Origin of the sequence: Curtobacterium sp. ER1/6 (assembly GCF_001742745.1) — a bacterium.
Classification (GTDB): domain Bacteria; phylum Actinomycetota; class Actinomycetes; order Actinomycetales; family Microbacteriaceae; genus Curtobacterium; species Curtobacterium citri.
Window position 1 is genome coordinate 57672 of the sequence record NZ_MJAK01000005.1, and the last position, 56860, is coordinate 114531.

Genomic DNA, 56860 nt, shown 5'->3' on the forward strand with positions numbered 1-56860 from the left:
AGAGCTCCCCGTGCGCAGACACGAGGGCGAATGCGGTGGCGGCACCGAGACCGACGGTGGACAGGGCACCCTGCAGCACCATGGCTCGCCGGTACAGCCCGGTCGTGATGTCGGGGCGCTCCGTGGCCAGCAGGAAGCTGCTGGCCCCGGAGTCGAAGACCATGGCGAAGGACCCGAGGAGGGCGAACCCGGTGACGAGCGCTCCCTGTTCTGCTCCGGTCGTCGCGGTCATCAGCGTGACGAGGACGAGCAGGAGCACCAGTCGGACCGAACCGGTGGTCAGGGTCGGGAGGAGGAGTCGCAGGCGTGAGCGGAGGCGCCGTTGCCGACGGCGCGCCTCGGTGATCACCGCCGGACCGGTTGCGGCGTGACGACGTCGGGATGCACGGTCGCAGCCAGCCGTTCGCGCAGGACGGTCACGTGGTCGCGCCAGCTCCGGACCGTGCGGGAGTCGGTGGGTGTCCCGCTGCGCAGGGCAGCGCGGATCTGCGCGGCGAGGTCACCCGCCTCGGGACGGGCGACGAGCGCTCCCGGGTGCAGCTCGGCAACGCCGCTGTCGTCGCAGATCACGGCGGGGACGCCGATGTAGCAGGCTTCGGCGATCGGGAGGCCGAAGCCCTCGTCGGACGACGCCAGGACGACGGCCGAGGCGCCAGCCACGAGCCGTTGGTACTCGCACTCCTCGACGAAGCCGGGGAACGAGCACGTCGTGCCGATCCCCGCGTCCCGCGCCAGGGCGCTCAGCTCGTCACGGAGCCAGCCTGCCGTGCCGAGCACGACCAGGTGGGGGCGCTCCCGTGCCGGGATCCGAGCCACGGCGCGGATGACGAGGTCCGGCCGCTTGTTGGTCTGGTGTCCGTAGGTCACGACGTACGGCTCGTACCGGTCGCCCGCGCCGGGAACGGTCGGCCACCGACGAGCGTGGTCGCGCCCGTTCTCGTTCACCACGACCGCTGCGGTGGGCACGACCTCGGCGGTCTCGCGGGCGGTCTTCGCCGACACGGTGAAGGTGACGGCGGCGCGGGCCACCGACCACGCCCAGAGGCGCCGGTACAGGCGTTGCGCCCGACCGATGCCCTCGGGTCGCCGGAGGTGTCGCCAGTCGTGGACGACGTTCGCGGCGCTCTGACGGGGCGCGAGGGGGGACAGGACCGGGCTGAGCGACAGGTAGCAGTCGACTCGGTGGCGTCGTGCGACGACGGGCGCGACGACGAGTTGCCCGACAGCGCGGTGCAGGATGTCCCCGGCGCGCCACGGCACCACCGCAACCCGCTCGCTGCCCGCTGCCGCCGACCAGTCCTCAGCGAGGACGACGAGTTCGTCCTCCGGGTACGTCTCCACCCACGACAGGACGACCTCTTCAGCGAAGAGGCGCATGCCGCCGGATCCCACTGCCGCTCCGAGTGCGTCGACCAGGACCTTCACCCTGCGTCACCGCCGATCGTTCCTCGCATCAGGGCCTCTGCTCCCTCGTGGACGCGCGACAGCGGACCCGTTCGCTGGGTCCGCTGTCGGCCGCGCGTCAGCCGTCTCGATGGCCGCTCCGCGGTCGAACCGACCATGCAGTTCGACTCCAGCGGCCAGCACCAACCATACGGTGAAATGTGAAAGATGTCACGCAGGATCTCGAATGGTGTCGAGCGTCTGGGCATCATGCGGCGGAGAAGACGAGGAACCGTAGGATTGCCCTCATGTCCGACCAACCCGCGCCAGGACAGGACGTCGTACGCCGGGGGAACAGGGCCCGGACCGTGCTGTGGATCGTCCTGGCCGTCGTCCTCCTGCTGATCCTCGCCGCCGCCTGGGTCGGGGTCCGCGGCGTGCTCGCCAAGGGCCACCTCGAGCGCGCGGTCGCCGACGTGAGCACGCTGCGCTCGCAGCTCGGCGATGCGGACACGACGGCAGCGCAGCGGACGGCGCAGCACCTGGAGGACGAGGCCGCGTCCGCGCGGTCGCTCACCGGCGATCCCGTCTGGAGTGCCGCGCAGCACGTGCCGTTCTTCGGCACGAACCTCCGCGCCGTCCGCCAGATCTCCGTGGTCGTGGACGACATCGCGACGGGCGCGGTCAGTCCGGTCGCCGGGGCGGTCGGTGGCCTCAGCGCCGAGTCCTTCGCGCCGAAGGACGGCAAGGTCGACCTCGAGCCGCTCGTCGAGGCGCAGCCCGCGGTGGCTCAGGCGGCGACGACCCTGCAGCGTGCGGACCGGGACGTGCAGGCGATCGACACCAGCGACACGCTGTCCCCGGTCACGTCCGCGGTGAACCAGTTGCGGAACGCCGTGCTCTCGGCGTCCGAGCAGGTCGCGACCGCCGATCGCTTCGTGCAGGTCGCGCCCGCAATGCTCGGCCACGACGGCGAGCGCGACTACGTGCTCCTCTTCCAGAACAACGCCGAACTGCGTGCCGGCGGTGGCATCCCGGGAGCGGTCGCCCTGCTCAAGGTGCAGGACGGGTCGATCGCGCTCGAGAACCAGGCGGCCGGCTCGACCTTCGGCCCCTACGCGAAGTCCGTGCTCCCGCTCGACGCCGGCACCAGCAGCCTGTACGGGGAGATCACCGGGCGGTACATGCAGGACGTGACCCTGACGCCACGCTTCGACGTCTCCGCGAAGCTCGCGCAGGCGATGTGGCAGCAGAAGTTCGGCCAGCGGGTCGACGGCGTGCTCGCCATGGACCCGGTCACGCTGAGCTACCTCCTGCGCGCCACCGGACCGGTCCAGCTGCCGACCGGGGACACCCTGACGTCGGACAACGCCGTGCCGTTGCTCCTCAGCGAGGCCTACGCCAAGTACCCGGACCCCGCGGTGCAGGACTTGTTCTTCGCCTCGGCGGCCAAGGCGGTCTTCGACAAGGTGGCGAGCGGGTCGTTCGACGCAAAGGAGTTCATCGGCGCGCTGACGCAGGGGACCGACGAAGGGCGCCTGCGCCTGTGGAGCGCGGAGAAGAACGAGCAGGAGCAGATCGCGGGCACGCCGCTCGCGGGCGAGCTCCCGACCGCGAGCAGCGAGACCCGGCAGTTCGGCGTGTACTTGAACGACGGGACCGCGTCGAAGATGGACTACTACCTGACCAAGACGGTGTCGGTCGGGTCGTCGGTCTGCCGGGCCGATGGACGCCCGACGTCGGTGATCGAGGTGACGCTGAAGAACACCGCGCCGGCGGACGCGGCGACGAGTCTGCCGGAGTACGTCACCGGCGGGGGCTTCGCCGGTACGGAGCCCGGCAAGGTGAAGACGCTGGTCGCGGTGTACGCGCCGGCCGACTCGATCTACCTCGGCTCGTCGCAGGACGGCAAGCAGGTCGGCGTGCAGACCGTCATGGACGGCGATCACCCGGTCGCGCAGCTGCAGACACTGCTCGCGCCGGGCCAGAGCACGACGTTCCGGGTCGCCTTCCTCGGTGATGCGGACCACGCTCGCGCGGGTGTGGAGGCACTGTCGACCCCGGGCGTCCAGCAGGCGAAGACCGAGGCCCTGTCCTTCGACTGCGCCACTCCGATACCGAACTGACGGGCCGAGAGCAGCGCGGAGTGTAGGGCGGCGGCACCCCGGCATCCTCGGTACGCACCCCGTGTCGGCTCGGAACGCGTCCTCGTGATACCCCAGACCGGGGGGTCAGTGCCGTTCCTGTACGGACGGGATCACCGTGCAGAGCGGGCGCTCAGCGATTCTGTGAACGAGCGGATTCCGCCGCTCACCAGGGCAAATCCGCCTCGGACCGCTGAACCAGAGGCCCCCTCACGCTGTCCGCACGGCGCGATGGCGAAGAAAGTTCACACGAATGTTGCACGGAGCGTGGCAACACCCTGGGAGATCCCGCTAGATTGAGGGAACTTCGCCATAGCGACCGCTCGAACCTCGCGGAACGTGCAAGGGGAATGCCACGGGCTCTGGGTGTCAGGGTCTGCAGGATCAGATCACTAGGGGAAACACTTCATGAAGAAGCTCATCGCCGCTGCCCTCATCGCGGGCGCAGCCTTCGTCGCGGTCCCGACCGCCGCCAACGCCGCCGGGTACGCCCCGGAGTCGGCCGGTACGGTCACGGGCGCCCCGGTCGCCGGTGGCACCGTCTCCGCCAACTTCGCCGCGGACGTCTTCGCGCCGAACGAGCCCGTCCGCGTGCAGGTCACCGGTGCCGGTGCCGTCACGCTCGGCGCGCTGCCCATCACCACGGTCTCGAAGGACTACACGTCGAACGCCGACGGCTCGCTGTCGGTGCGCGTCACCTTCCCGGCCGGCGGCTCGGGCACCTACAACCTGACCGCGACCGGCGCCACCTCGGGCCAGACCGGTACCGGCTTCTTCTCGATCGTCCCGGCTGCCGCCGGCGGCACCGGCACCACGGTCGGCTCGACCGGTGGCACCGGCACCCCCGGTGAGCTCGCCTTCACCGGTGGCACCATCTCCACCCTCGGCCTCTGGGCTGCCGGTGGCGCGCTCGTCCTCGGTGGCGGCCTGCTGGTCGTCCGCAAGTCGGTCCGTCGTCAGCGCGACGCCGCCTGAGCACAGCACTCCTGAAGAACGACCCTCGGCACCTCGGTGCCGGGGGTCGTTCTCGTCGTACGAAGGGGAAGTGGGACGTCAGGTCACGATCAACGCGATCGCGACGACGGCGACGACGGCGAGCGGCGCAGCGATCCACAACCACCACGGGAACATCGAGGGCGGACGGTACCGGCGGCGTTCGGGTCGGGCCATGCGCCGACCGTACGGCCACGCGCCTGGGGGAGCCGGGCGAACGAGGAGCGAGTCCGCTCAGGACCGCCGCGCCCGCCCGAGCACCACGATCCCCACCAGCACCCCGAGCACCGCCCCCGAGGTGTTCGCCAGCACGTCGTCCACCGACGCGAACCGCGCGGGCAGGAACAGCGCCTGCACCGTCTCGATCGCGCAGCTCGCCACGAAGCCGCCGAGCATGCCGACCCACCACGCCCGCGCCCCGAAGAGCAGCAGCACGAAGAACCCGAACGGCACGAAGAAGAGCACGTTCGCCGTGAACTCCACTGCGTCGTACCCGAGCCACCCCGGCGCTCCGAGGCGCTGCCCGGCCGCGATGGCCCGCACCAGCGTCGGGTACGCGCCGCCGTCGACGGGCGATCCGGCCGTCGCGACCAGGACCACCACCAGGCCGTAGGCGGCCGCCAGCGTCCACGCCACCCGCCGAGTTTGTCCCGAAGCATGAGCCGCTCGTGCACGGGCGTGCCAGGCCGCGTCCGCCAGCGCGCCGATGCCCACCCCGACGAGCCCCGCGAGCGCCACCGAGCGGAACCGGTCGCCCGGGTACGCCGCGGGCAGGGCCGCGGCCACCGCGAGCAGGAGGGCGATGACACCGCTCGCGACGGCACGACGTCGGATCGCATCCGGACGGGACGCACGGGACGCTCCCGCCAGCAGCACCGGCAGCAGGGCGGTCCCCACCGTCACCCCCATCGCCAGCACGAACCCGTCACCCAGCGCGAGCGTGCCGTGCCCGAGCGCGCGCAGCGCGCCCACCCCGGCCACCACGCCGGAACGCAGCCGGTCCGCGAGGCCGGGCACCAGGAGCACCGCGACCACGAGCACGACCGCGACGGACAGCACGATCCGCACGATCGCGGTCCTGGTCGCGGTGGTCACGGGAACCGACGCTAGCGGGGCGCGCCTCCCGGCCGGGGGAGGGTGCCGGAGTGCCCGCAGGACGCGACGAACCAGTTCATCCACGAAACGAGTACCCCGTTCGTACCCCTGTACCCCGTTCTGGAGTCGCGTACCCCCGGGTTTCCGGGGGTGTACCCCGATCCGTATGCACGGAAACCGTGAATCGACGGGCATCGGTGGCGCGGTCGGGGGACGCTCTCGTAGATTCGTCTCGTCAGCAGCTGTACCCCGGATCGCGAAGGAGAGCGACATGAGCACCACGGTCACCACCGACACCCGCGAGGTCACCCTCGACACCGAGACGGTCGACGTCATCGCGATCCTCGAGGCAGAAGCCGAGCAGTCCGGCCGCGCAGCACGTGCCAAGACCACGTGGACGCAGGAGGACGACGGCGAGTGGATCGCGAACTACGGCGGCTACTTCGGCGGCAGCGTCGACAAGCGCGACGGCCGCTACGTCGCCTCCGACACCTTCGGCCTCGTGGTCGGCGACTTCGCCACCCTCGAGGAGGCCCAGGCCAAGCTCTCGGACCAGCTCCACGTGATGCTGCCGTCCGTCATCCGTCCGGTCGCGTAGTGCCCGACGACCATCCCGGCCGCACGGCCACCAGCACTGCCCGCACCACCAGAACCGCAGGCACCACCAGCACCGCCGAGTACCAGAGCAGCACGAGGAGCAACACCATGAGCAGCATCGTCACCAGCAGCCACCAGGCCGAGGTGACCGTGGACACGGCGACCATCGAGGTCATCACCGGCATCGCTGCCGGCGTCGTGTCCCCCGACGCACCGGCCCGGGCGCACGTCGTCTGGTCCGAGGCCGACACGGGGCTCTGGGCCGCCAACTACGGCGGCTACTATGGCGGCGTGATCGACCAGCAGGGCGCACACTTCTTCGTGTCCGACACCTACGGCTCGTACGTCGGTGACTTCCGCTCCCTGGACGAGGCACAGGACCGCCTCGCCGAGCGGCTGCACCAGCTGCTGCCGTCGGTGCGGCGCACGCTCGACTGACACCGCGACATCCACAGACGGGAGGCCCGGATCACCTCCGCCAGACGGCGGAGGTGATCCGGGCCTCCCGTCCGTGCGTGGCCCCCTCGGACGACCGGCACAGGCCCACCCCCAGATCGAGTGGTCCCCCCTACTGGGGACCGGAAGTGACCCCATGGGAACGCCCGTTCCTGTCAGGATCGAGGGGACGTCAGCGACCGTCCTTCTGCACGGACCGTCACGCAAGCGGCGTCGGCATCGTCTCGACCCGAAAGTGACTCATGCTGCCTGTGCACCAGGGCACCGCCGTGCCCGCGCGCTCCCGCGCGCGCCGCCGTCCCGGCATCCGTTCCGTCGCCATGCTCGGCGTCGCCCTGCTCGGCGCCGTCGGCGTGACGCAGGCCGTCGTGGCGGACCCGGCCGTCGCCGCGTCCGCGCTGTCCTGCGACCAGAACACGCTCTACGCGATCAACACGACGCAGAACCAGCTCGCGGCGATCGACGCGACGACCGGTGCGGTCACGAACATCGCGACGATGAACCCGGCGAACAACGCCCTCGCGGTCGCCCGCAACGGTGTCGCCGCCTACGCCGCGGTGAACGGCGGCAACACCATCACCGGGTACGACGCCGTCAACGGTGTGCGCACGCCCGACGTCACGAACGCCGACCCGGGCGGCAACCGCCAGCTGCTCCGCGGTGCGATCAACCCGGCGACCGGCATCTACTACTACGCCAGCGGCGAGACCCCCGCGTACCTCGGCGCGTACGACACGAAGACCGGGACGAAGATCGGTCAGGTCGGCACCATCGACGGCCTGCTGGCCGGCAAGAACGGTGACATGGCGTTCAGCACCCGCGGGTTGCTCTTCGTCGTGACGGGCAACCAGATCCGCCGCGTCGAGACGGTCCCGGCGACCGCAGGCACGGCCGCGCTCAAGACCACCCTGGTGTCGACGCTGCCGATCGACGCCAACGCCGCCGGCAGCCCCGGCATCGCCTTCTCCGCCGACGGCTACCTCTTCGCGTCGGTGGGCTCGTCGGTCTACAAGGTCGACCCCGCGACCGGCAACCAGGTCGGGACGACGATCCCGATCGCGGGCGGCTACACGCCGAGCGACCTCGCCTCGTGCAACTACGCCAACACGCTCGCGGCGCAGTCGAGCGTCGACCACCGCTGGGCGTCGGGCGACCAGTTCGCCCTGAAGGCCGCCGCCGTCGACCCGAAGACCGGCGCGGTCGGAGAGGCCACCGAGGGCAACAGCACGATCACCGACGGCACCGCCGACGGAGTGCAGGCCAAGCGTGCCGGTGCGATCCTGACGACCCCGAAGACGAAGTACACCGTCACCCAGACCGCCGCCGGCACGACCGACCTGGCGAACTACGCGACCACCTGGCGCGCCGAGAACGTCAACTCCGGCGCGGTCATCGCCCAGGGCGATGGCAACACGGCGAGCTTCGACTTCCCGAGCGCCACGAGCGCGGACGGCACCGACGTCGTCGTGACCTTCGCGAACACCGTGCGGGCCACGCACGTCGCGACCGCCCCGGACACCGCAACGACCACCACGGGGACCGCCGTCACGAAGGGCGCCGCGGACGGCGTGCTCGCGAACGACAGCGGCACCGGCGTCAGCGTCGTCTCGAACACGCAGCCCGCGCACGGCACCGCGAGCGTCGCGGCCGACGGTTCGTACACGTACACCCCGGCCGCCGGGTTCTCCGGGACCGACTCGTTCACCTACACGGCGAAGGACTCCTCGGGGCAGACCTCGACGAGCACCGTCACCGTGACCGTGAAGCCGTCCGCGGCGGACGACACGGTGACCGCCCGCGCGGGCCAGACCGCCACGGCGGACGCAGCCACGGGCCTCCTGGCCAACGACGGCGGCAGCGACCTGACCATCACCGGCCACACCGACCCGTCGCACGGCACCCTCGTGCTCGGCAAGGACGGCTCGTACTCGTACACGCCCGCAGCCGGCTACTCCGGCCCCGACTCCTTCACCTACACGGCGCGGGACGGCAACGGGACGACCACGACCGCCACCGTCACCGTGACGGTCCTGCCCGCAGCGGGCGCGGACTCGATCACCGTCGACGCCGGCGGCCGCGCCACCGGCGCCGCACCGGGCCTGCTCGGCAACGACCAGGGCAGCGGCCTCGCCGTCACGGGGTCGACCCAGCCGTCGCACGGCACCGTCACCGTCGGGAAGGACGGCTCGTACACGTACACGTCGGCCGACGGGTACTCGGGCGGGGACTCGTTCGACTACACCGTCACCGACGCGAACGGCAAGAGCGACACCGTCACCGTGACCGTCCTCGTGCGGCCCGCGGCGGTCGACGACACGATCACCCTGCCCGCCGGCGGCACCGCCACGGCGACGACCCGCGCGGACGGCGTCCTCGGCAACGACCGCGGCACCGACCTGACGATCCGGTCGAACAGCCAGCCCGACCACGGCACGCTGACGCTGAACCCCGACGGCACGTACACCTACGTGCCCGCCACCGGGTTCTCCGGCACCGACACCTTCACCTACCAGGCGACCGACGGCACCGGGACGGTCGTCAGCGGCACCGTCACCGTGGTGGTCGTGCCCACGGCGGCCGACGACCGCGCCGCCACCGGCGCGAACGCCCCCGTCGCGGTCGACGTCCTGCGCAACGACACCGGCTCCGGCCTGACCGCCGCGGTGGCGACCGCTCCGGCCCACGGCACCGTGGTGCGGAACGACGACGGCACGCTGGCGTACACCCCGGCCCGCGACTGGTCCGGCACGGACACCTTCACCTACACGGTGACCGACGGCGCCGGACGCACGTCGGAGCCGGCGACCGTCACGGTCGCGGTCGCGCCGCGCGCCCGTCCGGACACCACCTCGACGTCGGCCGGCACGCCGGTGACGGTCGCGGCGGCGGACCTGACGGCGAACGACTCCGGCACCGGGCTCACCGTGACCGGCGTCAGCCGGGCGACGGACGGCTCGGTCGCGCTCGACGCGGACGGCAACGCCGTCTTCACCCCCGCCGACGGCTTCTCGGGCAGCGGCACCTTCTGGTACGACGTCCGCGACGCGGCGGGCCGCACCGACTCCACCTGGGTGGTCGTCGTGGTCGGACCGCGGGCAGCCGACGACCGCGCGACCGTCCCGGCCTCGACGACGCTGACCGTCCCGGTCGACCGGGGCGTGCTCGCGAACGACTCCGGCACCGGCCTGACCGCGGAGCTCGACGAGCCGCCGCTGCACGGCACGGTCGACCTGGCCGCCGATGGCTCGTACTCGTACACGCCGACCGCTGACTGGTCCGGCTCGGACCGCTTCACCTACACGGCGACGGACGCATCAGGCGCGAAGACCACCGGTCTCGTGACCATCACGGTCACGCCCCGCACGGAGGACGACCGGATCCGCACCGCGGCCGGCCAGCCCGTCACCGTCACCTCCGCCGACCTCACCGGCAACGACCACGGCACCGGTCTCACCGTCACCGCGGTCGGGAGCCCGAGCGCCGGCACCGTCGTCCGGGACGCCGACGGCACCGTGACGTACACCCCGATGCCCGGCACCTCGGGCCGCGCGACGTTCGACTACCAGGTCACCGGCGCCAACGGCAACACGGCGACCGGCACGGTCACGGTGACGATCACCCCGGTAGTCGCCGCGTCCGACGCCGACGCCACGGCCGACGGTACCCTCGTGGTCCCCGCCGACCGCGGCCCGCTCGCCGGTGCCACCGGCACCGACCTGTCGGTCACCGACAACACGCAGCCGCAGCACGGCACCGTCGAGGTCGGGAAGGACGGCTCGTACACCTACACGCCGGCACCCGGCTTCTCGGGCAAGGACGGCTTCGAGGTGGCGATCACCGACGGCTCCGGCACCACCACGACGGGAACCGTGACGATCACCGTCGCACCGAAGGCCGTCGACGACGCCGTGACGACCACGACGGACACCCCCGTCGACGTTCCCGTCCTCGCGAACGACAAGGGCACCGCGCTCCGGGTCACCGGTGTCGGCGCGCCCGCGAACGGGTCGGTGCGCGTCACCGACGCCGGCGTGACCTACACGCCGGCCGCGGGTTGGTCCGGCACGGACACGTTCACCTACACGTTGACCGACGGTGCCGGCTCGACCGCCACGGCGACCGTCACGGTCCGCGTGGCCCCGACCGCGGCCGACGACGTCCTGCAGACCGCCTCGGGCACCCCGCTGCCGATCGCCGCGGCCACCCTCACCGGCAACGACGCGGGCTCCGGCCTGACCGTCACCGGCACGACGGCGCCGCGCCACGGCACCGTCACGCAGGCGACCGACGGCTCGTTGGTCTACACGCCCACCACCGGCTGGTCCGGCCGGGACACCTTCACCTACACGGTGACCGACGCCTCCGGGCAGACCGCGACCGCCACGGTCACGGTGCTGGTCGGTGCCGTCGCGACCGCCGACCGCGGTGCGACGACGACGAACGGCACGCTCCGGGTGCCCGCCTCGTCCGGCGTCCTGGCCGACGACTCGGGCGCGGGCCTGTGGGCGAAGCTCGACCGGAAGCCGCAGCACGGCACCGTGGAGCTCGCGGAGGACGGCTCGTACGTGTACACGCCGGCCGAGGGCTTCTCCGGCACCGACACGTTCACGTACACCGCCACCGACGCCGAGGGCTCGACCGCGACCGGGATCGTCACCATCACGGTGACGCCGACCGCCGGCGCGGACGCCGCCCGCACGACGGCCGGCAAGTCGGTCACGGTCACGGGACCGGGCGTGCTCGGCAACGACCACGGCTCGGCGCTCCGGGTCGCCTCGGTCGGTCGCGCCCAGCACGGCACGGTGCGGATCGCCGCGGACGGCACGTTCGTCTACACCCCGGCCGCCGGCTTCTCCGGGGTCGACACCGTCACCTACGACGTGGTCGACGCCGAGGGCCAGCACGCCGAGGCGGTCGTCACCGTCACGGTCGGCATCGACGCGGTGGCCGACAGCGCCCGCACCGTCGCCGGCACCGCAGTCGCCCGCGACGCCCGGCACGGCCTGCTCGGCAACGACGGCGGCACCGGCCTGACCGCCGCACTCGACCGGAAGCCCGCCCACGGCACGGTCACGGTGCAGCGCGACGGCTCGTACGTCTACGCGCCCGCCGAGGGCTTCACCGGGACCGACCGGTTCACCTACACGGTGACCGACGCCTCCGGGCAGACGACGACCGCGACCGCCACCATGACCGTCGTCGCGGCGGCTACCGCGACCGACGACTCGGCCACGGGCAAGGTCGACCACGCGGTCACCATCCGTCCGATCGACAACGACCACGCCAGCGGCGGAGCGCACTTCCTGCCGTCGACGCTGCACCTGGTCGACCCCACCACCGGCGCCCAGACCGACCGGGTCGTCGTGCGGGGGATGGGCACCTGGCAGGTCGAGCGCGGACAGGTCGTCTTCACCCCGGAGCACGGCTGGGCAGCCCGCACGTCGATCGACTACACGGTCGCCGACACCGCGGCGCAGGTGGTCCGCGCCACGCTCGAGGTGTACTACCCGACCGGGCTCGCCGCCGCCACGCACATCGCCAAGCTGGCCTTCACCGGCACCACCGGGCTCGTCGGGCTCGGGCTCTCGGCCCTCGCGATGGTCCTCGCCGGTGCGTTCCTGGTGGTCCGTCGCCGGAGCGGCGACGACGTCGCCGTGGCGACGGGGGTGCGTCGACGCTCGCAGGACTGAGGTCCTGAGCGGCCCAGCCCGCACACCGGACGGGAGGCCCGGATCACGTCAGCCGACAGGCGCACGTGATCCGGGCCTCCCGTCCGTCGTCGGTGGCCGGTGGTGCGGAGCGCTCACCCGACGGGCCCGTGGCGCGGAGCGCTCACGCGATGGGCTCGATGAGCTGCGGGCCGTCGTTCCGCACGCTGTTCACCGCGCGCGAGACCTCGTACTGCTCGAGTCCGGCGGCGACCGCGAGCGACTCGTGGTCGAGCAGCGCGAGCAGGTCGTCCGAACCCAGGCCGCCGTCCAGCCAGTCGTCGTAGCCGTCCGGGGTGAGGAACGCCGGCATGCGGTCGTGCACCTCGCCCGGTGCGACGTGGGCGTCCCGCGTGATGATCGCCAGCGACAGCAGCCACTTGTCCGGGTCGTCCTCGGGCTTCGTCGGGTCGGGCCAGGCGCTCACGATGCCCGCCATCGCGAGCGCACCGCCGGGCTCGTGCACGAAGTGGGGTTCCTTGCCGTCCTCGCGGACGACCCACTCGTAGTACCCGAGCGCCGGGACGATGCAGCGGTTCGTCGCGAAGGCCCGCTTGAACATCCCGCTCGTGGCGACCGTCTCGATGCGGGCGTTGATCGGCTTCGGACGCTGCTTCCGGAAGTCCTTCGCCCAGCTCGGCACGAAGCCCCAGCTGATCTGCGGGAGCTCGCGCTGCCCGTGCCGCTGCCGGACCGCGTACACGGGGTCGGTCGGGGCGACGTTCCAGCTCGGGGCGAGGCCGGCGTGGACCTCGCCGGTGTCCTCGTCGACGTGCTCGGTGCGCGCGGCGAGCTCACCCACGAGCTCGGGCAGCAGATCGGCCGTGGTGTCGGAGACGACGAACCTTCCACACATGCGACCAGTGTGCCCGGCGGGGCCGACAGCGGGCCGGGGACGGGCGGGCCGGGTCAGTCGTCGGGCAGGCCGAGCTTCGAGCCGCGAGGTGCCGGACGGTGTGTCCGCCGGCTCCCGGCGGTGCTGCCCGGCGAGGGCGCCGGTGGTACCTCGGGCAAGGCCGCCGCCAGGACGCGGGCCCGTTCGACCCGCCCGAGCCGGACCAGCCCGAGGACGAGCCGGACGATCAGGAAGACCGAGACGAAGCTGAAGAGTCGGACGTGTGTGTCGGTGACCAGGAGCGACACCGCCGCCAGCACACCGGCTGCCGTCACGACGAAGCCGCGGAAGGTGTCCGGCACCTGACCCGACTGCACGAGTTCGGCGTCCCGTAGGACCTCGTCGCGATCGGCGGGCGCGATCGTCGGTGCCGGTCCTCGGCCGAAGTACCGCTCGGTGCGCTCCGGGGCCTGCATGACCGACCCCGACCAGAACAGCTTCGTCGCGTCGGGCGGCCGCGGCACGAGCGGGACGCACGCGACGGCGAAGCCGCCGATCCCCACCGCGAGGACCACGGCACCGATCCACCCCGCGGGACCGGCGAGGTCCGGCCAGCCGACCGACAGCCCCACGACGACGAGGACGACCAGGGCCGCGACCCCGACGAGGATCCCGATCCCGACCGCGCGTCGCAGGCGGTCCGGCGGGACGTCGGTGTCGAAGCGGTCGCGGAACACCCTCCATCCGAGTTCGTACGCTGATCGGCTCACGGGGTGACCTCCGTCGTCGTCGGAGCCGGGTCCGCTGCGAGCGCCGCGAGGCGGGCACGCTCGGCCCGGCCGAGCCGGACCACCAGGTCCGGCAGCAGGAACAGGTAGAGGAACGGCCAGAGGAAGACGAGGGGCTGCCGCTCCCCGGAGATGAGCACGGCTGCACTGCCGCAGGCCAGGCCGACGAGCAGGGGCGTGAGCCGTGACAGCCGCCAGACCAGCCCGCGCTGCAGGAGCGGCAGGTCGTTGAGCACGATCGTGCGGTCCTCAGGTGCCACCGGGCGCTGCCGACGGGACAGGTACGGCTGCACGGTCGACCGTGCGGAGAGCTGCTGGTCGGGTCGGACCTGCCGCCCGTTGATGCGGAGCTCGGGACCAGCCGCACGAGCGGTCGGGAAGCACGCGAACACGAGCGCCCACGCTCCGACCGTCACGAAGGAGATCGTGAGCGCCGGTCGGACGCCACCGGACCCGGCCCAGCCGGTGGCGCGATCGGTCACGACGGACACCACGAGCACGACCACCGCGACGGCGCCGGCGGTCAATGCGGCTCGCCGTGCCCGCGCAGGGTCCACGACGTCGCCGAGGAGCGCGCGCAGCACCTGCCAGCCGAGCATGAACACCTGTCACTTGTACTCGCCCGGTCTGTGGGCGTCCGTCGCTGCTACCGTGCCGGGGTGCTCCCCGACCACGACCAGCGCTGCCCCTGCCTGAGCGGCAACCCCTACGGTGAGTGCTGCGGCCCCCTGCACGCCGGTGCCGCGGCACCGACCGCCGAGCGGCTCATGCGCTCCCGGTTCACCGCGTTCGCCCTCGGACTGCCGGAGTACCTGCTGCTGACGTGGCACCCGAGCACCCGCCCGGACGAGCTGACGCTCGACCCGACGCAGCGGTGGACCCGGCTGGACATCGTGTCGACCCGGTCGGGAGGCCCGTTCGACACCCGGGGCACGGTCGCCTTCCGCGCGTGGTGGCGGTCCGACGACGAGCGCGGCACGCTCGAGGAGACCAGCGAGTTCGTGCGCGAGCAGGGCCGCTGGCTCTACGTCGACGGTCAGTTGTAGCGCGCGACCAGCTCGTCGCACTCGGCGGCACCCGGGACGGCCGGCCGGCCGCCGAGCGCGTCCGTCAGCAGGTCGAACAGGGTCGGGTGGTCGGTCGGCGCCCGCTCGCCCAGCTCGGCCCGCCACCCGGGAGCGAGGACGTCGAGCGCCCATCCGACGGCGAGTCCACTGGAGTAGTACAGGTCGCGATCGACCATGACGTCGGCGTACTCGTCGAAGACGTCGAGCAGGGTCGGGGCGTCGGTCGTCGCAGCATCGTCGTTCACCGCCTCCTCGAAGTACACCGCCGTGCCCTCGACGGTCTCGATGCCGTCCTGCTGCCGGAGCCCCGGCCACCGTTCGTACCGCGCGAGCCGGAGCCGTGCCGCGTCGGTCGCCGCGCGCTGCACCGCCGCCGGGTCGTCGGTGGCCGTCGCCGCGGTCAGGGCGGCCATCTCGGCGCGGAGCAGCCGCCGGTGCTCCGACGAGGCGGGCACCTCAAGCCGGCCGCCGTCGTCGTAGTCCCAGTAGCCGGGGTCACCGGGCTCGATGCCCTGCACCGCCACGTGGAAGTGCTCGTGGGCGGCGAAGTGCCGGAAGTCCTCGTCGGTCGGGACGTCGTCGCCGAACATCCCGGGGTGGAACTTGAACGCCAGGACGCGGTTCCCGTCCACCTCGATGTTCCCGAACTGCGACCTCACGTGGAGCCACGGCTCGGAGAACGCGAAGCGCTTGCTGACGCGGACGTCGTCGAGGAGCGGCATCCCGGGCAGCTCGACGCGGCGCATGCCGGAGACGTCGGTCCGGTCGCTCATGTTCACGAGGTACGCGTACGACCAGTCGAGCTTCCACGGCCCCGAGGTGCGGAGCAGCACGAACGGCTGCTCCTCGTAGTGGTAGTCCTCGGTCCACATCCCCGCCGGGTCCCGCTGCGCGAGCTCGAACTGCTCGGAGAGCTGCCGGAACATCGTCCGGTCGGTGTCGTCGAGCGACGCCCACGACCCGGACGGGGAGGGGCCGGCGAGCCGCCACGTGACCGATCCGGTCAGGACGAGTGCGCCCACGGCGAGGAGCGCGAGGAGGACGGCACGGACGCGACGGAGCCGGCGACGACAGCGAGGACGGGAGTGCACATCCAGTATTCTAGATACGCCGCACCGTCATCCGTTCACGCCGCGATGGTCTCCGGCAGGCCGACCGACAGCCGCATCGCCCGGCGGACCGCGGCCTCGTCCGGCAGTAGTTCGGCGTCGTCGCCGGTCAGGAAGAACCGGATCTGCCCGATCGCCTGCTCCGTCAGCATGTCGAGCCCGTTGAGCACGCGCCCGCTCGCCGCGGTCCACCGGCTCGCCGCCGCGGTCGGCCACGGCTCGTACGCGACGTCGAAGAGCACCGCGTCGGACCCCGACGGCAGCAGCTCGAGCTCGTCGGCCGCACCGCCGGGCAGGGTCGACACGAGGAACCCGTGCCGCGTCCCCGGCAGGGCGTCCAACGGCAGGACCTCGAGCGTGACCCCGAGCCGGACGGCCAGGTCGACCAGCGGACCGGCCTTCGCGGTGTCACGGAGGAACACCCGCACGTCGACGGCCCCGAGCCGCACCGCCGCGGCGAGGGCGCTCGCCGCGGTGGCACCGCCGCCGAGGATCGAGGCCTCGCCCGGCAGGTGCCCGAGAGCCTCGACGGGACGGACGATCCCCTCGACGTCGGTGTTCGCGCCGGCGGTGACGACCCGGTCGCCCTCCTGCCGGAACGCGACGGTGTTCGCGACCCCGAGCTCGTCGACGAGCGGGGTCGTGCGGTCGAGCATCGGGAGGACCTCGCGCTTGAGCGGCATCGTCAGGCTGAGTCCGCGCCAGTCGGGGCCCAGCCCCGCGACGAACGCGTCGAGCCCACCGGAGGCGACCTCGTGCCTCCCGTACGAGAACGGGACCCCGAGCACGTCGTAGGCCGCGCTGTGCAGCGTGGGGGAGAGCGAGTGTGCAACGGGGGAGCCGAGGACGGCCAGCCGGGTGCGGTCGGTGTCGGTGTACTCCACGGGTCCGGAGCCTAGCGGCCCACCCTCCGCGGGGGCCTTGCTTAGGGTAGCCTTACCTGTGTGATCCGAACCTCCCCCTCTGCGCGCCGCGTCCGCCGCGTGCTCGCGGCCGCCGGCGCCGTCGTCGCCGCGTCCCTCGTCCTCGCCGGCTGCAGCTCCGGCTCGTCCTCGCCCGCTGCTTCCGACGACGCGTCCGGCTCGGGCGGCGCGTTCCCCGTGTCGATCCAGACCGCTCTCGGCACGACCGAGATCCCGTCGCAGCCGAAGCGCGTCGTCGCCCTCGGGTGGGGCGACGCCGAGACGGCGCTCGAACTCGGCGTGCAGCCCGTCGGTGCGAGCGACTGGCTCGCCTTCGGTGGCGACGGCGTCGGGCCGTGGCTCAAGGACGCGTACACGAAGAAGCCGGCGATCATCCAGACGCTCGAGCCGAGCTACGAGCGGATCCTGAAGCTCAAGCCGGACCTGATCCTCGACACCAAGAGCTCGGGTGACAAGGACCGCTACGCCAAGCTCTCGGCGATCGCCCCCACGGTGGCGATCCCGAAGGGCGGCGAGAACTACCTCACCACCACCGAGCAGCAGGTCGACCTCGTCGCGAAGGCGCTCGGCAAGGAGTCCGAGGGCAAGAAGCTGCTGACCGACCTCGACGACGCGTACGCCGCGGCGCGGAAGGCGCACCCCGAGTTCGACGGCAAGACCGCCGTCGTCGGCGCCTACACGGCCGACGGCTTCGGTGCGTACGCCTCGAAGGACAGTCGCTCGACGTTCATGCAGCAGCTCGGCTTCACCATCCCGAAGGCGATCGACCAGCAGGCCGGCGACGCGTTCTCGGTGAGCCTGTCCGAGGAGAACCTCGACCTGCTCGACGCCGACCTCACGGTGATCCTGCCGATCTACGTCGAGGCGTCGAAGGCCGAGTCCGACCCGCTGTTCCAGAAGGTGCCGTCCGTGCAGGCGGGGCACTCGATCGTCGTCGACGACCCGGACGTGTCCGCCGCGTTCTCGCTCGGTACGACCGCCGCGATCGAGTGGGCGCTCGACCGGCTGCCGGAGGAGTTCGCGAAGAAGGTCGGCTGACGCCGACTGTAGGGGGAACGCCGGGAGACGCCGGGTCGCGACGGCGACCCGGCGTCTCCTGCTGTGTGCGGTCGTTCCGTGGTGCCGCTGACGGACGGGAGGCGCGGTGCGGGCCGGCAGCGTGCCTCCCGTCCGGCGCGTGGTGCCGTTCCGCGGCGGCCCTGCAACGGCTGGGCTGCGCGGCGGTTCCGCAGCGGTTCCGCAGCGGTTCCGCTGCGGTTCCGCTGCGACTAGGCGGCGGAGAAGGTGGAGCCGATGAAGGCGAAGAGCAGGGTGATCAGGGGGAGCGAGCCCTGCACGAACGCCGAGTTGAGGTAGCGGCGGCCCGTGCCGGCGAGGACGACCGCGGCGCCGAGCATGCTCGCGGTCGAGAACACGACCAGCGTCCAGCCCGTCGCACCGTTGCCCGCGAGGACCAGGACGACACCGAGGATCGCGCCGATCGCGAGGAACAGGTTGTAGAAGCCCTGGTTGAACGCGAGGGAGCGGGTGGCCTGCGCCTCGGACTCCGAGGCGACACCGAAGGCCCGGCGGACACGCGGACTGGTCCACGCAACGGACTCGAGGAAGAAGATGTACACGTGCACGAGGCCCGCGAGGACCGCACACACACCCGAGATCACGAGCAGGACCGACATGGTCTCCATTCTCGCAGCCACTGGGTGGTGCTCAGGTCCCGCCCAGGGAAGGTGCCGACCCGGGGCCGTCACACCAGTGTTCGTCGACCGGGTGCGCGGATAGGCTCGGGACATGAGTGCCGACGAGTCCACGCCCGTCCACGACGATGCGGTCGCCGAGCTGGCGAGCATCCGGCAGAGCATCGACAACATCGACGCCGCCGTGATCCACATGCTCGCCGAGCGCTTCAAGTACACCCAGCGCGTCGGCTACCTGAAGGCCGCGGCGGGCATGCCCGCGGCCGACCCCGGTCGTGAGCAGGTCCAGGTCGCCCGCCTGCGTCAGCTCGCGGCGGAGTCGCACCTCGACCCGGCGTTCGCGGAGAAGTTCCTGAACTTCATCGTCGCCGAGGTCATCCACCACCACGAGCGAATCGCCGGCGGTGCCGAGTGAGCGCCGCCCTGGACGACCTGCACCTGCTCGTCGGGTCCTACACGGCCACCGGTGGCGGGAACGCCACCGGCATCTCGGTCGTGCACGGCACCACCGCGCACACCGCCGCGGTGATGGACGACCCGTCGTTCCTCGCGGTCTCCGGTGACCGGGTCTACGCCGTGTCCGAGGTCGCCGACGGCAGCGTCTCGGCCTTCCGGTACGCCGGGGGCACGCTCGAGCACCGCTGGGACGCCGACGCCGGCGGCGACGCCCCGTGCCACGTGCGGGTCGACCCGTCGGGTGCGCTCGTCGTCGCGAACTACGTGTCCGGCACCGTGACCGCGGTCTCGCTCGAGGCCGCCGAGTCGCACGCGGCGTCGGTCACGGCGAGCGACGCCGTCGTCGGCACGCACGGGAGTGGCGACCGCGTGGTCGTCCCCGAGGCCGCGATCGTCACGGGCGTGCTGCCCGACGTCGAGGGGCCCGTCGAGGACCGGCAGGAGGGGCCGCACGCGCACCAGTCGATCGCGACGCCCGACGGCACCGTGCTCGTCGCTGACCTCGGCGGTGACGCCCTCCACGAGTTCCGTGTGACCGCCGCACCGGCGATCGACCTCGTCCGCGTGCACCACCTCGCACCGGGGGTCGGACCGCGGCACATGGTGTGGCTCGGTGAGGGATCCGGGGCCGACCTGGTCGTCGCCGGCGAGCTCGACGGGCGCGTGCACCGCCTGCGTCGCGACGACTCCGGGACGCTCCGCCCGATCGCCTCCGTGGCGGCCTTCGCGGGCCCGGTGGGGGAGTCGCTCCTCAGTCACGTCGAGGTCGACGCGGCCGGCCGGGTCGTGGTCGCCGTCCGCGGCCGCGACGTCATCGTGGTGCTCGACACCGCGGACGACGGGCTCGCGGTCGTCGGGTCGGCGTCGTGCGGCGGGACGTGGCCGCGGCACTTCGCGCAGGTGCCCGGGTACCTGCTCGTCGCGAACCAGATGTCGGACGCGATCGCCGTCCTGCCCGTGGGCGACGACGGCGTGCCCGGTGCGGCGGTGGCGCAGATCGCCGTCGGGACGCCGACGTGCATCGTCCCGGTGCCGACTCCCGCGCGCTCGTGACCGCCGGGTCGTCGACGTCGGGATCGCTCGCGGCGGGGTACCGACTCGTCGTCGGGGCGCCGCCGCTCGACGACTACCTGCGGCTCCGGCGGGACTCGGGACTGTCGCCGAAGACGACCGAGCAGGGCGCCGGCGCGGTCGCGGGCAGCTGGTCCGCGGTGCACGTCGTGGACGCCGCAGGGGTGCCCGTCGCGATGGGCCGGACCATCGGGGACGGCGGCTGGTACTTCCACATCGCCGACATCGCGACCGACCCGGGACACCAGCGCCGCGGCCTCGGGAGGGCGGTCGTCGAGTGGCTGGTCGCGGACATCCGGTCGCGCGCGCCGGAAGGGGCGTACGTCACGCTCGTGGGGGACCCGCCCGGGCAGCGGCTGTACCGGTCGCTCGGGTTCGAGGACGTCGCGCCGAGCCTGGGGATGGCGTTGCCGCTGCGCTGACGCGGGTGGGGCAAGCCTGCTCCAGCGGTTCCGGCGCAGCGGCTCAGCTCCGGCGCAGCGGTTCCGGGCGGGCGGTCAGCCGTGGACGACGTTGGCGAAGGGGCGACCCTCGGCCAGCGCGGCCACCTGCCGGCGCACGAGCTCGAGGGTCCGCGGCACGCTGAGGTCCGTGTTCCCGCCGACGTGCGGTGTCAGCACGGTGTTCGGCGTCGTCCACAGCGGGTGCCCGGCCGGGAGCGGCTCGGGGTCGGTGACGTCGAGCGCCGCCGACAGCCGTCCGCGCCGGAGCTCCGCCACCAGGGCATCGGTGTCGACGACCCGTCCGCGGGCGACGTTCACCACGAGGGCGCCGTCGGGCAGCGCGGCGAGCAGGTCCGCGTCGACGAGGTGTTCGGTCTCGTCGGTGAGCGGGGTGATGAGCACGAGGACGTCCGTGTCCGCCGCCAGGGTCGGCAGGTCGCCGAACGCGTGCACCTTCCGGCCGTCCTGATCACGGGCGGTCCGCGCGACCACCGTGACGTCGCAGCGCATGGCCTCGAACCGCGTGGCGATCGCGGCCCCGATCGCGCCGTACCCGACGACGGTCACCCGACGATCGGCGAGCGACCGCGTGGTGCGGACGTCCCACACCCCGGCGGCGCGGTCGGTCTGGAACGTGTGGATCTCGCGGAGCGAGGTCAGCGCCAGACCGACCGCGAGCTCGGCGGTCTCGTCGTCGTGGATGCCGCGGCCGTTCGCGACCTGCGCGTGCGCCGGAGCGTGCGGGAGTGCGTGCTCGTACCCGGCGCTCGGCAGCTGCAGGAGCCGCAGGTTCGGCAGGTCGTGCACGTACTCCCAGCGGTGTCGGCCCGCGAAGTAGAACGGCAGCAGCGTGATCGCCACGTCGTCCGGTCGGGCGTACGGGCCTTCGACGTCCCAGACGTCGAGCTCGACGCCGTCCGGCACGGGGCCGAGACGGTCGACGAGCTCGACGAAGGGCAGGGTGACGATCGGCATGCGGTCGGTGCCTTCCTGCGGTGCCGGCGCTCGGGACGCGGTCGGCGTCAGCTGTCGGTGCGCGGCGAGAACGAGCCGTGGTCGTCGAGCGGCCCACGCCCGACGTAGCCCTCGGTGACGTCCTCGACGATGACGTCGCCGAAGCGCGCCGGGAGCGTGGCGGCGTGCGTGCCGCGCAGCTCCTCGATCGACGCCTCGAACGCGCCCTGCACCTCGAGCGTGCCCGACGAGGCGTCGGTCACGCCGATGCGCAGCACCGGGAAGCCGCGGCCGTCGCACAGGCCCTGGAACCGCACGTCGTCCTCGCGCCGGACGGTCACGATGACGCGGCCCGTCGACTCGGAGAACAGCGCGGTCGCCGTGTCCACGCCGTCGCGCTCCTCGAGCTCGTCGAGGACCACCCGCGCGCCGATGCCGAAGCGCAGGACCGACTCGGCGAGGGACTGGCCGAGGCCGCCGTCCGCGAGGTCGTGGGCGCTCGTGAGCAGCTGCTCGCCGGACGCCGCGTGCAGCAGGTCCGCCAGGGCCTTCTCCTGCGCGAGGTCCACCGCCGGCGGACGACCACCGAGGTGCCCGTGCACGGTGCCGGCCCACGCCGACCCGTCGAGCTCGAGGCGCGTCGTGCCGAGCAGGTACACGTTGTGGCCGTCGTCCTGCCAGCCCGAGGGCACGCGCAGCGCGACGTCGTCGATGATCCCGAGCACGCCGACGACGGGCGTCGGGTGGATCGGGGTCGTGCCGGTCTGGTTGTAGAAGGAGACGTTGCCGCCCGTCACCGGGATGCCGAGCTCCATGCAGCCGTCCGCGAGGCCCTCGACGGCCTCGGAGAACTGCCACATCACCTCGGGGTTCTCCGGCGAGCCGAAGTTCAGGCAGTCGGTGACCGCGGCCGGGACCGCACCGGTGACGGCGACGTTCCGGTACGCCTCGGCCAGGGCCAGCCGGGCGCCCTGCTTCGGGTCGAGCTGGCAGTAGCGACCGTTCGCATCGGTCGCGACGGTGACGCCGAGACCGGTCTCCTCGTCGACGCGGATCATGCCGCCGTCATCGGGGAAGGACAGCGCCGTGTTGCCGAGCACGTAGGTGTCGTACTGGTTCGTCACCCAGTTCTTGGACGCGAGGTTCGGCGAGCCGAGCAGCTGCAGGAACTGCGCCTTGAGCGCCGGGCCCGTCTCCGGGCGCTCGAGCGACTCGGCGCCGTCGGCCTGCAGGGCGTCGATCCAGGTCGGGTAGGCGACCGGGCGGTCGTAGACCGGGCCGTCGACGGCGACGGTGCGCGGGTCGACGTTGACGATCTCCTGGCCCTGCCAGTCGATGACCAGACGGCCGGTGCCGGTGACCTCGCCGAGGACGCTCGTCTCGACCTCCCACTTGCCGACGACCGCGAGGAACGCGTCGAGCTTCTCGGGGCGGACGACCGCCATCATGCGCTCCTGGCTCTCCGACATGAGGATCTCCTCCGCCGTGAGCGTGGGGTCGCGCAGCAGGACGTCGTCGAGCGAGATGTGCATGCCGCCGTCGCCGTTGCTCGCGAGCTCGCTCGTCGCGCAGGAGATGCCCGCGGCGCCGAGGTCTTGGATGCCCTCGACCAGGTCCTCCCGGAACAGCTCGAGGCAGCACTCGATGAGGACCTTCTCGGCGAACGGGTCGCCGACCTGGACGGCCGGGCGCTTGGTCGGGCCGCCCTCGGTGAAGGTGTCGGACGCCAGGATCGACGCCCCGCCGATGCCGTCGCCACCCGTGCGGGCGCCGAAGAGCACGACCTTGTTGCCGGTGCCGGAGGCGTTGGCGAGGTGCAGGTCCTCGTGGCGCAGGACGCCGACCGCGAGGGCGTTGACCAGCGGGTTGCCCTGGTACACCGGGTCGAAGTAGGTCTCGCCGCCGATGTTCGGCAGGCCGAGGCAGTTGCCGTAGAACGAGATGCCGCCGACCACGCCGTGCACGACGCGCTGCGTGTCCTCGTGGTCGATGGCGCCGAAGCGGAGCTGGTCCATCACGGCGACCGGGCGGGCGCCCATCGAGATGATGTCGCGGACGATCCCGCCGACACCCGTCGCGGCGCCCTGGTAGGGCTCGACGTAGGACGGGTGGTTGTGCGACTCGACCTTGAAGGTCACCGCCCAGCCGTTGCCGACGTCGACGACACCGGCGTTCTCTCCCATGCCGACCATGAGGTTCTTCGTCATCTCCGGCGTGACCTTCTTGCCGAACTGCCGGAGGTAGTTCTTGCTCGACTTGTACGAGCAGTGCTCGGACCACATCACGGAGTACATGGCGAGCTCGCCCGAGGTGGGGCGGCGACCGAGGATCTCGCGGATCTTCGCGTACTCGTCCGCCTTGAGCCCGAGCGCCTCGTACGGCTGCTCCTTGTCGGGCGTGGCGGCGGCGTCCTGGACGGTGTCGGGCTTCGGGCGAACGGAGGTCGTCACGGTGGTGTTGTTCCCTGTCACTTGACGAGCGTCGACTCGATCACGGAGGTGAAGAAGGTGAGGCCGTCCGTGCCGGAGGCCATGGCGGCGGGGGTGTCCGGGCCGAAGCCGGCCTCCGTCGCGTGCTCGGGGTGCGGCATGAGCCCGACGACGTTGCCGCGCTCGTTCGAGACGCCGGCGATGTCGTCGATCGACCCGTTCGGGTTCACGCCCACGTAGCGGAACACCACCTGGCCGTTGTCCTCGATGCGCTTGATCTCGTCGGCGTCGGCCACGAAGCGTCCGTCGGCGTTCTTGAGCGGGATCGTGATCTCCTGCCCGGCGCTGAACCCGGAGGTCCATGCGGTACCGGCGGTCTCGACGCGGAGCTTCTGGTCGCGACGGATGAACTGCTGGTGCGCGTTCCGGGTGTGCGCACCGGGCACCAGGCGGGCCTCGGCGAGCATCTGGAAGCCGTTGCAGATGCCGAGCACGGGCATGCCCTTGCCGGCGGCGTCGATGACCTCGGCCATGATCGGGGCCTTGGCCGCGATCGCCCCGGCGCGGAGGTAGTCGCCGTAGGAGAACCCGCCGGGGAGCACGATCGCGTCGACGCCCTGCAGGTCGTGGTCGCCGTGCCAGAGGGCGACGGGCTCGGCGCCGGCCAGACGGACGGCGCGCTGGGCGTCGCGGTCGTCGAGCGAGCCCGGGAACGTGATGACGCCGATCCGCATCGCGGTCACGCGCCCTCGACCGTCACGGACACGACGTCCTCGATGACGGCGTTCGAGAAGACGTCGGCCGCGATCTCGCGGACCTCGGCCAGCTTCGCGTCGTCGACGGGGCCGTCGACGGTCACCTCGAAGCGCTTGCCGATGCGGACGTTGGTCAGGTCGGCCTTGCCGAGACGGGCGAGCGCGTTGCCCACCGCCTTGCCCTGCGGGTCGAGGATCTCGGCCTTGGGCATGACCTCGACGACGATCGTTGGCACGTGTTCACTCCAGCACTTCGGGGATGGGTGGGACGCGACCAGTCTAGGTGGCGCGCGCGGCGCGCCGGGTCGGTTGTGGAGAAGTGGTCGAAGGCGTACATTCCAATTGGAATAGTCGGAGCAGAAGACCGGACTGGAGGCACGGATGACGTCGCTCACGCCCCTGGCGTACGCCGCGCTCGGCCTGCTGGCCGAGGCTCCGATGCACCCCTACGAGATGTTCCAGCTCATGCTGCGACGGCGTGAGGACGAGAACGTCAAGGTCCGCCCCGGCACGCTGTACCACCAGATCGGCCGCCTGGTCGACCTCGGGTACGCCGAACAGCTCGGCACCGCGCGCGAGGGCAACCGCCCCGAACGCACGACCTACGCCATCACCGACGCCGGTCGCGACGCGCTCCTGACCGGGCTGCGGCGCATGGTCGCCGAACCCGCGGACGAGTACCCCGAGTTCCACCTCGCGGTCTCGCACGTCGACAACCTCAGCGACCAGGACGCCGTCGCGGCCCTCCGTGCCCGCACCGAGGCGATCCGCGCACGACTGGAGCAGTACGACGAAGCCGCCACGGGCCTCCAGGCCAAGGGGTTGGCGCCCCGGTACTGGCTGGACGTGTCGTACGTCCGTGCCATGCTCGCCGCGCAACTCGAGTGGCTCACCGCGACCGCGGACCGCATCGAGCGCGGGGACGTCCCCTGGGACGGCCCGGCGCTCCCCACCGACACCGAACCGACCAGCACGAGCAAGGACCCCACTCGATGACCACCGCACCGTCCGCCGACCTGCAACACGGGAAGAAGCCGTGGCCCGCGCTCTGGGCGCTCGTCGTCGGCTTCTTCATGATCCTCGTCGACTCGACCATCGTGTCGGTCGCCACCCCGACGATCGCCCAGGCGCTCGACGCCGACATCAACGCCGTCATCTGGGTGACGAGCGCCTACCTGCTGGCGTACGCCGTGCCGCTGCTCATCACTGGCCGTCTCGGTGACCGCTTCGGCCCGAAGGTGCTGTACCAGGCCGGACTCGTCGTCTTCACGCTCGCGAGCCTGTGGTGCGGCCTCGCCGGCTCGATCGAGGTGCTCATCGTCGCCCGTGTCGTGCAGGGCCTCGGTGCCGCCATGATGACGCCGCAGACCATGGCGGTCATCACCCGGATCTTCCCGCCGCAGAACCGCGGTGCGGCGATGGGCCTCTGGGGCGCCGTCGCCGGTGTCGCCTCGCTCGTCGGCCCGATCGTCGGCGGCCTGCTCGTCGACGGGTTCGGCTGGGAGTGGATCTTCTTCGTGAACGTCCCCGTCGGCATCGTCGCGTTCGTGCTCGCGCAGCGCTTCGTGCCGCAGTTCGAACGCAACGGGCACCGCTTCGACTACCTCGGCATCGTGCTCTCGGCCGTCGGCATGTTCCTGCTCGTGTTCGGCATCCAGGAGGGCGAGACCTACGACTGGGGCACGATCACCGGCCCGATCTCGGTCTGGTCGCTCATCGTGACCGGCATCGTCGTGCTCGCCGCGTTCGTCGTCTGGCAGGGCGTGCAGAAGGGCGAGCCGCTGCTGCCGCTCGGGCTGTTCAAGGACCGCAACTTCACGCTCGCGAACATCGCCATCACCGCCGTCGGCGTCGCGATCTCTTCGTTCGCGCTGCCGATCATGCTCTGGGCGCAGGACGTGCTGCGCTTCAGCCCGACCCAGGCCGCCCTGCTGCTCGTGCCGCAGGCCGTCATCTCCGCGGGACTCGCGCCGTACGTCGGCAAGAACCTGAACAAGTGGAACCCGCGGTGGGTCGGCTCGTTCGGCCTCGCGTGCTTCTCGGGTGCGCTGTTCTGGTTCGGGTCCCTGCTCTGGTCGGGCGCCGACTGGGGTTGGACGCTCCTGCCGAGTGCGCTCCTCGGGCTCGCGAACGCCTGCATGTGGGGACCGCTCTCGGTCTCCGCGACGCGCAACCTGCCGCCGGCGCTCGCCGGTGCCGGTTCGGGCGTCTACAACACCACGCGGCAGATCGGCGCCGTGCTCGGTTCGGCCGGCATCGCCGCGCTGATCGAGGCCCGGATCACCGCGAACTTCCCGTCCGGGGCGGAGTCGACCTCCGGCGGCGGCGCGGAGCAGCAGGTCGGGGCGCTGCCCGCGTTCCTGCAGCAGCCGTTCGCCACGGCCATGGGGCAGTCGCTCGTGCTGCCGGCCGTCGTGCTCGTCGCGGCGATCGTGGCGGCGCTGTTCCTGGCGAAGCCGAAGCAGACCGCGGCGTGGGGCTCGGGTGCCCCGGCGGCGACGCAGCCCGGTGCCGCATCGCCCGCGGCCGACGGCGACCAGCACGCCGCGGCGGGTCGGCCGGCCGGTGCGCACGCTGCCGGTGCCGCGCCCGCGACCGCGGAGGACGAGCTCGCGGCGGTCGACCACCACGGCCGGCACGCGGACGCCTAGTCCGGCCGGGTCTCCCGGCACACGGGCCCCGGGCCGCTCGGACGAGCGACCCGGGGCTCCGTCGTCCCGGCCGCCGGCCCGCACGGCCCGCGGCGTGGTCGTCGTCCCGGCGGCCCGCGGCGTGGTCGTCGTTCACGACATCGCGCGTGTCGATCGACGCGTGCCGTGTCGTTCGATGCGCACGCAACCGGTGCGTGGGCATCGTGCGACGTTGCACGTGTCGATCGACGCGCGCGTCGTCGCAGAACGCGCGCGACCCGCACGCCGCACGCCGGCACGCCGCACGCCGGCCCGCCGCACGCCGCCGGCAGGCACGCCGCGGCCCGCGCTACCCCCGCCGCTGCAGGTGTGCCCGGGTGAGCTCGGCCATCTCCTCGTCGGACAGGGCGTCGACGGAGCGGGCCTCGCGGCGGTCGGTCCGCTGCCACCGGACGAAGAGCATGACGAGCACGGGCACGTCGGCGACCTCGGCGATGAACCACAGCAGGTCACCCGCCAGGTGCTGGTCGCGCAGCGGTGACGGGAACCACGGCTGCCCCACGGCCTGCACGAGCGACCCGTCGAGCACGTGGTTCGACACCCGCAGCACGATGCCGGGCACCGCGTCGAGCAGCAGCTCCACGAAGGCGAGCAGGAACTCGATCGTCACGAACGTCGAGCTCCGCAGGACACCGGGTTCGGACAGCGGCGCGAGCAGCGTGAACCCGAGCACCGGCACGAGCACCGTGATCGCCGTCGCACACGCGCCCGACTGCCGGATCGCGGCGGACAGCGGGGTGAGCAGCACCGCGAAGAGCACCAGGCCGACGACGGGGGCGACGATCGCGTTCCCGAGCACCCGCACGGGCCGTGAGCCCATCACCCGGTCGGCGGCCGTGGACCAGCGTGCGGGTCCGCCGATGCGCAGGAGCGACACCGGGGCGGCGAGGGCGGCGAACGTCGGCACGGCGAAGAAGAGCAGTGCGAGCCGGAGCGTGAAGGCCCACCGGAGCTCCTGGTCGTACCGGCCGACGATGCCGAACTGCAGCACGGCGAACAGCGCGAGCGCGGCGACGAACGAGGTCGTCCGCCAGGCCGACCACCGCGCCCGGCGTCGCCGTGCTCCCACCAGCCACCACGCGTAGGCCACGGCGGCGATTACGAGCAGTACCGCGGCCAGGGGGTCGAGGTGCCAGGTGCTCCAGAACACGTCGGGTTCGGGCGTGGGGTGCCTCCTGGTGACGCGGCGGGACGGGCGTCGTCATCCTCCGCCCGGAGGCCCTCGGGAGCCTCCCGCGCCGGGGGCGTACCGGTGAGGATCGGCACAGGTGCTCGGCGGGCGGGTGCTCCGACACGCGCGCGTCGCGCACGTTCGGACGACGACCGTGTACGGTTGACGTTGTCTTGATCGATGCAAGAAAATCGATGCAAGCGAACCGATGCGGGAGAGGGGACGCGATGGACGTCGACGCGGATCTGCTGCGGGCCTCGGGCCTGCGGGTCACGGCACCGCGCCTCGCGGTGCTGCGCGCATCGTCCGCGATGCCGCACGCCACCGCGGACGACATCCTCGGCGCGGTCGCGGCCGAGCTCCCCACGACGAGCCACCAGGCGGTGTACGGGGTGCTCGGCGCCCTGACCGGTGTCGGGCTCGTCCGCCGCATCGAGCCCGCCGGCAGCCCGGCGCGGTACGAGCGACGCACCGGCGACAACCACCATCACGTCGTCTGCACGATGTGCGGCGCGATCGAGGACGTCGACTGCGCGGTCGGTCACGCACCCTGCCTGACGCCCTCGGAGACCCACGGCTTCGCCGTGACGACTGCCGAGGTGACCTACTGGGGCATCTGCGAGCGCTGCGCCGCCGCCGAGCGCGACGACGCCGCGGCCGTCCCCGCCTGAAGCAACCCTGGCCCCGCCTGGAGCAACCCGAGCATCCCTGACCGAACCAACCGTTCCACCTGAGGAGGAACCGTGTCCGACCAGAACACGACCGGCCCCGCCGGCACCCCCACCACCACGACCAACAGCGGCGCCCCCGTCTCGAGCGACCAGCACTCGATGGGTGTCGGCGCCGACGGCCCCCTCGCCCTGCACGACCACTACCTGGTCGAGAAGCTCGCCCAGTTCAACCGCGAGCGTGTGCCGGAGCGCGTCGTCCACGCGAAGGGCGGCGGTGCGTTCGGCACCTTTACCGTCACGAACGACGTGTCGCAGTACACCCGCGCCGCGTTCCTGCAGCCGAGCAAGCAGACGGAGATGCTCGCTCGCTTCTCGTCGGTCGCCGGCGAGCAGGGCTCCCCGGACACCTGGCGCGACCCCCGCGGCTTCGCGCTGAAGTTCTACACCGAGGAGGGCAACTACGACCTCGTCGGCAACAACACCCCCGTGTTCTTCATCCGCGACGGCATCAAGTTCCCGGACTTCATCCGCTCGCAGAAGCGCCTGTCGGGCTCGCACCTGCGCAACCACGACATGCAGTGGGACTTCTGGACCCTGTCGCCCGAGTCGGCCCACCAGGTCACGTGGCTCATGGGCGACCGCGGCCTGCCGTCGAGCTGGCGCCACATGGACGGCTTCAGCTCGCACACCTACCAGTGGATCAACGCCGAAGGCGAGCGCTTCTGGGTGAAGTACCACTTCGAGACGCAGCAGGGCCACAAGACCCTGACGCAGGAGGACGCCGACCGCATCGCCGGCGAGGACGCGGACTTCCACATCCGCGACCTCTTCGAGGCGATCGAGCGCCGTGACTTCCCGAAGTGGGTCCTCAAGGTGCAGGTCATGCCGTACGAGGACGCCGCGAGCTACCGCTTCAACCCGTTCGACCTGACGAAGGTGTGGCCGCACGCGGACTACCCGCTCATCGAGGTCGGCACGATGGAGCTGAACCGCAACCCGGAGAACTACTTCGCGCAGATCGAGCAGGCCGCGTTCGCGCCGTCGAACTTCGTGCCCGGCATCGCGGCGAGCCCCGACAAGATGCTCCTCGCGCGCATCTTCAGCTACGCGGACGCCCAGCGCTACCGCGTCGGCACGAACCACGCGCAGCTGCCGGTGAACGCCCCGAAGAACGAGGTCCACTCGTACTCCAAGGACGGCGCCATGCGCTTCGACTTCCAGAAGGCCGAGGTGCCGGTGTACGCGCCGAACACCCAGGGCGGTGCCCACGCCGACCCGAACGCCACGGACGACGTCCCCGGCTGGGAGTCCGACGGTGCCCTGCAGCGCGCCGCCGCGACGCTGCACCCGGAGGACGACGACTTCGGCCAGGCCGGCACGCTCTACCGCGAGGTCCTCGACGACGCCGCCCGTGAGCGCCTGGTCGGCAACATCGCCGGGCACGTCTCGAAGGTGACGCGCGACGACCTGCTCGAGCGCGTGTTCGCCTACTGGACGAACGTCGACGCCGACCTGGGTGCGCGCGTGCGCGCCGCGGTCGCGCCGAGCGCGCCGGGTTCGAACGAGGACCCGGAGAAGGTCGCCGTCGAGGCGTAGTCGCCACCGCGTGACGGACGGGAGGCCCGGTGCCAGCTGGCACCGGGCCTCCCGTCCGTCACATGAACGGTCCTAGACCTGCTGGCCGTTGAGCATGACGGGCCCGGCCGGCCAGTCCTCGAGCCGGGCCTCGACCGGCAGGACCATCCAGCCGCCCTGCTCGGTCTCGGTCACGCCGGCGCCGTCCGCGGTGAAGGCCGAGAAGGTGCCGACGGCGCCCTCGAGCTCGTGCCAGCCGCAGCGGGCGTAGAAGGGGACGCGGTCCTCGCCGGTGCCGAGGAAGCCGAACGGCACGCGGAGCCCCTCGAGGACGGCGCGCGTCCGGACGAGCAGCTCGCGCCCGACGCCGGTGCCCTGCAGTGACGGCGACACCGCGACGATGCCGGTGTCGCCGACGAGGAGGTCCTCGCCGCCGACGGTGACGTACATGCGGCGGATGCCGAGGTGCGCGAGGACGACGCCGTCCGCACCCCACCCGATCACCCGTCGCTCGGGCTGCATGCCGGCGTAGTCCCGGCCGCCCACGTACCAGTGCGACCAGTCCGGGAACGCCTGCCCCAGCATCGCCGCGATCGCCTCGTGGTCGGGGAGCGTCAGCGCGCTCTCCTCGACCACCTCCCACCGGATGTCTTCGCTCACGCGCCCATCCTGCCGGTTCCGTCTGCGCGTCGGTGGCCCGAGGCTCGGCCAGGCGGACAGTTTCGCGTCTGCTCGACCACGAGAGTGTCCGCGGAGCCGAGCCTCGGCGTAGACCCCCCGCCCGCGCGGGTCAGCCGCGACCGGGCGCCGTCACCTCGATGCGGTTCGCCCACGGGTCCTCGAACGCCACGGTCCGGCCGTCGTCGGCGGTCTGCACGCCGGTGTCGTGCATGCGGGACACGAGCGCGCCGAGGTCGTCCGCGCCGGGGACCTCGATCCGGACCAGCCCGAGGCCGAGCCCGAGCTGCCGACGCCCGGCACCGCGGGAGTTCCACGTGTTCATCGCCATGTGGTGGTGGTAGCCGCCCGCGCTGACGAACAGCGCCTGGTCGCCCATCGCCGCGGTGGTCGCGAAGCCGAGCCGGTCGACGTAGAACGCCCTCGCGGTGGCGACGTCGCCGACGGACAGGTGCACGTGGCCGACCCGCCCCGGGCGCGACGCTGCGGACTCCAGCGCCGAGGACGTCAGGTGCGAGCGGATGAAGGCGTTCGGGTCGACGTAGATGGTCGCCATGTCGACCATGCCGTGCGTCCACGACCACTCGGCGCGGTCGCGGTCCCAGTACAGCTCGACGCCGTTGCCCTCGGGGTCCTGGAAGTAGAACGCGTTGCTCACGAGGTGGTCGGCGCTGCCCGTGAAGGTCCGCGGGTACCGCGTCGCGACGGAGTACAGCGCCGCCGCCAGGTCGGCCTGCGTGTCGAACAGGATCGCGGTGTGGAACAGTCCGGCCTCGTGCGGGGACGCGTGTCGCATCGCGGGGGCGTGCTCGAGCACCACGATCGGTGTCGCGCCACGGCCGAGCACCGCCGTACCTCCGTCGTTCGTCAGGACCTGCAGCCCGACGCCGTCCCGGTAGTAGGCGACCATCGTGTCGAGGTCGGCGACCCGGAGCGTGACGGCGCCCATCCCGGTGTCCGCGGCGAGGAGGTCCTGCGTGTGCATGGCACCAGTGTGCGCTCGATTGGTTGACGCGTCAACCAAATGGTTCAGCGCGCTACTTCGCGCTGAACCCGCCGTCCGTCTTCAGCAGCTGCCCGTTCACCCACGCGCCGTCCGGCCCGAGCAGGAACCCGACCAGGGCAGCGGTGTCCGTCGGCATCGAGGGCCGTCCGAGCGGCGTCTGCGCGACCGCGGCCGCGCGGATCTCGTCGGTCATCCACCCGGTGTCGTTCGGTCCCGGGTTGACCAGGTTCGCGCTCACCCGCACGTCACCGAGCTCGAGCGCCGCCCCGACGATCAACCGGTCGAGCGCCCCCTTGCTCGTGCCGTACGGCAGGTTGAAGCCGACGTGGTCGCTCGTCAACGCGACGACGCGACGACGGTCCTCCGGTGCGGCCGCACCCTCGCGGAGGCGTCTGGCGTACGCCTGCACGACCAGGAACGGCGCGCGGACGTTCACGGCCAGGTGCCGGTCCATCGACTCGACCGTCGTGGTGGCGAAGTCCGAGTCGACCGACTCGCAGTGCGACAGCACCACCGCGGTCACGGGCGCGCCCGCCTCCGCCTCGGCGCGGTCCACGAGTGCGGCCGCCTGCTCCGCGTCGGCCAGGTCGACCGGGAGGCGCGTGACGCGTGCTCCCGCACGCTCGGCCTTCGCGACGACCGCGTCCACCCCGTCGGGGTCGGCGGCACCGTGCACGCGTTCGTCGTACGGGCCCCACCAGGACAGGGCGAGGTCCCACCCGTCGGATGCGAGTCGCGACGCGATCGCAGCGCCGATGCCGGCGCGCCGACCGAGGCCGGTCACCAGGGCGAGGGGTCGGCTGGTGAGCGGTCCGTGGGTCATGGGTCGTGCCTCCCGTCCGTGCGACGCGACCGTGCGCCGACCCGCCCAGGATGGCACCGCACCCGGTGTCCGGTCGGCGGCACGCGCCGCAGCAGGGCCAGGATGGGAGGATGCCTCGTTCCCGCCCGCCCGTCCGGCCCCGTGCGCGGCGCGGCCGACCCGACCTGTCGACGTTCCCGGTCGAGCGCCTGCGCGACCGGTTGTCGTCGTACATCTACGGCAACATCACCGTGCTCGCCGTCGCCATCGCGGTGGACCCGGCGGCGATCCGGCACGGTTCGGCCGTGCTCACGGTCCTGGCGACCGCCGTGCTGACCTACCTGGCGCACGTGCTGTCGCACCTCGTCGCGCACGCCGTCGGCGACAGCGGGGACGACGACGAGCACCGGGAGACGTTCGGCGCGATCGTTCGTGACGCGAACCCCATCGCGACGTCCGGCCTGATCCCCGCCGTGCTCTATGCCGCCGCCTGGGTCGGCTGGCTGCCAGCGCCGTGGGCGCAGACCGCTGCGATCGTCATCCTCGTGGTGCGCATCGGCCTGGTCGGGGTCTTCCTGCAGCGGTTCAGCGGACGGCGGCCGTCGTTCCTCGGGCTGTGGGGCGGTGTCGTCCTGGCCGCCGTCGCCTTCGCGATCGGGCTGGTGAAGGTGGTGCTGACGCACTGAGCGGGAATCCGACCGAGCGGGAGCGTCCGCAGCGCTCCGGGTGGGATCCGCCGGCCGTCAGCAGCCGGTGGTCGTGAGGGTCACCCGCGCGACGTCCTCGCCGGAGACCGTCGTCCGCACCGGGCACAGGTCGCCCGCCCGCACCGTGACGTCGCCGAGCGGCACCCCCGCGAAGTCCGCGGTGCCGCCCGGGAACACGCGCTGGTGCTCGGAGAGCTTCCCCGTCGCCGCGAAGACCTTCACCTCGTACGGGTGGTCGGCGGCGTCCCGGGACACCGTCACGGCGATCTGCCCGGTCGAGTCGTGCGCGCCGCAGCCGGTCAGCGAGACGGCGCCGAGCACGACGACGGCGAGGGCGAGCAGGGGTCGGCGGAGCACGACGACCAGGCTACGCCGCGCCGCGGAGTCCTCCGTACTGGGGACGGGCGCGATCCCGGCGGACCGGTAGCGTTGGACCATGTACCAGGGGACCTCACCGACCTCCACCGGCACCTCGGCCCAGGCCGTCCGTCGCGCCGCACTCGTCGCCGCGCTCGACGTCGTCGACGGCGGGCCCGAGGAGCGCTTCGAGCGCATCACCCGCATCGCACGTGAGGCCTTCGGGGTCTCCGGTTCCTTCCTCAACCTCGCGGGCGCCGAGGTCCTGACGATCAAGTCGCAGCAGAGCGACGCCGTGTACGGCCCGACCATCCCGCTCGAGGACACCTTCTGCGGTCGCACGCTCGACCAGCTCGGGCCCGTCGTCGTGCCGGACGCCCGCGCCGACGCCCGGTACGCCGACATGCCGATGGTCGTCGAGGACCCGAACGTCCGCTTCTACGCCGGGGTGCCGCTCCGCGTCGGCGAGGACCACGTCAAGGTCGGCACGCTCTGCCTGGTCGACCCGCAGCCGCGCACGCTCGACGACGACGACGTCGCCCTGCTCGAGGAACTCGGCGTCTGGGCGGAGCGCGAGCTCGCCACGGGTGCCGACGAGGACCGGCTGCGCGGTGTCCTCGCCGGGCTGCAGCCCCTGCCGGTCGAGGTCCCCGGGTACCGCCTCGGCGGGATGTCCGTCCCGCACGGCGTCGTGTCGGGCGACCTGCACGAGTGGCACCTGTCCGGCACCGCGCTGCACCTGACCATCGCGGACGTGATGGGCAAGGGCATGGCGGCCGGTCTGCTTGCCGCGACGATCCGCGGAGCCCTGCTCGCACGTCCCGACGAGGACCCCGAGCGGGTGGTGGCCGCCCTCGACGAGCAGGTCGCGCCCGATCTCGGTCGCGCCGAGTCCTTCTCGACGATGTTCACCGGCCGGCTCGACCCCGCGTCCGGGCAGCTCGACTTCGTGGACGCCGGTCACGGCCTGGTGCTGCAGATGCGGGCGGACGGTGCCGAGCGCACGCTGCTGTCGAGCGACCTGCCGATCGGGCTGCACCCGGCCGGGCTGTCCCGGTCGACGGGGTCGCTCGTGCTCGAGCCCGGCGACGTGCTCGTGCTGGTCAGCGACGGCGCGCTCGAGCTCTGGGACTCGACGCTCACGTCGCTCTCGCGCCTCGGGGCGCTCTGGCGGCAGGAGCCGGACATCGACGCGTTCCTCGCCCGGGTGCGCGCACGCGCGCTCGAGCACGACCCGGGGGACGACCTGACGGTCGTGGTCCTGGCCCGCGATTGACGGCCGTCACGACGGCAGCGGACGGACGGGAGGCCCGTGGCGGCGTCGCCAAGGGCCTCCCGTCCGTCCGGTGGTCGTCGGTCAGGCGCCCAGGCGCTCGATCAGTTCGGCGTACCGCGCCGCGGTGCGCTCGACGATCTCCGGCGGGAGCACCGGCGGGGTGCCCTGCCGGTCCCAGTGCGCGGTGAGCCAGTCGCGGACGATCTGCTTGTCGAACGAGTCGGTGCGGCCGCCGGAGCGGGCGTCCCAGTAGCGGCTCGAGTCGCTCGTCAGGACCTCGTCGGCGATCCGGATCGTGCCGTCGGCGTCGCGGCCGAACTCGAACTTCGTGTCGGCGATGACGACGTCGTGCTCCCGCGCGATCGCGGCCGCCTCGGCGTAGACGCGGAGGGACAGGTCGCGGAGCGCCTCGGCGTCCGCGCGTCCGACGAGCTCGACGGTCTGCTCGAAGGAGATGTTCTCGTCGTGCTCGCCCTGCGGGGCCTTGTACGCCGGCGTGTAGATCGGCTCGGGGAGCCGGTCGCCCTCGGACAGTCCCGCGGGGAGCGGGACGCCGCAGACGCTGCTCGTCTCGCGGTACTCCGCCCAGCCGCTGCCGACGAGGTACCCGCGGACGACGCACTCCACGGGGAACATGTCGAGCGGCAGCACGTGCATCGACCGGGCCGCCACTGAGGCGGGCACCGGGGTACCGCCGGAGCCGGGGTCGACGAGGTGGTTCGGGACGTCGGCGATCCGGTCGAACCAGAAGCGCGACAGCCGGGTGAGGAGCTCGCCCTTGCCCGGGATCGGCGGCTCGAGCGCGAAGTCGTAGGCGCTGACGCGGTCGGAGGCGACGAGGAGCAGCTCGGTGGCGCTCGCGACGTCGGCCGTGCCGTCGGGCACGTAGAGCTCGCGGACCTTGCCCGACGACACGTGTCGCCAGCCCGGCAGCTGCGGTGCGGCGGTCACCGGGCGACCTTCGCGGCGATGTCGGTGCGGTACTGCGCGCCCTCGAGCGTGATGTCGGCGAGGCCCGCGTAGGCGCGCTCGCGGGCCTGGGCGAAGTCGGAGCCGGTGCCGACGACGCTGAGCACCCGGCCGCCGGTCGCGACGAGGTCGCCGTCGAGGACCGCGGTGGCCGCGTGCGCGACGGAGACGCCCTCGCGGGCGTTCGCGGCGTCGACCCCGGTGATGACGCGCCCGGTCCGCGGGTTCTCCGGGTAGCCCTCGCTCGCGAGCACCACGGTGACCGCGACGTCGGCGCTGAAGGTCGGCTCGGGGGCGCCGGCGAGCTGCCCGGTGGCGGCGGCGGTCAGCAGCGTGCTGAGCGGCGTCGTGAGACGGGGGAGCACCACCTGGGTCTCCGGGTCGCCGAACCGGGCGTTGAACTCGATGACCCGCACACCCTGCTCGGTGACGATGAGCCCGCAGTAGAGGAGCCCGACGAACGGGGTGCCCTCGTGCTCCAGCCGGCGGACCGTGGGGAGCGCGACGAGCTCGGTGACCTCGGCGACGAAGGCCTGCTCGGACTCCCACCGGTCGGTGAGCCACGGCAGCGGCGAGTAGGCGCCCATGCCCCCGGTGTTCGGTCCGGTGTCGCCGTCGCCGAGGCGCTTGTGGTCCTGCGCGGGGCTGAGCGCGCGGACGTCGTGCCCGTCGCTGAGGAAGAACAGCGAGACCTCTTCGCCGTCGAGGAACTCCTCGACCACGACGGGTCCGTGCTGCAGCCAGTAGGTGGCGTGGTCGACCGCGGCCTGACGGTCCTCGGTGACGAGGACGCCCTTGCCCGCGGCGAGCCCGTCGGCCTTCACCACGTACGGGGCGCCGAGCTCGTCGATCGCGGCGACCGCCTGCTCGACGGTGCCGGCGGACAGGGGCCGGCCGGTCGGCACGCCGGCCTCGGCCATGATCCGCTTCGCGAACGCCTTCGAGCCCTCGAGCTGCGCGGCCGCACCGCTCGGCCCGAAGACGGGGATGCCCCGGGTGCGCAGGGGATCGGCGACACCGGCGATGAGCGGGGCCTCGGGGCCCACGACCACGAGCTCGATGCCGTTCTCGATCGCGTACTCCGCGACGAGGGGGCCGTTCGTCGGGTCGAGCGACACCGTCTCGACGTCGGCGGCGATGCCGGCGTTGCCCGGGGCCACCGTGATGACGTGTCCGGCTCCTTCCGCGAGGAGGGCCGTGGTGATCGCGTGCTCGCGGGCACCGGAACCGAGGACGAGGATTCGCACGCGATCACCCTACCGACGTCGACACGCCGCTCGCGATGCGACGGTTAGCCTGGGGACATGCCGCCGAAGAGGATCGAGGACGCCGACGGTCTCGCCGCGCTCGCCGCGGTGCAGGGTGGGTCGACGCTCCGGACCGCCGTCGCGACCGCGGTGCGGTGGACGCTGCAGCGACTGGCCGACGACGTGCCGGGCAACAGCGTCGAGGTGCGGGTGCCGCCGTTCGCGGCCGTGCAGGCCGTCCCGGGTCCGCGGCACACCCGTGGGACCCCGCCGAACGTCGTCGAGACGGACGCGACCACGTGGCTGGCGCTCGCCACCGGAGCGCTCCGGTGGGACGACGCCGTCGTGCGGTCCCGGGTCAGTGCGTCCGGGTCGCGAGCGGACCTGGCGGCGTTCCTGCCCGTCCGTACGACTGCCTGACGCCCGCACGGCCGCCTGACGCCCGCGGGCCGACCGGCGGAGCGCGCCCGGCCGATCAGCGGAGGACGGCTGCGGGGTAGGTAGGTCCTACCGATGTGGTGGACACGAGCCCCTGCGTAACGTGGGTGTCGCCGGGATTCGGACCCGACCCGAACGGGTCCGAACCCGGCGACAGGGTCAAAGGTACGCGACATGTGCCGCCGTCTGTCAACCGTTCCGGCGAGTCGTGGCGCAGATTGCAACGTCCTTGCGTGGTCGACGACGTGATTCCGTACCGGGGTGGAACGTCCTCCGGCGTTCAGCGGTCGGAGCGCAGCGGTCCGCCGAGCATCTCGGCCAGCTCGGACCGCGCGTGCACGTCCCACTTCGCGAACACCCGCGACATGTGCGCGTCGATCGTCCGGACCGACAGCCCGAGCGTCTCCGCGATGCGCCGGTTGCTCAGCCCGCTCGCGGCGAGCTCGGCGACCTCGTGCTCCCGGTTCGTCAGCGGCGGGCGCGCGTGCCCGGCCGAGACGGCCATGCCGTGTCCGGCCAGGACGCCCTGCGCGGCGATGATCCGCACGCGGTCCCCGGACCGGACGGCGTCCGCGTAGGCGACGAGCGCGTGCGCGAGGGGACCGTCGACGCGGGCGGCGGCATCGCGCATCCGTGCGAGCGACGCCGAGGTGTCGCGCCCGGTCACCATGTCGTTCGCGTAGTGCAGCGTCTGGGCGTACATGACGGGCAACCACGCCCCGCTCGCGGTCGACCGCTCGGTGATCTCGTCGGCGTGCCGGAGCCCGGCCGGGTTGCCGAGGACGGACTCCGCCCACGCGATCGACACCGCGACCTGCTCACCGAGGATCCGCATCGCCCGGAGCGGGGTGCTCCGGGCGCGCTCGAGCGCCGCGGTCGCACCCTCGGCGTCGCCGGAGTACGCCAGCGACAACGCCAGCCGCGCCCACGGGTAGGCCGCGAAGCCCCCGTGGTCGGCGACGTCGTACCGCTCGCAGGCGGCCGAGAACGCCGTGACCGCGTCCGCCCACCGGCGCTGCCCGATCGCCTGGTTGCCGACGCCGATGAGCTCGAGCGTGAAGTCGTACTTCAGGAAGGGGCTCGACCGCCGGACGGGGATCTCCGTGAGCAGGTCGGCGATGTCCCCGCGCCACACCTGCACCTGGTGCAGGACCGAGACGATCTCGCCGACGCTCCAGGGCGCCTCCTCGACGTGCTCGACGGCGGTCGCGAGGGAGCGCTTCGCAAGGACGGTGGCGTCCTCGAGCCGACCGGCGGTGGCCAGCGCCGTCACCGCGCAGGGGGCGACGCAGAGGAAGGACACCGGGACGGTGGGCTGCTCGAGCACCCGGGAGCGCTCGATCTCCGCGCGGACCTCGGTGAAGCGCCCGCCCCAGCCCAGGTGCGCGAGCCGCAGCAGCCGCAGCCGCTCGGCGGTCGCGGCGTCGACCAGGGGCATCGCCGCGTCGGTCAGCGCGACCGCCGCGTCGACGTCGTCGTCGTGGAACTGCCGGATGTTGGCCAGGGTCTCGCACGCCTCGACGATCGCGGCGTCGTCCACCTCGGTCGACCGCCCGGTCGCGATGCCCCACGCCGCCTCGGCGTCGCACCGGCCGGCCTCGCGCCCGGTGCTGTACGAGTGCGCGAGCGACCGCAGGCAGTGCACCGTCACCCGTTCGGTGGCGGTCAGCGCGGTCCGGAGCGCGGCGGACGCGAGCGTCACACCGCTCTCGTGCTCCTGCAGCCGCACCGCGACCTGGGTGGCGTCGATCAGTTGCCCGACCGGCGGCAGGACCCCGCACTCGAGCGACCACAGCGCGGCACGCAGACGGGCGGCGGGCGGAGCGCCCTCGGGACGGGTGGTGCGGAAGGCGTTCGCGCGGGCGAAGAGGGTGGTCCGCCGGGCGACCGGCACGAGGCCGCGCACGACCTCGCCAACGAGCGGGTGCGACGGCCGGACGACGGTGGTGCCGTCCTCCGTCGAGTCGACGGCGACCAGGCCGAGCGCGACGACGCGGTCGACGTCGCCGCCGGAGACCATGCCGAGCAGCCGGGCCAGGGGGATCGGGTCGGCGAGGGCCACGATGTCGACGACGTCGCGGAGGTCCTCGGGCAGCGCGCCGAGCTCGGTCCGGTACATGTCCGCCAGGCTGTTCGACGCCGTGATGCGGCCGCGCCAGTACCACCCGGACGCGGTCTGCTCGAGCGCGCCGGACGCCAGCGCCGCACGCACGACCTCGCGCAGGTACAGCGGGTTGCCCGCGGTGGCCCGGTGCACCCGTTCGGTCGAGGCCGTCTCGAGCTGGGCACCGAGCGCCCGGGCCACGACCTCACCGGTCTCGTGCAGGTCGAGCGGGGCGAGGTCGATGCGTTCGAGCAGGTCGTCCTGCCACAGTGCGCGGAGCGCTTCCGGCAGTGCGGTGAAGTCGCGGCAGGTCAGCACGAGCCGGGCGCCCTGGTCGCGGACCAGCCAGGCGACGTAGCGGGCGGAGACGGCGTCGAGGTGGTCGGCGTCGTCGACACGGAGCACGACGTCACGGTCCGACAGGTCGTCGACCTCCCGCAGGCGCTGCGCGGCGCCCGCGTCGTCGACCAGGTCGGCCAGACCGGCGGGCAGGTCGCCGAAGCGGTCGGCGACGGCGCTGAACGGCATCGTCCGACCGGACGCCACGGCGGTGATCGGCACGACGACCGTCCGACCGGAGGCGTCGCGACGTGCCACCCGGTCGGTCACCCGCGCGGCCGTGGAGGTCTTCCCGAGACCCGGCGCACCGACGAGCGCGACGCTCCACCGGTGCTCGGCGACGACGGACACGGCGCGGTCCTCCTCGCGACGCTGCACGATCGGCCACGTCACGCGTCCGGGCGCGGCGGGACGACGACGGCCGTTGATCGACTGTTCGCGCACCCCGTCACCTCCCGTTCGTGGTCGCCCGTACGTCCCCGGTCGAGCGGGTCCGGTGTCCGGGCTCGCACATCGTCCTCGACCGGGCGACCGGCACCCGACGCGCTGCGCGCAGTGGATACCGGCCGGTCGTCACATCTTGCACCGTCGCGCACGGGGATGAACAGGCCGGAGCACGTCCCACAGTGGGGGACAATGGGACGGTGAGCGACACCGACCGACCCGAGGACCGCCCGGCACCGACCCCGGCTGCGGCACCGACTCCGGCACCGGCACCGGCGCCGAACGCCGTCGAGTCACCGGACGAGGTCACCATCCGCCGTGCGCCGAAGTTCGGCGTCTTCATCCTCGGCGGCGCGGTGCTCGGGTTCCTCGCGACCCTCGTGATCGTGACGCTCACCATGGACATCGACCGCGGCGACCAGCAGGACGCGTCCTTCGGCACGCTCGTCGGCTACTTCTCGCTCTGGGGCGTCACCATCGGCGCGTTCGCCGGCGCCCTCGTCGCGATCGTCCTCGACCGGGTCCTCGCCCGTCGCGCCGCCCGCCTGACGGCGGAGCGGGTCGCGGTGGAGCCAGCGGAGGAGACGGTCGACGGCGAGGTCGAGGACCAGGGCGACGCGACCGGACCCGTGGAGCGCACCGACCGCTGACGGTCGCCACCAGCAGACGGACGGGAGGCTCCCCACCAGCTGGTGGGGAGCCTCCCGTCCGTCGCGTGGTCGCCGGGGTGACGCCGCTCAGCTGAGCTGGTTCGCCTCCACCCAGGCGAGGTACTCCGGGCTGACCGTGCCGGTCACGTACTCGCCCGTGAAGCAGCTCATCTCGAGGTCGGTGACGTCCGAGCCCTCGATGATCGCGTCGCGCATGTCGGCGACCTCCTGGTAGATGAGGTGGTCGCTGCCGAGCACGCGGTTGATCTCCGGGATCTTCCGGTCGTGCGCGATGAGCTCCGCACGGGTCGGCATGTTGATGCCGTAGACGTGCGGGTACCGGACCGGGGGAGCGGCGCTCGTGAACGTGACCTCGTTCGCGCCGGCGGCCCGGGCCATCTCGACGATCTCGCGGCTCGTGGTGCCGCGCACGATCGAGTCGTCGACGATGAGGATGTTCTTGCCCTTGAACTCCGACGACATCGCGTTGAGCTTCTGCCGGACCGAGCGCTTGCGCTCCGCCTGCCCCGGCATGATGAACGTGCGGCCGACGTAGCGGTTCTTGAAGAAGCCCTCGCGGTAGTCGATGCCGAGCTTCTGCGCGACCTGCATCGCCGCGGGGCGCGACGAGTCCGGGATCGGCATCACGACGTCGATGTCGCCCGTGGGGGCGTACTGCGCGATCGTGTCCGCCAGGCGGTTGCCGAGGCGGAGGCGGGCGTCGTAGACCGAGATGCCGTTCATCACCGAGTCGGGCCGGGCGAGGTAGACGTACTCGAACGAGCACGGCACCAGGCGCGGGTCCTTCGCGCACTGCCGGGCGTGCATCTGGCCGTTCATCTCGATGAACACGGCCTCGCCGGGGGCGATGTCGCGGACGATCTCGTAGCCGCCGGACTCGAGCACGAGCGACTCGCTCGCGACGACCCACTCGGGCTGGCCGGCCTCGTCGAACTTGTGCCCGAGGATGAGCGGGCGGATGCCGTACGGGTCACGGAACGCCAGCAGGCCGTGGCCCGCGATGGTCGCGATCGTGGCGTAGGAGCCCTCGACGCGCTCGTGCACGCGCTCGACGGCGTCGAACACCTGGCCGGCGTCGAGCTCGCTGCCGCGGACCTGGCCCTGCAGCTCGTGCGCCAGCACGTTCACGAGCAGCTCGGTGTCGCTCGTCGTGTTGAGGTGTCGACGGTCGATGTCGAAGAGCTCGCGGGTGAGCTCCCGCGTGTTCGTGAGGTTGCCGTTGTGCACCAGGACGATGCCGTACGGCGCGTTCACGTAGAAGGGCTGGGCCTCTTCCTCGTTGCTCGCGGCGCCCTTCGTGGCGTACCGGACGTGGCCGAGGCCCATGGTGCCGAGCAGGGCCCGCATGTCACGGGTGCGGAAGGACTCCCGCACGTGGCCGCGCGTCTTGTGCATGTGGTGGACGCGACCCTCGACCGTGGCGATGCCCGTCGAGTCCTGACCCCGGTGCTGCAGGAGCAACAGGGCGTCGTAGATGGATTGGTTGACGGGCCCCTGCGCAACGAGGCCGACGATGCCGCACATTCGCGGTGTGCTCCAGACCGTAGGATCGGGTGGTACCGAACAAGTCTGCCACGCCCCGCGGAGGACCACGCATGCCGAACCCGTACGCAGCCGCCGGCGTCGACACCGCAGCCGGTGACCTGGCCGTCGAACTCATGAAGTCCGCCGTCTCGGCGACGCACAACGCCTCGGTGCTCGGGGGTGTGGGCGGCTTCGCGGGGCTCTACGACGTCTCGTTCCTGCGCGACTTCTCACGGCCGTTGCTCGCCACGTCCACCGACGGCGTCGGCACCAAGGTCGCGATCGCGCAGGCGATCGACAAGCACGACACGATCGGGCAGGACCTGGTCGGCATGGTCGTCGACGACATCGTCGTGGTCGGCGCGAAGCCGCTCTTCATGACGGACTACATCGCGTGCGGCCGGGTCGTGCCGAACCGCATCGCGGACATCGTCGCCGGCATCGCCCGGGGCTGCTCGGCCACCGGCACGGCGCTCGTCGGCGGGGAGACCGCGGAGCACCCGGGGCTGCTCGGGCCGGACGACTACGACGTGGCGGGTGCCGCCACCGGCGTCGTCGAGGCGGACCGGCAGCTCGGGGCGCACCTGGTCGAGGACGGCGACGTCGTCGTGGCGATCGAGTCCTCCGGCCTGCACTCGAACGGCTACTCGCTCGTCCGGCACATCCTGGCCGGCAAGGGCGTCGGGTACACCGACCAGCTGCCGGAGTTCGGCACCGGGGTCTCCGTCGGTGAGGCCCTGCTCGAGCCGACCCGCCTCTACACGTCGCCGTTGCTCGCCCTGCTCGACGCGCGACCCGGTGTCGTGCACTCGCTCTCGCACGTGACCGGCGGCGGCATCGCGGCGAACCTGGCGCGCGTGCTGCCCGTCGGCACCTGGGTCGAGGTCGACCGCACGACGTGGACGCCCCCGTCGGTGTTCCGGGTGCTCGCGTCGATGGCGGGCACGCCGGTCGAGGAGACCGAGGGCACGTGGAACCTCGGCATCGGGATGTTCGCGGTCGTCGCGGCCTCGGCGGCGTCCGACGTGCTCGGGGACCTGCGTGCCGCGGGGCTGCCCGCGTGGACGGTCGGCACGGTGTCGACCTCGGCGCGGGACCTCGACGGGTTCGAGCAGGGCGCCAAGGGTGTCGACGGGGGCGCGGTGCGGCTCGTCGGCGCCTACGCCGGCTGACGCGGGGGTCCGGCGCTCCCCAACGCCCCAGGCCATGCGTCGAGGTTCCGCAATCCTGCACTCTCGCGCTGCCACGCCTGCGTTCGTGGGACCTCGGCGACCCGCGCGTGGCGAGTCGTGCGACCTCGGCGTCCGTGACCGCGCGTGGAGCTCGACCGGAGCCGCGGGAGCCGCCGTCGCCCCGCCGAGCGGGCAGGACGTGCCGCTCACGTTCGCCGAGCGTGCACGATCAGTCGCCCGGCGGCGCTGAGCGTGACGGATGTGGCACGCTCGCCAGCGCCGACCTGGTCCGGAGGCGCTGATCGTGGACGCTCGGGCGCGACGATGCCGGAGCCGGTGTCGGAGACGGTGTCGCTGGCGCCGCAGCCGCCGTCGCCCCGCCGAGCGGGCAGGACGTGCCGCTCACGTTCGCCGAGCGTGCGTGATCAGTCGCCAGGCGGCGCCGAGCGTGACGGATGTGGCACGCTCGCCAGCGCGGACCTGGTCCGGAGGCGCTGATCGTGGACGCTCTGGCGCGACGTGGCCGGAGCCGGTGTCGGAGCCGGTGTCGCTGGCGTCGCAGCCGCCGTCGCCCCGCCGAGCGGGCAGGACGTGCCGCTCACGTTCGCCGAGCGTGCGTGATCAGTCGCCAGGCGGCGCCGAGCGTGACAGATCGTGCACGCTCAGCACGCCGCACGCCGCACGCCGCACGCCGCACGCACCACGCCGCACTCCCACGACCGCACCGCCGCCCGCGCACACGGAAACGCCGCGCGGCCCCTCGGGGCGCGCGGCGTCGACGATGTGGGTCAGGCGGACTTGTTCTGGTCCTGCTGGGTCTCGAAGTCGTCCTCGTCGTCGCCGGGTTCCTCACCGTACTGGTCAGCCCAGCGGTCGACGTAGGAGTTCTCGTCCGAGTGTTGCCCGGCGGAGAGCTCTCGCTCGAGCGCACCGTAGTTCGTCTCCGGACTGAAGTACTTCAGCTCCCGGGCGACCTTGGTGTGCTTTGCCTTCTGACGGCCGCGCCCCATGCGTGACCCCCTCGTGATCGGCTCTGGTCCGGTCCTGGCGGGTGCAGGGTTGCCACCCGGGGAACCGAACGATTCGTGGTTTGAAATCTGCCGATCACTCTACCATGTACCCCGTTCCCGACTCGGCCACCGGCGTCCCCCGGAGATCGGCCGGGGGAGCACCGAAGACCTGATCAGGACTCAGGCGGGCAGGGGCTCGGGGACGCCGCGCTTGCGACGCGACGAGCGCAGCACCAGGGCGTCGATCGAGAACCGCCCCGGTCCGGTCAGGGTCACGGCGAGCGAGGCCACGGCGAGCACGAGCACGTACTCGAAGCCGCCGTCCTGGGCGAAGAACCCGGCGGTAGCGTGCGCGAGGAGGCCCGCGACGACCATGTCGACCGCGAGGAGCAGGCCGACGACCCGGGTCGCGACGCCGAGCACGAGCAGGACGCCGCCGACGAGTTCGAGGCCGGCGACGACGGGTGCCGCCACCTCGGCGAGCGGCACGCCCATGCCGGCGAAGCCCTGGGCGACGCCGGGGATGCCCTGGGCGAACTTCTGGGCGCCGTGGGCGATGAACACCACGCCCAGGACGATGCGGAGCGCGGTCAGGCCGATGGAGGTCGATGTCGTTCGCATGCGGCAGACGCTAACCGATGACGCGTCATCGACCAGGGCGGTTCGGAGGACTGCCCGGACTTCGCCAGGACTCCCTCAGGCTGCGGTCCACTGAACGGCGGACCGACGCGGGGCACCGGTCCGCCGAACGACGGACCGGTGCCCGGTCGGGACGGGCTCAGGAGTCGGTGCCGCGCCCGGTCTCCTGCTGGAGGCGCTCGATGTTCTCCGACGCCTCGGCCTTGTTGAGGTCGGCGGGGAGCTCCTCGCCGGCCTCGCGGGCCAGGGTGTCGAGGTAGCTGCGCTGCGGGCCGGTCATCGGCTCGTCGCCGGTCACCCACTGCGAGGGGTCCTTGCTGGCCGTCGTCGAGGGGTCGGGACGCTCGCCACCGAGGGTCTCGCCCTGGTGCCCGGCGTCCGGGGTCTGCTGCTCTGCATCACTCATGGCGCCGAACCTACGCGCGGGGTCGGACACTGCACGCAGCGTGCCCGTCCCCCGGACCCCGGAGCAAGGGCCCAGGACCCAGGACCCAGGACCCAGGACCCAGGACCCAGGACCCAGGAGCCCGGGTCCAGAGCCGAGGACCCCGCACCCCGGGTCAGGCGGGCGGGACCGGCGTGCCGGTGTACCGCACCAGGTCCGGCCCGATGCCGCTCGCGGCGATCGGTACCTCGTCGTCGCCGCGCCGCAGCCACACGGTCGCGGCGCGCTCGTCGATCCGCACCACCTCGTGCAGGGTGCCGTCGATCAGCACCGCGGCACGGACGTCCACCGCACCGGTCGTGGGTCGCGGCGGCAGCCCGACCACGTCGGCGTCGTACGCGGCGTACCGGCCGGGGGAGAGGAACGGCGACACCGGGGTGGTGACGACCTCGAGCCCGTCCGCGACGTCCCGGACCGCGACGAGCCGGACGGCCTGGTCGGTCGGCAGGGGGACGTCGACGACCGGCGCGTCGGCGGGACCGGCCAGTGCGCGGAAGGCGGGCCGACCGTCGGGGGCGAGTCGCGCCTCCAGGCCGTCGATCCGGACGCGACCGCGGCCACGCGAGTCGGCGTACAGGCCGGGCTCGAGTCCGGAGCGCCGCGCCTCGAGCCGGGACACGACCACACGGTCCGGGCGGTACCAGTCGCGGAGGGTCGCCGGGTCCACCCAGCCGATGCTCGGCACGCCGCGGGTCAGGTCGTCGCCGTCGGCGGCGGGTCGTTCGTCGAGCGCGCCGATCGGGTGCTCCCCGCGCACGGCGACGAGGCCCGCGTACGGTCCGGCGGCGGGCGGCTCGTGGTCGAGCACCTCGACGCGCTTCGACACCTTGCCGCCGTGGCCGTCGAACGTCGCGAAGGTGCGCAGGTCGGAGATCGTCATGTCGCCGACGATGCTACGACCGTCTGCCCGGGTCGGCCCAGACGGACAGGAACGTCGGGCAGGAAGGAAAGGCGGCGACGAGTGCAGCGGACGGGAGGCGCGCATCGCGTCCACCCGTCCGCTGCGGGCCGTCAGAGGGAGCGGCGCAGGGCCTCCAGTCCGTCCCGCAGACGCGTCACCGTGTCGTCGGTGAGCGTGCCGCGCGTCGCGCGGCGACGCAGGTCTGCGCGCACCTGCTGCCGGAACGACGCGACGGCCATCTCGACCTCGCGCAGTGCGCCGGCGCCGGCGGTCGGGACGTCCTCGGGCTCGTCGGCCGTCTGCCCGCGGGGTGCCTGGGCGCTCGCGGCGAGGTCCGCGCGGAGGGACCGCATGGCCTCGCCCACCGAGGCGCGGACCCCGTCGGCCAGCGTCCGGACCGAGTCGGCGACGCCGGACTGGATCGCGGCGAGCTCCTCGGCGCGGGCGTCGAGCTCGGCGCGGCCGGCGTCGGTGATGGCGTAGACGGTCTTGCGGCCGTCGGCGGTCTTGGTGACGAGCCCCTCGGCCTCGAGCTTCGCCAGGCGCGGGTAGACCGTGCCGGCGCTCGGGACGTAGGCGCCGCCGAAGCGCTCGCCGAGGGCCTGGATGAGCTCGTACCCGTGCATCGGGCGGTCGGCGAGCATCGACAGCAGGGACAGGCGCAGGTGACCGTGCGCGAACACCGGGCTCATTCGGGGACCACCGTCTCGTCGGCCCCGGATCCCGGTGCGGGCTGCGCCGGTGGGGCGTGCAGGACCGCGATGTCGCCCGACACCGAGTTCACCTTGAGGTCGAGCCACTGCCCGGAGAGGTCGCCGCCCTGCTTGACGTACGAGCCGCGCACTCCGCGGATCTCGGAGTCGTCGAACTGCAGCTTGCCGGTCGCCGTGCCCACGGTGCAGCGGTACGGCACGCCGTCCTCGAGCCGGACGCTGACCGATCCCGACACGGTGTTCACCCGGGCGGAGTCGGGGGTGCCCTGCAGGTCGAGGACGACGTCGGCGTTCACCCCGTCGGCCGTGAACCGCGGGATGGAGCCGGTCGCGACGACGTCGCCGGAGACGGTGCGGACCGTCAGTTCGCCGTCGAGGTCGCGGACCGTGGTGGCGCCGGACACCGCGTGCACGGCGAGGTCACCCGCGAGCCCGTCGACGACGACGTCGCCGGAGACCGAGTTGACCGAGGCGCCGCGGTTCGTGCCGGACAGCAGGGCACCGGCGGAGACCACCCCGACCGTCACCCGGGCGTCGCGGGGGACGAGGACGCTGACGTCGGCCGTGGCGCGTCCGCTGAAGGACCTGAGGAACCCGAGCGGGTCGTCCCAGCGGATCTGCGGGTGGTCGATCGTGAGCGTGTCGCCGTCCAGCTCGATCTTGAGCGGCTTGCCGGACACGCTGTGCACCTCCACCCGGGCGGTCGGCTCGTCGTGCGCGACGACGTCGACCTGTCCGCCGGCGAGTCCGACGCGCAGGGCGCGGACGATGCCGGTGTCGATCACCTTGGGCTCCTCGACGAGCCACTTCTCCTGGGCCATGCTGCCTCCTCGAACTCGCGATGCATCGCGTTTGGTGGTGTCACGGTACATCGCGAGTCGGTGGATGTCACGGGGCCGGTCCCACTCCCGGCACGGCGACGGCCCCGCGCCCGGTGGGGGAGCGGGGCCGTCGGACGGTCGTGTCTACTTCGCCTTGTCGAGCGCGGCCTGTGCCTGCTCGGCGGCGGCGTCGAGCGCCTCCTTCGGGCTCGTCTTCAGCAGCATCGCGGTCTGCAGCTGCGTCGACAGGGCGGCGCTCACCTCGCCGTACGCGGTGATCGACGGACGCGCCTTGGCGTACTCGAGCTCGTCGGCGAAGGCCTTGAGCCGCGGGTTCTCCTCCAGGTACTGCTTCCACGTGGCGTTGTCCGCCGTGGCCTGGTTCGCGGGGAGCAGGCCCGTGGCGATGTCCCACTTCGCCTGGGTGTCCGGGCTGAGCCACCACTGCAGGAACTTCCACGAGGCGTCCTGCTGCTTCGTCGACGTCTTGATGATGTACGAGTTGTTCGTCCCGAGGTTCATCGCCGGCTCCTTGATGCCCGGCAGGGCGAAGACGCCGACGTTCTCCTTGCCGAGCGTGCTGTCGATCGTCGACAGGTCGTAGGCGCCCGTGATGGCCATCGCGGCCTTCTTCGACGTCAGGGCCGGGACGGCGCCGTTGGTCGAGGTGGTGAGCAGCGACTGCGGGTAGGCGGTGCCGTCCTCGAGCATGTCCGTCCAGCCGGTCAGGGCCTGCACGCCGGCGTCGCTGTTGAACTCGACCTTGGTGTTGTCCTCGTTGAGGAAGTCACCGCCGGCGCCCCACAGCATCGACTGCCAGGTGAAGACCGGCCACTCGCCGGTGCCGATCGGCAGGTATGCGCCGTACTGGGTCGTGCCCTTCGTGAGCTTCTTCGCGTCGTCCTGGAACTCCGACCAGGTGGTCGGGGTGTCGGTGATGCCCGCTTCCTTGAACATCTCCTTGTTGTAGACGACCGCGTAGTCGCCGATGTCGGTCGGCAGCGTGTACTGCTTGCCGTCGAACTCGCCCGTGGACAGCATGCCCTCGGTGAAGCTGTCCTTCGTGATGTCGCCGCTGGACAGGTAGTCCTCCAGCGGGAGCACCTTGCCGGTCTCGATGACCTGCCCGGTCTGCTGCGGCGTGCTGTCCCCGAGCACCATGTCGGGCCCGGTGTCGTTCTTCAGCGCGTTGATGAGCTTCGCGTCGAACTGGTCGGACGAGGCGGCGTACTGCGCCTGGACCTGGATCCCGTCCTGCGAGGAGTTGTACTCGTCGATGAGCTTCTTCACCTCGGTGGCCTGGGGGCCGGTGTAGTTGTGCCAGACGGTGATCGTGGTCTTCCCACCGCTGCCGCCGGAGTTCCCGGTGACGGAGCCGCCGGAACACCCGGCCAGGGCCAGTGCGGCACCCACGGCGAGGGCCGTGGCGCCGAGCAGTCGCTTGCGCATGAGGTCGTCCTTTCTCGGACATCTGGGTGGAGCGAGGAGTGGAGCAGGGAGTGGTGCGAGGGGGGTACGGGAGGGAGGGTCTGGGGTCAGCGGAGCCCGCCGGCCATCGCCGACACGATCTGCTTCTGGAAGATGACGAAGACGATGAAGACGGGCAGGATCGCGAGCGTCGACCCGGCCATCAGCAGGTTGAAGCTCTGGCTCGCGTTCGCCGACTGCAGCTGCGTGAGGCCGACCGACACCGTGAAGAACTCGGTGCGCGACGCCACGAGGAACTGGAAGAAGAAGTTGTTCCAGTTGTAGACGAAGGACAGGACGGCGAAGGAGCCGATCATCGGGGTCGCCATCGGCGTCACCACGGACCACATCCGCCGCCAGACACCGGCGCCGTCGACCCGGCTGGCGTCCTCGATCTCGCTCGGGAACGAGGTGAAGAACTGCCGGAACAGGAAGGTGCCGAGGATCGACGGGATGTTCGGGACGATGAGGCCCTGGTAGCTGTTCAGCCAGTGCAGCGAGGACAGCAGGGTGATGAGCGGCGTGAACACGACCTCGAACGGCACGAGGAGCGCGGCGAGCAGGACGACGAAGACGATGTTCTTGCCGGGGAACTTCAGGCGCGAGAACGCGAAGCCCGCGGCCAGGCTCGTCACGATCTGGCCGGCGGTCGTCGCGATCGCCACGACCGTCGAGTTGAAGAAGTACAGCCCGAACGGCGCGACGGTGAAGATGTCCGCGTAGTTCGACAGCTCCCACTGCCGCGGCAGGAAGCTCGGCGGGAAGGCGAGCGCCTCCTCCGAGGACTTGAAGCTCGTCAGCAGCATCCAGAGGAACGGGCCGAAGAACAGCACGACCGCGACGAGCAGGATGACGTGGCGCAGGACGGCCGGCGAGTGCTTGCGGAACAGCACCCGGAAGGGGCGGCTGCGGTGCGGACGGGAGGCGCGGTGCGCGTCCGACGGGAGGGTGCGGGGAGCGATCTGGGTCACGGTGGCGGTCCTAGTTCAGCTCGATGGGGTCGCGGCGGTTGATGACCCGCAGCTGGACGACCGCGACGAGGATGCCGACGATGAGCAGGAGGACGGCGGCGGCACTGGCCGAGCCGCCGTGGAAGAACACGAAGCCCTGGTTGTAGATGTAGTAGAGGATCGTCTCGCTGGAGTTGATGGGACCGCCCTGGGTCAGGACGTAGACCTGGGTGAAGACCTGCAGGGCGCCGATCACGCCCGTGATGGCGAGGAAGCCCGTGGTCGGGGCGACCAGGGGGAGCGAGATCGTGAAGAAGCGGCGGATCGGGCCGGCGCCGTCGAGCGTCGCGGCCTCCATGTAGGACTGCGGGATGTTCGTCAGCGCGGCCGAGTAGATGATCATCGTGTAGCCGACGCCCTGCCAGATCGAGAACACGATGACCGAGACCAGTGCCCACGGCTCGGACGTCAGGAAGCCGATCGGGGGTGCGCCGAGTGCGGTGACGACCCCGTTCACCAGGCCGCCGAGCGGCGACAGGATGAAGCTGAAGATCAGTGCGCTGCCGACGATCGGCGCAATGTACGGCACGAAGAGCAGTGCCCGGTAGACGCCGCGGCCGCGGAAGGGCTGGGCGAGCAGCGCGGCGAAGAACAGCCCGATCGCCATGGTGACCGGGACCACCACGACGACGTACAGCGCGGTGTTGCCCGCCGCGCGGACGAACTCGCCGTCGCGGAACAGCCCGGTGAAGTTCGACAGTCCGACGAAGCCGTTCGTCTCGCCCGACGCCGGGTTCCAGTTCGTGAACGAGTAGAAGACCGTCTGCGCCAGCGGGTACAGGTAGAACAGCGCCAGCAGCACCGTCGTCGGGGCGATCAGCACGTAGCCCGCGCGGCCCTCGCGTCGTTCCATCCGGCTGGCGTCCGCGGTGGACGACCGTCGACCGGGAACGGTCACCCTGGTCGGGTTCTGAACCGCACTCGTCATGCGGACCTCCTCTTGGCTCGTCGTTGAACGCTAGGAATCGGCTGTTTCGAGCACATTACCGTTCGATCACCAAAAGTAAACAGTCGATTGTGCGACGACTTCGTTCGGCAATCGACCGTTTCATCGCTACAGTGACGGCATGCACGAGCAGCACTTCCAGGACATGGCACGGAGCCCCGGATCGGTCGGGGACGTCCTCCGCCTGGTCCGTGTCTCGGACACGACCTCGCGCTCGAGCATCGCCCGCAGCACCGGCCTCGCGCCGTCCACGGCCTCGGCCCGCGTCGACGCCCTGATGGCCCTCGGCCTGGTCCGCGAGAGCGGTGCCGAGGGGTCGCGCGGCGGTCGCCGGGCACGACGGCTCGAGCTCGTCGCGGACGCCGGCTTCGTCGCCGCGGCCGACCTCGGCGCCCACCACGTGCGCATCGTGCTGACCGACCTCGCCGGCACGGTGCTCGCCGACACCGACGCGCTGGAGCACGGTGCCGGCACCGTCCCGGTCGCGGCCGGACCCCGGGCCTCGGTCGCCGCGCTGTGGGAGCGCTTCGTCGAGCTGGCGGCGGACAGCGGGCTCGACATGGCGCGCTTCCGTGGTGCGGCGATCAGCGTCCCCGCGCCGGTGTCGTACCCGGGCGGGAGCGTGGCGACGCCGTCGTTCGAGCCGTCCTGGCACGGGGCCGTGCTGCCCGAGCTGTTCGCCGAGTACACCGACGTCCCCGTCCTCGTTGAGAACGACGCCAACCTCATCGCCCTCGCCGAGCGTCCGGGCCCGGACCGCGTCGGCACCCTCGTCGCCGTGAAGCTCGGCACCCGCATCGGCTCCGGGGTCCTGCTCGACGGTCGGCTGCACCGCGGCGTGAGCGGCGCGGCGGGGGAGATCAGCCACACGCCGGTGGACGGCGAGGCCTCCATCGGCTGCACCTGCGGCGTGCCGGACTGCCTGGAGTCCGTGGCCTCCGGCGGGGCGATCGTCGCGCGGCTCCGTGCCGCCGGACACCGCGTCGGCGGGACGAGCGACGTCCTGGCGCTCGCCGCGCAGGGCGACACCGACACGCTCGACGAACTCCGACGGGCGGGCGAGCACATCGGCCGGGTGCTCTCCGGCATCGTGAACTTCTGCAACCCGAGCGAGGTCGTGCTCGCGGGGGCGATGTCCGCCTCGTCCGTGCTCGTCGCGACGATCCGCGGGGAGCTCTACCGGTCGTGCCTGCCGATGGTCGCCGATGCGCTCGACGTGCGGGCCAGCGCCTCGCCGCGTGACGCCGGCATCCGCGGCGCCACCGTGCTCGCGGTCGACGAGGTCCTGGCGCCGACGCGGATCGACGACCTCGTCCGGACGGCAGCGGAGCAGACCGCGTGAGCGCCGCGGAGGGGACGTCCGAGCGACGCGGGGCGGTCGTCGCCGTCGACGTCGGCGGCACCACGGTCAAGGGGATGGTCCGGGTCGGCGACGTCGTGCTCGACCGTGTCGTCGTCCCGACCTTCGGCGCTGCGCCGGTCGTCGACGCCCTGGCCGCCGGTGGCCCGGCGCTCGCCGCGATCGCCGCGGTCGTCGACCGACTGGCCGATGCCGCCGACCGGGCCGGGCACCCGCTCGCCGCGATCGGCCTGTGCACCCCCGGCGTCGTGGACTCCCCGTCGGGCACGGTCGTCGTCGCGGTGAACCTCGACTGGCGCGACCTGCCGATCGTCGCGCTCCTCGGCGACCGGTACGGCGTCCCCGTCGCGGTCGCGCACGACGCCCGTGCCGCGGCGACGGCCGAGATCGCCGCACGGACCGCGGCCGGGCGCGACGTCACCGAGATGGTCTTCATCCCGATCGGTACCGGCATCTCCGCGAGCCTGGTCGTCGACAGCCGGCTCGTCGTCGGCGCCGCCGGGGGTGCCGGCGAGGTCGGGCACGTCTGCGTCCGACCCGGTGGCGAGCAGTGCACCTGCGGACAGCGCGGCTGCGTCGAGGCGTACGCGTCCGCCCGGAACGTCGCGCGGCGCTACCGCGAGGCCGGCGGCACCATCGACGGCGGCGCCGAGGACATCGTCGCCGCCGTGGACACCGACCCCGTTGCCGCCGCGGTGTGGGCGGACGCGGTCGACGCGCTCGCCGCCGGTGTCGCGATCCTCGCGGCCGTGCTCGACCCCGCGGTCGTCGTCGTCGGCGGGGGACTCGGCGAGTCCGGGGAGCGACTGCTCGCCCCGCTGCGCACGGCCGTCGACGCCCGGCTCGGCTGGCGGCCGTCGCCCCGCATCGAGCAGTCGCTCGCCGGCGCCGGCGCGGGACTGGCCGGGGCCGCACTGCTCGCCACGGCCGCCGCCGAACCGGCACCAGCACCAGGACCAGGACCAGACCACGGAACCAGGAGGACCCCATGACCGAACAGCGACTCCGGATCGGCCTCGTCGGCGCGGGGGTGATCGCCCACGCCCACCTGCCGAACCTGCTCCGCATCGGTGACGTCGTCGTCTTCTCCGAGGTCGGTGCCGAGGAACTCGTGGCCGCGCACGGCGGTGAGGTCGTCGGCTCCCTCGACGAGCTCCTCGCCCGCGTCGACGTGGTGGACGTCGTCGTCCCCACCTACGCGCACGCCGAGGTCGTCCGTGCCGCGCTCGCCGCCGGCAAGGACGTCATCAGCGAGAAGCCCCTCGCCCGCACCGACGCCGACGCCGACGACCTGGTCCGCCTGGCGCACGAGGCCGGGCGGCAGCTCTACCCGGCGCACGTCGTGCGGTACTTCCCGGAGTACGTCCGGCTGAAGGCCGCCGTCGAGGCCGGGCAGCTCGGCGAGCTCGCCGTCCTGCGGTTCGTGCGGTCCGGCGCGTTCCCGACCCGCTCGGCCTGGTTCGCCGACCCCGCACTCTCCGGCGGCATCATCATGGACCAGATGATCCACGACCTGGACATCGCCCGCTGGATCGCCGGCGACGTCGTCCGGGTCAGCGCGGTGCACGTGCGGAAGGGCACCGTCGACCACCCCGTCGAGGCCGCGCACGTCCTGCTCACCCACGCGTCGGGCGCGATCAGCCACGTCGCGGGCATCTGGGGCCCGGCACACCTGCCGTTCGTCACCGAGTTCTCCGCAGCCGGCACGCTCGGCACCCTGTCGCACGACTCCCGCGACGAGCGGAACTACACGGCGGAGCTCCTCGACGAGGAGGCCGTCGGCGGCGACCTGCCGGAGCTCGACCCCACCGAGGACCCCTACTTCCTCGAGATCCGCGAGTACCTCGGGGCGTTCCGGGGCGGCGCGGTGCCGCGCGTCTCGGCGGAGGACGGCGCCACCGCCGTCCGGATCGTCAACGCTGCGCTCCGCTCCGTCGAGACCGGCCAGCCCGTCGACCTCGAGCCCGCCGCCGGCCGCACGCACGGGACGGTCAGCGCATGAGCCCCCTGCGCATCGGCGTGCTGTCCTTCGCGCACACGCACGCGATCTCCTACCTCGCCGCGCTCCGGGCGATGCCGGACGTCGAGGTCGTCGGCACCGACCCGGACGGCACGTCGACCGGCACCGACCTGGTCGACCTCCGCGGCCGCGAGCTCGCCGAGGCCCTCGACGTGCCGTACGTCGACACCGTCGAGGAGCTCCTCGCGCAGGGCGTCGACGCGGTCGTGGTCACGAGCGAGAACGCCCGGCACCGTGCCCTCGTCGAGCAGGCCACCGCCGCCGGGGCGCACGTGCTGTGCGAGAAGCCGCTCGCCACGACGTGGGAGGACGGTCTGGCCATGCGCGCCGCCGCCGACGCCGCGGGCGTGCTCCTCATGGTCGCCTTCCCGGTGCGGTTCGCCGGGACCTTCGCCCGGCTCAGCGCGACGAAGCGTGCCGGACGGCTCGGCGACGTCCTCTCGGTGCGCGGCGCGAACAACGGCATGCTCCCGCTGACGCGGTCGTGGTTCACGGAGCCGGAGCTCTCCGGCGGCGGCGCGATCGTCGACCACGTGGTGCACATCGCGGACCTGCTCGACGCGCTCCTCGACGGCACGCCCGCGGTCACCGTCACGGCCGTGACGAACCGGGTGCTGCACGCGGCACGCGCACGGGCCGAGACCGCGGGCCTGGTGACGATCACCTACGCCGACGGCACGATCGCCGCGATCGACTGCTCGTGGAGCCGGCCGGACACGTCGCCGACGTGGGGCGGGCTGGCCCTCACCGTCGTCGGGACCGAGGGGTCGGTGGACGTCGACTTCTT

The 56860-nt window shown here is 72.4% G+C and carries 54 protein-coding genes (2 of these 54 only partly in view); 23 read left to right on the plus strand and 31 right to left on the minus strand.

The genetic code is table 11. The features are described from left to right. Window positions 1-259: the 5' end (the start) of a polysaccharide transporter gene (locus Cus16_RS09400; RefSeq protein ID WP_141718906.1), read on the minus strand. 935 nt of this gene lie to the left of the window's left edge; 259 of the gene's 1194 nt are visible here — the first part of the coding sequence; its start codon is at window positions 257-259; its stop codon lies off the left edge, out of view. Window positions 260-345: 86 nt separating this feature from the next. Beyond that, window positions 346-1377 (minus strand): glycosyltransferase, encoded by a 1032-nt coding sequence (locus tag Cus16_RS09405; protein ID WP_141718907.1) that lies wholly within the window; start codon window positions 1375-1377, stop codon window positions 346-348. Window positions 1378-1691: 314 nt separating this feature from the next. On the opposite strand from Cus16_RS09405, the gene Cus16_RS09410 reads away from it, so the two are divergent. Both Cus16_RS09410 and Cus16_RS09415 read left to right on the plus strand, forming a co-directional pair. After that, window positions 1692-3509: a DUF4012 domain-containing protein gene (locus Cus16_RS09410; protein WP_141718908.1), complete on the plus strand. Its 1818-nt coding sequence runs from the start codon at window positions 1692-1694 to the stop codon at window positions 3507-3509. 426 nt (window positions 3510-3935) lie between these two features. Beyond that, window positions 3936-4502 carry a hypothetical protein gene (locus Cus16_RS09415; protein WP_069712410.1) on the plus strand — a complete coding sequence of 189 codons (567 nt, stop codon included), beginning with the start codon at window positions 3936-3938 and terminating at the stop codon, window positions 4500-4502. A 252-nt stretch (window positions 4503-4754) separates the two neighbouring features. On the opposite strand, the gene Cus16_RS16010 is transcribed toward Cus16_RS09415, so the two are convergent. Then, entirely contained in the window at window positions 4755-5615 is an 861-nt protein-coding gene (locus Cus16_RS16010) for a VanZ family protein (protein WP_083263857.1), read from the minus strand. Between the two features lie 271 nt (window positions 5616-5886). On the opposite strand from Cus16_RS16010, the gene Cus16_RS09425 reads away from it, so the two are divergent. The 3 genes from Cus16_RS09425 to Cus16_RS09435 all read left to right on the plus strand — a co-directional run bounded on the left by Cus16_RS09425 (window position 5887) and on the right by Cus16_RS09435 (window position 12358). Further along, window positions 5887-6213: a hypothetical protein gene (locus Cus16_RS09425; protein ID WP_069712411.1), complete on the plus strand. Its 327-nt coding sequence runs from the start codon at window positions 5887-5889 to the stop codon at window positions 6211-6213. Window positions 6214-6320: 107 nt separating this feature from the next. Beyond that, window positions 6321-6650, plus strand: coding sequence for a hypothetical protein (locus Cus16_RS09430; protein ID WP_069712412.1), 330 nt, complete (start codon window positions 6321-6323; stop codon window positions 6648-6650). Window positions 6651-6910: 260 nt separating this feature from the next. After that, window positions 6911-12358 (plus strand): Ig-like domain-containing protein, encoded by a 5448-nt coding sequence (locus tag Cus16_RS09435; protein WP_189319569.1) that lies wholly within the window; start codon window positions 6911-6913, stop codon window positions 12356-12358. Window positions 12359-12500: 142 nt separating this feature from the next. On the opposite strand, the gene Cus16_RS09440 is transcribed toward Cus16_RS09435, so the two are convergent. The 3 genes from Cus16_RS09440 to Cus16_RS09450 are packed head-to-tail and all read right to left on the minus strand — an operon-like array spanning window position 12501 to window position 14604. After that, on the minus strand, window positions 12501-13232 hold the full coding sequence (locus Cus16_RS09440; protein ID WP_069712414.1) for an SOS response-associated peptidase: 732 nt from the start codon (window positions 13230-13232) through the stop codon (window positions 12501-12503). Between the two features lie 53 nt (window positions 13233-13285). Then, on the minus strand, window positions 13286-13981 hold the full coding sequence (locus Cus16_RS09445; RefSeq protein ID WP_141718910.1) for a hypothetical protein: 696 nt from the start codon (window positions 13979-13981) through the stop codon (window positions 13286-13288). Next, window positions 13978-14604: a hypothetical protein gene (locus Cus16_RS09450; protein ID WP_069712416.1), complete on the minus strand. Its 627-nt coding sequence runs from the start codon at window positions 14602-14604 to the stop codon at window positions 13978-13980. The genes Cus16_RS09445 and Cus16_RS09450 overlap by 4 nt, the downstream gene beginning before the upstream one ends. A gap of 54 nt (window positions 14605-14658) precedes the next feature. Here Cus16_RS09450 and Cus16_RS09455 point away from each other — a divergent pair, with 54 nt between their 5' ends. Further along, on the plus strand, window positions 14659-15045 hold the full coding sequence (locus Cus16_RS09455; RefSeq protein ID WP_069712417.1) for a YchJ family protein: 387 nt from the start codon (window positions 14659-14661) through the stop codon (window positions 15043-15045). Here Cus16_RS09455 and Cus16_RS09460 read toward each other — a convergent pair. Both Cus16_RS09460 and Cus16_RS09465 read right to left on the minus strand, forming a co-directional pair. Beyond that, complete coding sequence (locus Cus16_RS09460; protein WP_069712418.1) at window positions 15036-16157, minus strand: hypothetical protein; 1122 nt, start codon at window positions 16155-16157, stop codon at window positions 15036-15038. The genes Cus16_RS09455 and Cus16_RS09460 overlap by 10 nt on opposite strands. 35 nt (window positions 16158-16192) lie before the next feature. Further along, entirely contained in the window at window positions 16193-17059 is an 867-nt protein-coding gene (locus Cus16_RS09465; RefSeq protein WP_069712419.1) for a shikimate dehydrogenase family protein, read from the minus strand. Between the two features lie 60 nt (window positions 17060-17119). Here Cus16_RS09465 and Cus16_RS09470 point away from each other — a divergent pair, with 60 nt between their 5' ends. Next, on the plus strand, window positions 17120-18136 hold the full coding sequence (locus Cus16_RS09470) for an iron-siderophore ABC transporter substrate-binding protein (protein WP_069712420.1): 1017 nt from the start codon (window positions 17120-17122) through the stop codon (window positions 18134-18136). 230 nt (window positions 18137-18366) lie between these two features. Here the strand turns inward: Cus16_RS09470 and Cus16_RS09475 are convergent, their stop codons facing one another. Continuing rightward, on the minus strand, window positions 18367-18774 hold the full coding sequence (locus tag Cus16_RS09475) for a DUF1304 domain-containing protein (RefSeq protein ID WP_189319570.1): 408 nt from the start codon (window positions 18772-18774) through the stop codon (window positions 18367-18369). A gap of 112 nt (window positions 18775-18886) precedes the next feature. Between Cus16_RS09475 and Cus16_RS09480 the strand changes: the two genes are divergently transcribed. From Cus16_RS09480 to Cus16_RS09490, 3 genes are read left to right on the plus strand one after another with little or no spacing between them, the layout of a single operon-like run. Continuing rightward, window positions 18887-19207 carry a chorismate mutase gene (locus tag Cus16_RS09480; protein ID WP_069712421.1) on the plus strand — a complete coding sequence of 107 codons (321 nt, stop codon included), beginning with the start codon at window positions 18887-18889 and terminating at the stop codon, window positions 19205-19207. Then, window positions 19204-20301, plus strand: a complete 1098-nt coding sequence (locus Cus16_RS09485) for a lactonase family protein (RefSeq protein WP_069712422.1) — start codon at window positions 19204-19206, stop codon at window positions 20299-20301. The genes Cus16_RS09480 and Cus16_RS09485 overlap by 4 nt, the downstream gene beginning before the upstream one ends. Then, window positions 20265-20741 (plus strand): GNAT family N-acetyltransferase, encoded by a 477-nt coding sequence (locus Cus16_RS09490; protein WP_223246575.1) that lies wholly within the window; start codon window positions 20265-20267, stop codon window positions 20739-20741. The genes Cus16_RS09485 and Cus16_RS09490 overlap by 37 nt, the downstream gene beginning before the upstream one ends. A 75-nt stretch (window positions 20742-20816) precedes the next feature. On the opposite strand, the gene Cus16_RS09495 is transcribed toward Cus16_RS09490, so the two are convergent. Genes Cus16_RS09495 through purS form a run of 4 tightly spaced genes read right to left on the minus strand, consistent with a single transcriptional unit; the run spans window position 20817 to window position 25136 of the window. After that, window positions 20817-21737: a 2-hydroxyacid dehydrogenase gene (locus tag Cus16_RS09495; RefSeq protein ID WP_069712423.1), complete on the minus strand. Its 921-nt coding sequence runs from the start codon at window positions 21735-21737 to the stop codon at window positions 20817-20819. 47 nt (window positions 21738-21784) lie between these two features. Then, complete coding sequence (gene purL / locus Cus16_RS09500; protein ID WP_223246576.1) at window positions 21785-24166, minus strand: phosphoribosylformylglycinamidine synthase subunit PurL; 2382 nt, start codon at window positions 24164-24166, stop codon at window positions 21785-21787. Window positions 24167-24183: 17 nt separating this feature from the next. Then, window positions 24184-24879 (minus strand): phosphoribosylformylglycinamidine synthase subunit PurQ, encoded by a 696-nt coding sequence (gene purQ / locus Cus16_RS09505; RefSeq protein WP_069712580.1) that lies wholly within the window; start codon window positions 24877-24879, stop codon window positions 24184-24186. A 5-nt stretch (window positions 24880-24884) separates the two neighbouring features. After that, window positions 24885-25136, minus strand: coding sequence for a phosphoribosylformylglycinamidine synthase subunit PurS (gene purS / locus Cus16_RS09510; protein WP_069712425.1), 252 nt, complete (start codon window positions 25134-25136; stop codon window positions 24885-24887). A gap of 145 nt (window positions 25137-25281) precedes the next feature. Here purS and Cus16_RS09515 point away from each other — a divergent pair, with 145 nt between their 5' ends. Both Cus16_RS09515 and Cus16_RS09520 read left to right on the plus strand, forming a co-directional pair. Next, on the plus strand, window positions 25282-25896 hold the full coding sequence (locus tag Cus16_RS09515) for a PadR family transcriptional regulator (protein WP_069712426.1): 615 nt from the start codon (window positions 25282-25284) through the stop codon (window positions 25894-25896). A gap of 20 nt (window positions 25897-25916) precedes the next feature. Next, window positions 25917-27551: a DHA2 family efflux MFS transporter permease subunit gene (locus Cus16_RS09520; RefSeq protein WP_083263872.1), complete on the plus strand. Its 1635-nt coding sequence runs from the start codon at window positions 25917-25919 to the stop codon at window positions 27549-27551. A gap of 328 nt (window positions 27552-27879) precedes the next feature. Here Cus16_RS09520 and Cus16_RS09525 read toward each other — a convergent pair whose 3' ends face one another. Continuing rightward, the gene (locus tag Cus16_RS09525; protein WP_141718911.1) at window positions 27880-28740 is read right to left on the minus strand and encodes a cytochrome c oxidase assembly protein; all 861 of its coding nucleotides are present in this window, start codon (window positions 28738-28740) and stop codon (window positions 27880-27882) included. 248 nt (window positions 28741-28988) lie between these two features. Here Cus16_RS09525 and Cus16_RS09530 point away from each other — a divergent pair, with 248 nt between their 5' ends. Together Cus16_RS09530 and Cus16_RS09535 are read left to right on the plus strand one after the other, a co-directional pair. After that, the gene (locus tag Cus16_RS09530; RefSeq protein ID WP_069712428.1) at window positions 28989-29432 is read left to right on the plus strand and encodes a Fur family transcriptional regulator; all 444 of its coding nucleotides are present in this window, start codon (window positions 28989-28991) and stop codon (window positions 29430-29432) included. A 72-nt stretch (window positions 29433-29504) separates the two neighbouring features. After that, window positions 29505-31028 carry a catalase gene (locus Cus16_RS09535; RefSeq protein WP_069712429.1) on the plus strand — a complete coding sequence of 508 codons (1524 nt, stop codon included), beginning with the start codon at window positions 29505-29507 and terminating at the stop codon, window positions 31026-31028. 72 nt (window positions 31029-31100) lie between these two features. Here Cus16_RS09535 and Cus16_RS09540 read toward each other — a convergent pair whose 3' ends face one another. The 3 genes from Cus16_RS09540 to Cus16_RS09550 all read right to left on the minus strand — a co-directional run bounded on the left by Cus16_RS09540 (window position 31101) and on the right by Cus16_RS09550 (window position 33514). After that, entirely contained in the window at window positions 31101-31667 is a 567-nt protein-coding gene (locus Cus16_RS09540; RefSeq protein WP_069712430.1) for a GNAT family N-acetyltransferase, read from the minus strand. A 130-nt stretch (window positions 31668-31797) separates the two neighbouring features. Continuing rightward, complete coding sequence (locus Cus16_RS09545) at window positions 31798-32670, minus strand: VOC family protein (RefSeq protein WP_069712431.1); 873 nt, start codon at window positions 32668-32670, stop codon at window positions 31798-31800. 52 nt (window positions 32671-32722) lie between these two features. Beyond that, window positions 32723-33514, minus strand: a complete 792-nt coding sequence (locus Cus16_RS09550; protein ID WP_069712432.1) for an SDR family oxidoreductase — start codon at window positions 33512-33514, stop codon at window positions 32723-32725. 110 nt (window positions 33515-33624) lie between these two features. Between Cus16_RS09550 and Cus16_RS09555 the strand changes: the two genes are divergently transcribed. Beyond that, complete coding sequence (locus Cus16_RS09555) at window positions 33625-34179, plus strand: hypothetical protein (protein WP_069712433.1); 555 nt, start codon at window positions 33625-33627, stop codon at window positions 34177-34179. A 57-nt stretch (window positions 34180-34236) separates the two neighbouring features. Here the strand turns inward: Cus16_RS09555 and Cus16_RS09560 are convergent, their stop codons facing one another. Further along, window positions 34237-34557: a hypothetical protein gene (locus tag Cus16_RS09560; RefSeq protein WP_141718912.1), complete on the minus strand. Its 321-nt coding sequence runs from the start codon at window positions 34555-34557 to the stop codon at window positions 34237-34239. A 79-nt stretch (window positions 34558-34636) separates the two neighbouring features. Here Cus16_RS09560 and Cus16_RS09565 point away from each other — a divergent pair, with 79 nt between their 5' ends. Next, complete coding sequence (locus tag Cus16_RS09565; RefSeq protein ID WP_069712435.1) at window positions 34637-35833, plus strand: PP2C family protein-serine/threonine phosphatase; 1197 nt, start codon at window positions 34637-34639, stop codon at window positions 35831-35833. Window positions 35834-35914: 81 nt separating this feature from the next. On the opposite strand, the gene Cus16_RS09570 is transcribed toward Cus16_RS09565, so the two are convergent. Continuing rightward, complete coding sequence (locus Cus16_RS09570) at window positions 35915-36784, minus strand: phosphoribosylaminoimidazolesuccinocarboxamide synthase (protein WP_069712436.1); 870 nt, start codon at window positions 36782-36784, stop codon at window positions 35915-35917. After that, window positions 36781-38049: a phosphoribosylamine--glycine ligase gene (purD, locus tag Cus16_RS09575; RefSeq protein WP_069712437.1), complete on the minus strand. Its 1269-nt coding sequence runs from the start codon at window positions 38047-38049 to the stop codon at window positions 36781-36783. Before purD ends, Cus16_RS09570 begins: the two co-directional genes overlap by 4 nt. Before the next feature lie 57 nt (window positions 38050-38106). On the opposite strand from purD, the gene Cus16_RS09580 reads away from it, so the two are divergent. Further along, window positions 38107-38469 carry a sterol carrier family protein gene (locus Cus16_RS09580; protein WP_069712438.1) on the plus strand — a complete coding sequence of 121 codons (363 nt, stop codon included), beginning with the start codon at window positions 38107-38109 and terminating at the stop codon, window positions 38467-38469. A 298-nt stretch (window positions 38470-38767) separates the two neighbouring features. Here Cus16_RS09580 and Cus16_RS09585 read toward each other — a convergent pair whose 3' ends face one another. Further along, window positions 38768-41374, minus strand: coding sequence for a helix-turn-helix transcriptional regulator (locus Cus16_RS09585; protein WP_069712439.1), 2607 nt, complete (start codon window positions 41372-41374; stop codon window positions 38768-38770). A gap of 200 nt (window positions 41375-41574) precedes the next feature. On the opposite strand from Cus16_RS09585, the gene Cus16_RS16660 reads away from it, so the two are divergent. Continuing rightward, complete coding sequence (locus Cus16_RS16660) at window positions 41575-42024, plus strand: hypothetical protein (RefSeq protein WP_083263860.1); 450 nt, start codon at window positions 41575-41577, stop codon at window positions 42022-42024. 87 nt (window positions 42025-42111) lie between these two features. Here Cus16_RS16660 and purF read toward each other — a convergent pair whose 3' ends face one another. Then, window positions 42112-43569 (minus strand): amidophosphoribosyltransferase, encoded by a 1458-nt coding sequence (gene purF / locus Cus16_RS09595; RefSeq protein ID WP_069712441.1) that lies wholly within the window; start codon window positions 43567-43569, stop codon window positions 42112-42114. A gap of 71 nt (window positions 43570-43640) precedes the next feature. Between purF and purM the strand changes: the two genes are divergently transcribed. Then, window positions 43641-44741, plus strand: coding sequence for a phosphoribosylformylglycinamidine cyclo-ligase (gene purM / locus Cus16_RS09600; RefSeq protein WP_069712442.1), 1101 nt, complete (start codon window positions 43641-43643; stop codon window positions 44739-44741). A gap of 788 nt (window positions 44742-45529) precedes the next feature. Here the strand turns inward: purM and Cus16_RS09605 are convergent. The 9 genes from Cus16_RS09605 to Cus16_RS09645 all read right to left on the minus strand — a co-directional run bounded on the left by Cus16_RS09605 (window position 45530) and on the right by Cus16_RS09645 (window position 52675). After that, a complete protein-coding gene (locus Cus16_RS09605; RefSeq protein WP_069712443.1) occupies window positions 45530-45751 on the minus strand; it encodes a DUF3073 domain-containing protein in 222 nt (73 codons plus the stop codon). A gap of 180 nt (window positions 45752-45931) precedes the next feature. After that, window positions 45932-46372: a DoxX family protein gene (locus tag Cus16_RS09610; RefSeq protein ID WP_069712444.1), complete on the minus strand. Its 441-nt coding sequence runs from the start codon at window positions 46370-46372 to the stop codon at window positions 45932-45934. A gap of 157 nt (window positions 46373-46529) precedes the next feature. Further along, window positions 46530-46796 (minus strand): DUF3072 domain-containing protein, encoded by a 267-nt coding sequence (locus tag Cus16_RS09615; protein WP_069712445.1) that lies wholly within the window; start codon window positions 46794-46796, stop codon window positions 46530-46532. Between the two features lie 154 nt (window positions 46797-46950). Continuing rightward, on the minus strand, window positions 46951-47715 hold the full coding sequence (locus Cus16_RS09620; protein WP_069712446.1) for a hypothetical protein: 765 nt from the start codon (window positions 47713-47715) through the stop codon (window positions 46951-46953). Between the two features lie 131 nt (window positions 47716-47846). Beyond that, on the minus strand, window positions 47847-48428 hold the full coding sequence (locus tag Cus16_RS09625; RefSeq protein ID WP_069712447.1) for a PadR family transcriptional regulator: 582 nt from the start codon (window positions 48426-48428) through the stop codon (window positions 47847-47849). Beyond that, a complete protein-coding gene (locus Cus16_RS09630; protein WP_069712448.1) occupies window positions 48425-49270 on the minus strand; it encodes a DUF4097 family beta strand repeat-containing protein in 846 nt (281 codons plus the stop codon). Before Cus16_RS09630 ends, Cus16_RS09625 begins: the two co-directional genes overlap by 4 nt. 144 nt (window positions 49271-49414) lie before the next feature. Then, window positions 49415-50719, minus strand: coding sequence for an ABC transporter substrate-binding protein (locus tag Cus16_RS09635; protein ID WP_069712449.1), 1305 nt, complete (start codon window positions 50717-50719; stop codon window positions 49415-49417). 86 nt (window positions 50720-50805) lie between these two features. Further along, window positions 50806-51708 (minus strand): carbohydrate ABC transporter permease, encoded by a 903-nt coding sequence (locus Cus16_RS09640; RefSeq protein ID WP_069712450.1) that lies wholly within the window; start codon window positions 51706-51708, stop codon window positions 50806-50808. 10 nt (window positions 51709-51718) lie between these two features. Then, on the minus strand, window positions 51719-52675 hold the full coding sequence (locus Cus16_RS09645) for a carbohydrate ABC transporter permease (protein WP_083263861.1): 957 nt from the start codon (window positions 52673-52675) through the stop codon (window positions 51719-51721). Window positions 52676-52814: 139 nt separating this feature from the next. Between Cus16_RS09645 and Cus16_RS09650 the strand changes: the two genes are divergently transcribed. The 4 genes in view from Cus16_RS09650 to Cus16_RS09665 are tightly spaced (each overlapping or abutting the next) and all read left to right on the plus strand, a layout consistent with a single transcriptional unit that may run on beyond the window. Next, window positions 52815-54035, plus strand: coding sequence for an ROK family transcriptional regulator (locus Cus16_RS09650; protein WP_069712451.1), 1221 nt, complete (start codon window positions 52815-52817; stop codon window positions 54033-54035). Next, window positions 54032-55045 (plus strand): ROK family protein, encoded by a 1014-nt coding sequence (locus Cus16_RS09655; RefSeq protein ID WP_083263862.1) that lies wholly within the window; start codon window positions 54032-54034, stop codon window positions 55043-55045. The genes Cus16_RS09650 and Cus16_RS09655 overlap by 4 nt, the downstream gene beginning before the upstream one ends. Further along, the gene (locus tag Cus16_RS09660) at window positions 55042-56055 is read left to right on the plus strand and encodes a Gfo/Idh/MocA family protein (protein ID WP_069712452.1); all 1014 of its coding nucleotides are present in this window, start codon (window positions 55042-55044) and stop codon (window positions 56053-56055) included. Before Cus16_RS09655 ends, Cus16_RS09660 begins: the two co-directional genes overlap by 4 nt. Continuing rightward, window positions 56052-56860, plus strand: the 5' portion of a protein-coding gene (locus Cus16_RS09665) for a Gfo/Idh/MocA family protein (protein WP_069712453.1). Its footprint extends 223 nt past the window's final position; 809 of the gene's 1032 nt are visible here — the first part of the coding sequence; its start codon is at window positions 56052-56054; its stop codon lies off the right edge, out of view. Before Cus16_RS09660 ends, Cus16_RS09665 begins: the two co-directional genes overlap by 4 nt.

Coding starts and splice junctions, on each gene's coding strand:
- Cus16_RS09545 (WP_069712431.1), bottom strand. CDS start 32,670: ATGCACACGCAGGACCTCCTCGCCGCGGACACCGGGATGGGCGCCGTC.
- Cus16_RS09430 (WP_069712412.1), top strand. CDS start 6,321: ATGAGCAGCATCGTCACCAGCAGCCACCAGGCCGAGGTGACCGTGGAC.
- Cus16_RS09630 (WP_069712448.1), bottom strand. CDS start 49,270: ATGGCCCAGGAGAAGTGGCTCGTCGAGGAGCCCAAGGTGATCGACACC.
- Cus16_RS09410 (WP_141718908.1), top strand. CDS start 1,692: ATGTCCGACCAACCCGCGCCAGGACAGGACGTCGTACGCCGGGGGAAC.
- Cus16_RS09660 (WP_069712452.1), top strand. CDS start 55,042: ATGACCGAACAGCGACTCCGGATCGGCCTCGTCGGCGCGGGGGTGATC.
- Cus16_RS09515 (WP_069712426.1), top strand. CDS start 25,282: ATGACGTCGCTCACGCCCCTGGCGTACGCCGCGCTCGGCCTGCTGGCC.
- Cus16_RS09610 (WP_069712444.1), bottom strand. CDS start 46,372: ATGCGAACGACATCGACCTCCATCGGCCTGACCGCGCTCCGCATCGTC.
- Cus16_RS09425 (WP_069712411.1), top strand. CDS start 5,887: ATGAGCACCACGGTCACCACCGACACCCGCGAGGTCACCCTCGACACC.
- Cus16_RS09555 (WP_069712433.1), top strand. CDS start 33,625: ATGCCTCGTTCCCGCCCGCCCGTCCGGCCCCGTGCGCGGCGCGGCCGA.
- Cus16_RS09550 (WP_069712432.1), bottom strand. CDS start 33,514: ATGACCCACGGACCGCTCACCAGCCGACCCCTCGCCCTGGTGACCGGC.
- Cus16_RS09495 (WP_069712423.1), bottom strand. CDS start 21,737: ATGCCGATCGTCACCCTGCCCTTCGTCGAGCTCGTCGACCGTCTCGGC.
- purF (WP_069712441.1), bottom strand. CDS start 43,569: ATGTGCGGCATCGTCGGCCTCGTTGCGCAGGGGCCCGTCAACCAATCC.
- Cus16_RS09635 (WP_069712449.1), bottom strand. CDS start 50,719: ATGCGCAAGCGACTGCTCGGCGCCACGGCCCTCGCCGTGGGTGCCGCA.
- Cus16_RS09415 (WP_069712410.1), top strand. CDS start 3,936: ATGAAGAAGCTCATCGCCGCTGCCCTCATCGCGGGCGCAGCCTTCGTC.
- purQ (WP_069712580.1), bottom strand. CDS start 24,879: ATGCGGATCGGCGTCATCACGTTCCCGGGCTCGCTCGACGACCGCGAC.
- Cus16_RS09580 (WP_069712438.1), top strand. CDS start 38,107: ATGCCGCCGAAGAGGATCGAGGACGCCGACGGTCTCGCCGCGCTCGCC.
- Cus16_RS09645 (WP_083263861.1), bottom strand. CDS start 52,675: ATGACGAGTGCGGTTCAGAACCCGACCAGGGTGACCGTTCCCGGTCGA.
- Cus16_RS09565 (WP_069712435.1), top strand. CDS start 34,637: ATGTACCAGGGGACCTCACCGACCTCCACCGGCACCTCGGCCCAGGCC.
- Cus16_RS09605 (WP_069712443.1), bottom strand. CDS start 45,751: ATGGGGCGCGGCCGTCAGAAGGCAAAGCACACCAAGGTCGCCCGGGAG.
- Cus16_RS09405 (WP_141718907.1), bottom strand. CDS start 1,377: ATGCGCCTCTTCGCTGAAGAGGTCGTCCTGTCGTGGGTGGAGACGTAC.
- Cus16_RS09650 (WP_069712451.1), top strand. CDS start 52,815: ATGCACGAGCAGCACTTCCAGGACATGGCACGGAGCCCCGGATCGGTC.
- Cus16_RS09475 (WP_189319570.1), bottom strand. CDS start 18,774: ATGTCGGTCCTGCTCGTGATCTCGGGTGTGTGTGCGGTCCTCGCGGGC.
- Cus16_RS09620 (WP_069712446.1), bottom strand. CDS start 47,715: ATGACGATCTCCGACCTGCGCACCTTCGCGACGTTCGACGGCCACGGC.
- Cus16_RS09530 (WP_069712428.1), top strand. CDS start 28,989: ATGGACGTCGACGCGGATCTGCTGCGGGCCTCGGGCCTGCGGGTCACG.
- purM (WP_069712442.1), top strand. CDS start 43,641: ATGCCGAACCCGTACGCAGCCGCCGGCGTCGACACCGCAGCCGGTGAC.
- Cus16_RS09440 (WP_069712414.1), bottom strand. CDS start 13,232: ATGTGTGGAAGGTTCGTCGTCTCCGACACCACGGCCGATCTGCTGCCC.
- Cus16_RS09480 (WP_069712421.1), top strand. CDS start 18,887: ATGAGTGCCGACGAGTCCACGCCCGTCCACGACGATGCGGTCGCCGAG.
- Cus16_RS09625 (WP_069712447.1), bottom strand. CDS start 48,428: ATGAGCCCGGTGTTCGCGCACGGTCACCTGCGCCTGTCCCTGCTGTCG.
- Cus16_RS09615 (WP_069712445.1), bottom strand. CDS start 46,796: ATGAGTGATGCAGAGCAGCAGACCCCGGACGCCGGGCACCAGGGCGAG.
- Cus16_RS09435 (WP_189319569.1), top strand. CDS start 6,911: ATGCTGCCTGTGCACCAGGGCACCGCCGTGCCCGCGCGCTCCCGCGCG.